54 protein-coding genes, 1 tRNA gene and 1 pseudogene (1 of these 56 running past the window's edge) are annotated in these 57,671 nt (G+C 53.5%); 29 read left to right on the top strand and 27 right to left on the bottom strand.

Annotated elements, in window-relative coordinates:
* Positions 1-179: 179 nt before the first annotated feature.
* Entirely contained in the window at positions 180-515 is a 336-nt protein-coding gene (locus BTJ39_RS14390; protein WP_241825924.1) for an HsdM family class I SAM-dependent methyltransferase, read from the top strand.
* Positions 476-1,025: pseudogene (locus BTJ39_RS14395) on the top strand (integrase core domain-containing protein); the annotation flags it as partial. The gene BTJ39_RS14390 and the pseudogene BTJ39_RS14395, both read left to right, overlap by 40 nt.
* A 102-nt stretch (positions 1,026-1,127) precedes the next feature.
* On the opposite strand, the gene BTJ39_RS14400 reads toward BTJ39_RS14395, so the two are convergent.
* From BTJ39_RS14400 to BTJ39_RS14410, 3 genes are all read right to left on the bottom strand, one after another.
* On the bottom strand, positions 1,128-2,396 hold the full coding sequence (locus tag BTJ39_RS14400; protein WP_078003396.1) for a tyrosine-type recombinase/integrase: 1,269 nt from the start codon (positions 2,394-2,396) through the stop codon (positions 1,128-1,130).
* A 422-nt stretch (positions 2,397-2,818) separates the two neighbouring features.
* Complete coding sequence (locus BTJ39_RS14405; RefSeq protein ID WP_078003397.1) at positions 2,819-4,117, bottom strand: P2 family phage major capsid protein; 1,299 nt, start codon at positions 4,115-4,117, stop codon at positions 2,819-2,821.
* Positions 4,118-4,136: 19 nt separating this feature from the next.
* A complete protein-coding gene (locus BTJ39_RS14410; RefSeq protein ID WP_078003398.1) occupies positions 4,137-4,859 on the bottom strand; it encodes a hypothetical protein in 723 nt (240 codons plus the stop codon).
* A 197-nt stretch (positions 4,860-5,056) separates the two neighbouring features.
* On the opposite strand from BTJ39_RS14410, the gene BTJ39_RS14415 reads away from it, so the two are divergent.
* Entirely contained in the window at positions 5,057-5,290 is a 234-nt protein-coding gene (locus BTJ39_RS14415; protein WP_078003399.1) for a hypothetical protein, read from the top strand.
* A gap of 43 nt (positions 5,291-5,333) precedes the next feature.
* Here the strand turns inward: BTJ39_RS14415 and BTJ39_RS14420 are convergent, their stop codons facing one another.
* The 11 genes from BTJ39_RS14420 to BTJ39_RS14475 all read right to left on the bottom strand — a co-directional run bounded on the left by BTJ39_RS14420 (position 5,334) and on the right by BTJ39_RS14475 (position 14,985).
* A complete protein-coding gene (locus tag BTJ39_RS14420) occupies positions 5,334-5,528 on the bottom strand; it encodes an Ogr/Delta-like zinc finger protein (RefSeq protein ID WP_078003530.1) in 195 nt (64 codons plus the stop codon).
* 1,224 nt (positions 5,529-6,752) lie between these two features.
* Positions 6,753-7,733 (bottom strand): phage integrase, encoded by a 981-nt coding sequence (locus BTJ39_RS14425; protein ID WP_078003400.1) that lies wholly within the window; start codon positions 7,731-7,733, stop codon positions 6,753-6,755.
* Positions 7,734-7,748: 15 nt separating this feature from the next.
* A complete protein-coding gene (locus BTJ39_RS14430; protein WP_078003401.1) occupies positions 7,749-10,418 on the bottom strand; it encodes a toprim domain-containing protein in 2,670 nt (889 codons plus the stop codon).
* Positions 10,419-10,458: 40 nt separating this feature from the next.
* Positions 10,459-10,824 (bottom strand): hypothetical protein, encoded by a 366-nt coding sequence (locus tag BTJ39_RS14435; RefSeq protein WP_078003402.1) that lies wholly within the window; start codon positions 10,822-10,824, stop codon positions 10,459-10,461.
* A gap of 53 nt (positions 10,825-10,877) precedes the next feature.
* Positions 10,878-11,108, bottom strand: a complete 231-nt coding sequence (locus BTJ39_RS14440) for a hypothetical protein (RefSeq protein WP_078003403.1) — start codon at positions 11,106-11,108, stop codon at positions 10,878-10,880.
* Positions 11,109-11,287: 179 nt separating this feature from the next.
* Complete coding sequence (locus BTJ39_RS14450) at positions 11,288-11,479, bottom strand: hypothetical protein (protein ID WP_078003405.1); 192 nt, start codon at positions 11,477-11,479, stop codon at positions 11,288-11,290.
* A complete protein-coding gene (locus tag BTJ39_RS14455) occupies positions 11,472-12,068 on the bottom strand; it encodes a host cell division inhibitor Icd-like protein (RefSeq protein WP_078003406.1) in 597 nt (198 codons plus the stop codon). The genes BTJ39_RS14450 and BTJ39_RS14455 overlap by 8 nt, the downstream gene beginning before the upstream one ends.
* 107 nt (positions 12,069-12,175) lie before the next feature.
* A complete protein-coding gene (locus BTJ39_RS14460) occupies positions 12,176-12,406 on the bottom strand; it encodes a helix-turn-helix transcriptional regulator (RefSeq protein ID WP_078003407.1) in 231 nt (76 codons plus the stop codon).
* Positions 12,407-12,785: 379 nt separating this feature from the next.
* The gene (locus BTJ39_RS14465; RefSeq protein WP_241825925.1) at positions 12,786-13,427 is read right to left on the bottom strand and encodes a hypothetical protein; all 642 of its coding nucleotides are present in this window, start codon (positions 13,425-13,427) and stop codon (positions 12,786-12,788) included.
* Between the two features lie 46 nt (positions 13,428-13,473).
* Positions 13,474-14,736 (bottom strand): tyrosine-type recombinase/integrase, encoded by a 1,263-nt coding sequence (locus BTJ39_RS14470; protein ID WP_078003409.1) that lies wholly within the window; start codon positions 14,734-14,736, stop codon positions 13,474-13,476.
* 164 nt (positions 14,737-14,900) lie between these two features.
* Positions 14,901-14,985, bottom strand: a tRNA-Leu gene (locus tag BTJ39_RS14475).
* Positions 14,986-15,264: 279 nt separating this feature from the next.
* Here BTJ39_RS14475 and BTJ39_RS14480 point away from each other — a divergent pair.
* From BTJ39_RS14480 to BTJ39_RS14495, 4 genes are all read left to right on the top strand, one after another.
* Positions 15,265-15,774, top strand: coding sequence for a YjjA family protein (locus tag BTJ39_RS14480; RefSeq protein WP_078003410.1), 510 nt, complete (start codon positions 15,265-15,267; stop codon positions 15,772-15,774).
* A gap of 183 nt (positions 15,775-15,957) precedes the next feature.
* Positions 15,958-16,773, top strand: coding sequence for an alpha/beta fold hydrolase (locus tag BTJ39_RS14485; protein ID WP_078003411.1), 816 nt, complete (start codon positions 15,958-15,960; stop codon positions 16,771-16,773).
* Between the two features lie 98 nt (positions 16,774-16,871).
* Entirely contained in the window at positions 16,872-18,374 is a 1,503-nt protein-coding gene (locus BTJ39_RS14490; RefSeq protein WP_078003412.1) for a helicase HerA-like C-terminal domain-containing protein, read from the top strand.
* A gap of 17 nt (positions 18,375-18,391) precedes the next feature.
* A complete protein-coding gene (locus tag BTJ39_RS14495; RefSeq protein WP_422386040.1) occupies positions 18,392-19,681 on the top strand; it encodes a DUF445 domain-containing protein in 1,290 nt (429 codons plus the stop codon).
* A gap of 477 nt (positions 19,682-20,158) precedes the next feature.
* Here BTJ39_RS14495 and BTJ39_RS14500 read toward each other — a convergent pair whose 3' ends face one another.
* The 3 genes from BTJ39_RS14500 to lptF all read right to left on the bottom strand — a co-directional run bounded on the left by BTJ39_RS14500 (position 20,159) and on the right by lptF (position 23,014).
* Entirely contained in the window at positions 20,159-20,530 is a 372-nt protein-coding gene (locus tag BTJ39_RS14500) for a hypothetical protein (RefSeq protein WP_078003413.1), read from the bottom strand.
* 307 nt (positions 20,531-20,837) lie between these two features.
* Positions 20,838-21,914 (bottom strand): LPS export ABC transporter permease LptG, encoded by a 1,077-nt coding sequence (lptG, locus tag BTJ39_RS14505; RefSeq protein ID WP_078003414.1) that lies wholly within the window; start codon positions 21,912-21,914, stop codon positions 20,838-20,840.
* Entirely contained in the window at positions 21,914-23,014 is a 1,101-nt protein-coding gene (lptF, locus tag BTJ39_RS14510; protein WP_078003415.1) for an LPS export ABC transporter permease LptF, read from the bottom strand. Before lptF ends, lptG begins: the two co-directional genes overlap by 1 nt.
* A gap of 274 nt (positions 23,015-23,288) precedes the next feature.
* On the opposite strand from lptF, the gene pepA reads away from it, so the two are divergent.
* From pepA to BTJ39_RS14540, 6 genes are all read left to right on the top strand, one after another.
* A complete protein-coding gene (pepA, locus tag BTJ39_RS14515; protein WP_078003416.1) occupies positions 23,289-24,800 on the top strand; it encodes a leucyl aminopeptidase in 1,512 nt (503 codons plus the stop codon).
* Positions 24,801-24,931: 131 nt separating this feature from the next.
* Positions 24,932-25,390, top strand: a complete 459-nt coding sequence (locus tag BTJ39_RS14520) for a DNA polymerase III subunit chi (protein WP_078003417.1) — start codon at positions 24,932-24,934, stop codon at positions 25,388-25,390.
* Positions 25,391-25,395: 5 nt separating this feature from the next.
* Complete coding sequence (locus tag BTJ39_RS14525; RefSeq protein WP_078003418.1) at positions 25,396-28,251, top strand: valine--tRNA ligase; 2,856 nt, start codon at positions 25,396-25,398, stop codon at positions 28,249-28,251.
* 226 nt (positions 28,252-28,477) lie between these two features.
* Positions 28,478-28,981, top strand: a complete 504-nt coding sequence (locus tag BTJ39_RS14530) for a GNAT family N-acetyltransferase (RefSeq protein WP_078003419.1) — start codon at positions 28,478-28,480, stop codon at positions 28,979-28,981.
* A 267-nt stretch (positions 28,982-29,248) separates the two neighbouring features.
* Positions 29,249-29,848, top strand: a complete 600-nt coding sequence (locus BTJ39_RS14535) for a hypothetical protein (protein ID WP_078003420.1) — start codon at positions 29,249-29,251, stop codon at positions 29,846-29,848.
* Positions 29,848-30,348: a surface-adhesin E family protein gene (locus tag BTJ39_RS14540; protein ID WP_078003421.1), complete on the top strand. Its 501-nt coding sequence runs from the start codon at positions 29,848-29,850 to the stop codon at positions 30,346-30,348. Before BTJ39_RS14535 ends, BTJ39_RS14540 begins: the two co-directional genes overlap by 1 nt.
* 98 nt (positions 30,349-30,446) lie before the next feature.
* Here BTJ39_RS14540 and miaE read toward each other — a convergent pair whose 3' ends face one another.
* Entirely contained in the window at positions 30,447-31,208 is a 762-nt protein-coding gene (gene miaE, locus BTJ39_RS14545) for a tRNA isopentenyl-2-thiomethyl-A-37 hydroxylase MiaE (RefSeq protein WP_078003422.1), read from the bottom strand.
* A 63-nt stretch (positions 31,209-31,271) separates the two neighbouring features.
* A complete protein-coding gene (gene rraB / locus BTJ39_RS14550; protein ID WP_078003423.1) occupies positions 31,272-31,691 on the bottom strand; it encodes a ribonuclease E inhibitor RraB in 420 nt (139 codons plus the stop codon).
* Between the two features lie 153 nt (positions 31,692-31,844).
* Here rraB and argF (BTJ39_RS14555) point away from each other — a divergent pair, with 153 nt between their 5' ends.
* The 9 genes from argF (BTJ39_RS14555) to ridA all read left to right on the top strand — a co-directional run bounded on the left by argF (BTJ39_RS14555) (position 31,845) and on the right by ridA (position 41,089).
* Positions 31,845-32,858 (top strand): ornithine carbamoyltransferase, encoded by a 1,014-nt coding sequence (gene argF, locus BTJ39_RS14555; RefSeq protein ID WP_078003424.1) that lies wholly within the window; start codon positions 31,845-31,847, stop codon positions 32,856-32,858.
* 753 nt (positions 32,859-33,611) lie between these two features.
* Complete coding sequence (gene arcA / locus BTJ39_RS14565; protein WP_078003426.1) at positions 33,612-34,832, top strand: arginine deiminase; 1,221 nt, start codon at positions 33,612-33,614, stop codon at positions 34,830-34,832.
* 9 nt (positions 34,833-34,841) lie between these two features.
* Entirely contained in the window at positions 34,842-35,786 is a 945-nt protein-coding gene (gene arcC / locus BTJ39_RS14570) for a carbamate kinase (protein ID WP_078003532.1), read from the top strand.
* 16 nt (positions 35,787-35,802) lie between these two features.
* Complete coding sequence (gene argF / locus BTJ39_RS14575; RefSeq protein ID WP_078003427.1) at positions 35,803-36,807, top strand: ornithine carbamoyltransferase; 1,005 nt, start codon at positions 35,803-35,805, stop codon at positions 36,805-36,807.
* Between the two features lie 67 nt (positions 36,808-36,874).
* Positions 36,875-38,344 (top strand): basic amino acid/polyamine antiporter, encoded by a 1,470-nt coding sequence (locus BTJ39_RS14580; protein WP_078003428.1) that lies wholly within the window; start codon positions 36,875-36,877, stop codon positions 38,342-38,344.
* A 136-nt stretch (positions 38,345-38,480) separates the two neighbouring features.
* A complete protein-coding gene (locus BTJ39_RS14585) occupies positions 38,481-38,969 on the top strand; it encodes an arginine repressor (protein WP_078003429.1) in 489 nt (162 codons plus the stop codon).
* 250 nt (positions 38,970-39,219) lie between these two features.
* Entirely contained in the window at positions 39,220-40,155 is a 936-nt protein-coding gene (pyrB, locus tag BTJ39_RS14590; protein WP_078003430.1) for an aspartate carbamoyltransferase, read from the top strand.
* Positions 40,156-40,165: 10 nt separating this feature from the next.
* Positions 40,166-40,630 (top strand): aspartate carbamoyltransferase regulatory subunit, encoded by a 465-nt coding sequence (pyrI, locus tag BTJ39_RS14595; protein WP_078003431.1) that lies wholly within the window; start codon positions 40,166-40,168, stop codon positions 40,628-40,630.
* A gap of 72 nt (positions 40,631-40,702) precedes the next feature.
* Positions 40,703-41,089, top strand: coding sequence for a 2-iminobutanoate/2-iminopropanoate deaminase (gene ridA / locus BTJ39_RS14600; RefSeq protein ID WP_078003432.1), 387 nt, complete (start codon positions 40,703-40,705; stop codon positions 41,087-41,089).
* Between the two features lie 45 nt (positions 41,090-41,134).
* Here the strand turns inward: ridA and BTJ39_RS14605 are convergent, their stop codons facing one another.
* On the bottom strand, positions 41,135-43,525 hold the full coding sequence (locus BTJ39_RS14605; protein WP_078003433.1) for a beta-N-acetylhexosaminidase: 2,391 nt from the start codon (positions 43,523-43,525) through the stop codon (positions 41,135-41,137).
* A 101-nt stretch (positions 43,526-43,626) separates the two neighbouring features.
* The gene (locus BTJ39_RS14610) at positions 43,627-46,203 is read right to left on the bottom strand and encodes a DEAD/DEAH box helicase (RefSeq protein ID WP_078003434.1); all 2,577 of its coding nucleotides are present in this window, start codon (positions 46,201-46,203) and stop codon (positions 43,627-43,629) included.
* A 222-nt stretch (positions 46,204-46,425) separates the two neighbouring features.
* On the opposite strand from BTJ39_RS14610, the gene nrdD reads away from it, so the two are divergent.
* From nrdD to BTJ39_RS14625, 3 genes are all read left to right on the top strand, one after another.
* A complete protein-coding gene (gene nrdD / locus BTJ39_RS14615) occupies positions 46,426-48,564 on the top strand; it encodes an anaerobic ribonucleoside-triphosphate reductase (RefSeq protein WP_078003435.1) in 2,139 nt (712 codons plus the stop codon).
* The gene (gene nrdG / locus BTJ39_RS14620) at positions 48,561-49,025 is read left to right on the top strand and encodes an anaerobic ribonucleoside-triphosphate reductase-activating protein (protein ID WP_078003436.1); all 465 of its coding nucleotides are present in this window, start codon (positions 48,561-48,563) and stop codon (positions 49,023-49,025) included. The genes nrdD and nrdG overlap by 4 nt, the downstream gene beginning before the upstream one ends.
* Before the next feature lie 159 nt (positions 49,026-49,184).
* The gene (locus BTJ39_RS14625; protein ID WP_078003437.1) at positions 49,185-49,709 is read left to right on the top strand and encodes a type 1 glutamine amidotransferase domain-containing protein; all 525 of its coding nucleotides are present in this window, start codon (positions 49,185-49,187) and stop codon (positions 49,707-49,709) included.
* Positions 49,710-49,731: 22 nt separating this feature from the next.
* On the opposite strand, the gene BTJ39_RS14630 is transcribed toward BTJ39_RS14625, so the two are convergent.
* Positions 49,732-50,163 (bottom strand): YhbP family protein, encoded by a 432-nt coding sequence (locus tag BTJ39_RS14630; RefSeq protein ID WP_078003438.1) that lies wholly within the window; start codon positions 50,161-50,163, stop codon positions 49,732-49,734.
* Positions 50,164-50,218: 55 nt separating this feature from the next.
* Here BTJ39_RS14630 and BTJ39_RS14635 point away from each other — a divergent pair, with 55 nt between their 5' ends.
* Positions 50,219-50,578, top strand: coding sequence for a GIY-YIG nuclease family protein (locus BTJ39_RS14635; protein ID WP_078003439.1), 360 nt, complete (start codon positions 50,219-50,221; stop codon positions 50,576-50,578).
* On the opposite strand, the gene BTJ39_RS14640 is transcribed toward BTJ39_RS14635, so the two are convergent.
* Both BTJ39_RS14640 and ubiT read right to left on the bottom strand, forming a co-directional pair.
* Positions 50,565-51,068 carry a GNAT family N-acetyltransferase gene (locus BTJ39_RS14640; RefSeq protein ID WP_078003440.1) on the bottom strand — a complete coding sequence of 168 codons (504 nt, stop codon included), beginning with the start codon at positions 51,066-51,068 and terminating at the stop codon, positions 50,565-50,567. The two genes, BTJ39_RS14635 and BTJ39_RS14640, sit on opposite strands and share 14 nt — an antisense overlap.
* Complete coding sequence (gene ubiT / locus BTJ39_RS14645; RefSeq protein WP_241825926.1) at positions 51,062-51,586, bottom strand: ubiquinone anaerobic biosynthesis accessory factor UbiT; 525 nt, start codon at positions 51,584-51,586, stop codon at positions 51,062-51,064. Before ubiT ends, BTJ39_RS14640 begins: the two co-directional genes overlap by 7 nt.
* A 202-nt stretch (positions 51,587-51,788) precedes the next feature.
* Here ubiT and ubiU point away from each other — a divergent pair, with 202 nt between their 5' ends.
* Positions 51,789-52,784 (top strand): ubiquinone anaerobic biosynthesis protein UbiU, encoded by a 996-nt coding sequence (gene ubiU / locus BTJ39_RS14650; protein WP_078003441.1) that lies wholly within the window; start codon positions 51,789-51,791, stop codon positions 52,782-52,784.
* An 8-nt stretch (positions 52,785-52,792) separates the two neighbouring features.
* Positions 52,793-53,674: a U32 family peptidase gene (locus BTJ39_RS14655; protein ID WP_078003442.1), complete on the top strand. Its 882-nt coding sequence runs from the start codon at positions 52,793-52,795 to the stop codon at positions 53,672-53,674.
* On the opposite strand, the gene BTJ39_RS14660 is transcribed toward BTJ39_RS14655, so the two are convergent.
* Genes BTJ39_RS14660 through BTJ39_RS14670 form a run of 3 tightly spaced genes read right to left on the bottom strand, consistent with a single transcriptional unit; the run spans position 53,671 to position 56,896 of the window.
* Positions 53,671-54,792, bottom strand: coding sequence for an ABC transporter permease (locus BTJ39_RS14660; protein ID WP_078003443.1), 1,122 nt, complete (start codon positions 54,790-54,792; stop codon positions 53,671-53,673). The genes BTJ39_RS14655 and BTJ39_RS14660 overlap by 4 nt on opposite strands.
* Complete coding sequence (locus tag BTJ39_RS14665; RefSeq protein WP_078003444.1) at positions 54,789-55,943, bottom strand: ABC transporter permease; 1,155 nt, start codon at positions 55,941-55,943, stop codon at positions 54,789-54,791. Before BTJ39_RS14665 ends, BTJ39_RS14660 begins: the two co-directional genes overlap by 4 nt.
* The gene (locus BTJ39_RS14670) at positions 55,925-56,896 is read right to left on the bottom strand and encodes an HlyD family secretion protein (protein WP_078003445.1); all 972 of its coding nucleotides are present in this window, start codon (positions 56,894-56,896) and stop codon (positions 55,925-55,927) included. The genes BTJ39_RS14665 and BTJ39_RS14670 overlap by 19 nt, the downstream gene beginning before the upstream one ends.
* Before the next feature lie 229 nt (positions 56,897-57,125).
* Between BTJ39_RS14670 and BTJ39_RS14675 the strand changes: the two genes are divergently transcribed.
* Positions 57,126-57,671 carry the 5' portion of a luciferase-like monooxygenase gene (locus tag BTJ39_RS14675; RefSeq protein ID WP_078003446.1) on the top strand. The gene runs 468 nt beyond the window's last position, so the window shows 546 of its 1,014 coding nt (coding positions 1-546); its start codon is at positions 57,126-57,128; its stop codon lies off the right edge, out of view.

Raw genomic sequence — 57,671 nt, forward strand, 5'->3', positions numbered from 1 at the left:
AGGAATATAACCGTGAAAGACCGCATTCATCATTAAATAACCGGACTCCGGAGGAATTTATCCGAAGTCTCCAAAAAAGTCAGGATCTCTGATTTACCCCTGCACTGATATTGGGAAGGGATCAAAAAGTCAGGATCTCTGATTTACCCCTGCACTGATATTGGGAAGGGATCAGAGCCATGAAACCAAAATTGGGTGAGATAATTCAGGACCCTGCGGTTGGAAGTGGCGGATTTCTAATTGCAGCGGACCAGTTTATTCATTCCGAAAATACAGAACAGGCATACGCGAAAACGCCCCCAAAATATCAAGGCGTTGAAATTGAAAAAAATACGCGTCGAATATGTTTGATGAATACGTTTCTTAATGGCCTCGATGCCAAGGTCATATACGGCGATGCACTGACGGATGATGCAAATGGGCTACAGCCCGCCGATCTTATTCTTGCCAACCCACCATTTGGGAGCAAGGCCGGTATCTGGGCTCACAGGACACCTTCTATGTTGGTAATCTGAAAGGTGTGGGCCGTATCTACCAGCAGACGTTCGTGGATACGTATTCGAAAGTGGCACACTGCAAGCTGTATACGAGTAAAACGCCGATCACCGCTGCCGACCTGCTCAATGATCGCGTACTGCCGTTCTACGAGTCTCAGGGGCTGCCGATGCTGAGAATACTGACAGACAGGGGTACGGAGTACTGTGGTAAAGTGGAACAGTATGATTACCAGTTGTATCTGGCTATCAACGATATTTGACCATACGAAAACGAAAGCGATGTCTCCGCAGACGAACGGTATCTGCGAGCGCTTCCATAAAACCATTTTGCAGGATTTTTATCAGGTTACGTTCCGCAAAAAGTTATACGGCGACCTGGAAAGCCTTCAGACGGATCTGGACAACTGGCTGTGGCATTACAATAATGAGCGAACTCATCAGGGAAAAATGTGCTGCGGGCGTACGCCAATGGCCACTTTACTTGATGGGAAACGAGTCTGGGCAGAAAAGAATCTGAACCAGATTTAATCCGACAGACACCTGTATAAATAACCGGTAACTGTCAGATCAGGTCTGAGCTAATACAGCCGCGTTTAGTTTAGACTCAAAGGTACAACACTAATAAACATTTCACTCACCATTACCCCGGTTGATCTTCGCATAGTCAAACGGCGTAATCCCTTTCTCCCGGTTCGCATCCAGAAAATCAGCCCACCACTGCAACATCAGCTTGCGCTCATCCAGATGTTCCGCTTTATGGATATACGCCGCCCTTATCGAATTGCGTTCCATATGGCTCATCTGCCTTTCCACCGCATCCTTCGACCATAGTCCTGACTCTATTAACGAACTACAGGCCATTGTACGGAAACCGTAGCCGCAAACCTCAACCTTAGTATCATATCCCATCACCCGTAGCGCACTGTTTACGGTGTTTTCACTCATTGGCTTACGCGGATCATGATCGCCAATAAAGATCAGCTCATGTTCGCCACAGAACTGTTTTATCTGCTTCAGGATCGCCAGCGCCTGCTTTGAAAGCGGCACCAGATGCGGTGTACGCATCTTTGAGCCTCGCTGAGAATGCTTCACTTCAGGAATAGGCTCTCGCTCAGGTGGGATGGTCCACATTGACGTTTCAAAATCGATTTCTGACCAGCGAGCAAAACGTAGCTCACTGGAACGAATAAAGATAAGCAGAGTGAGTTCCGTTGCCCAGCGGGTTAGCGGCCTGCCTGTATAGCTGTCTATTTTCGCAAGTAACTCAGGGATGCGCTTTAACTCCAGCGCTGGGCGATGCTGTCGATTGCCAGATGCGACGGCTCCAGCCATCTCCTGCGCAGGGTTGTAATCAATCAGCCCGCTTTGCACTGCATAACGCATGATAGCCGTGGTGCGCTGTTGAAGGCGTGAAGCCACTTCAAGACGTCCAGATGTCTCTACGGCTTTAATGGGAATTAACAGATCGCGGGTACCCAGCTCTGCAATATTGCGAGCACCAATTGCCGGGAAGATATTGTCCTCCAGGCTCTTTTTTACGCGATAAGCATGATCTTCCGACCATTTTTGGTTGGTCACGAGCCACTCTCTGGCAACCTTCTCGAAAGTAATAATCTCTTTCGCCTGCTCTTCTTTCACAGCACGTTTATGCTCACGAGGATCGATACCAGCAGCTACCAGCTTTCTGGCCTCTTCCCTTTTCTTCCTGGCATCCGCCAGCGAAACATCCGGGTAAACGCCGAACGCCATCAAATGTTGTTTACCACCAAAACGGAAACGAAATCGCCAATACTTTGAACCGCTGGGTTTTACAAGTAGGGACATGCCGTCGCCGTCAACAAGTGAATACTCCTTCTCCTCAGGTTTCGCAGAACGAACTTTAGTATCCGTTAGGGCCATAATGGTCCTCCTTCCATTGGTATCTCGTGAGTATACAAGCAATATCGAATCGGCAAATATACTCATTAGTATACTCACAAGCTTGTTGATGTGGGTTGAGTTAGGTTGACTTTAGTTGAGGAGGAAAGCGGGTAAAGCCTTGTGGAGCGCGGATTTCAGGCATAAAAAAAGACGTCCGTTGACGTCTATTGATGTTCCGATGGTGCGAAGGCCGGAATCAAAATAATACATAATCAGTTGTTTTAAATGAAATTAAAAACACAAAGACTTAAATATGCCCCCTTTTGTGCCCCCATTGATATTTCAGCCTTACCAAGTTGGTTGTTTTTCAATCAAATAATGGTGTGATTATTGGTTTGGTTCCGTGTCAGGGATCCATACCAGAACAAAGGGGGCTGTTGCCCCCTATCAGATCCAGCGTTTTAGCTCCCCCATGAAATACTGTCAATCAGGCAACCGGCCTCGTATCTTTCCACCATATAGGCTTCATTCCACGACTCATAAACCGCCAGGCGATTAAATTCCGGCTCATTCTTCGCCAGCGTCCTGCCGCCTCCTTTCAGGAAGTACAGGGAAAGGTTTCGCAGGGACGTTACCAGTACCGCGTTGTCAGGGAAATGCGGCACAGGAACGGCGGGAAGTCCGCCCAGCGTCGGGTTGTTCAGCAGGATCTGATTGACCAGCATTTCCTTGTTTGGCTGATTGGGTGCCACGGCATTCACAAGCGGATACTCCTTGTTGAAAAGGGTATTCATGCTGCATACCGACACCAGATCCATACGGTATTGCTGACTAATGGCCGACTGCCAGCCATCCAGTACAAGGGCGTCAACGGTGCCGTAATCGCCGTGCGAGATGATCCGCCCGTCTTCATTGCGTCCTGCAACTGAAAGCCCGCTGATAACCCTCTCCGGCGCTTCCTGGCGGTACTTCTCCAGCCAGCCCACGCCGCAATCCTGACGCTTCGGATACTTTTCGGGGCTGGACAGGTAGGCGTAGTGCGTACCGTTAAAACCGATTAACAGGCGATCGAGGTTGCGCTGTTGATCGACCGCCGCCTTAGCCAGTTCCGGGTAATTTTCAAGATGCGCCCACGCATCCAGTTCGTCATATGAAATGCAGGTATCAAAGTTGACCTTCTGGCACTGGTAGCGGTGGGGTTTCAGTGCAGCCCCGGCCTGTGGATTCCGGCGCGTACTGCCATTGCTGACATAGGCCAGCGATCCGCCTGAACCCACCATAACGCTTTCCCCTTCGGCGTCTTTCACGGGGGTGACGTTAATCCGGGTCAGAAATTCCGCGCTGTAGTTCGCCGCCAGCGCCCCGGACTGCACCGGGGACGGGTTGGTATTACTGTGATTGATTGACACAAAGCCTGACGTAAGATCGATTGAACCGCTTTCTTCGTTAGTCAGAGCTTCAATAACGCGCGTGACAACCGTCGCCATTGCGCGGGGCCTCTCGCCGGCCAGCATGACCGGCTGCGGCAGAGCCTCATTGTTACCAGAAGGCCCGGGCAGGAAAATATCAGGATCTGAAGAATTACCCACCTCGCCCGCAGAAAACCGCTGCCCTGAGTGCCCGCCGTCATGCCGTCCGTGAAGTTCGGCTTCCAGCTTCTTATTTTCCTGCTCCATCAGAATTTTGTCCTTCGGTGAGGCACCGCTCGCAAACTGCCTGTTACGCTGAATGAGCGCCCGGATACGTGTTGCAAAGTCCATAACATTATCCTCTCAGTTATCAGCCCATGCCCTTGCACGGCTCGCGGCCATCGGCAAGCGCACGCATCTTCTCCGGGTCATTACGTGCCATCGCCATCTGTGCGCCAGACGGCGAGCGGCGCATGATGTTACGCATGTTTTCCGGGAATGAACCCGGCCAGAGATGAAGCGCATTTTCGCTGTCGTCTGCCACCGCAGCCAGATAGTCGCGGGCGGGGGTGAGGTTATTCTCGCGGGTGATATCCCTGACCAGCGAGCCAAGCAGGTTATCAAAGTCATGAGCGGGGAGCGGGGAAAGCGCAAACAGACCGCGCACAATCACCAGCGAGTCGCGCAGGCTGTTCAGCAGGGCTTCACACTCCGGCTGAATGAGCGCGGTACTCAGTTCACGCCAGGCAAAATCATAGCGTCTGGCCTTTTCAGCCGCGTCATAGCGCAGCTTAAGCACTTCCACGCGGGCCGCATCAATCAGCGGGGAGATACGCCCCAGCTTCTCTTTTGCCAGGCTGGCAAGCAGCGTGGCTTTGTCTGAGTCTTCACTTTCAACGCCACCGGACGCCAGCAGACTCTGCTCCCATCCGTCAGACTGCCTGCCCGCTTCTTCCTCCAGCTTTTGACGGGTATCCAGCAGGTTTTGCACGGTGGCCTGTTTCGCTTGCAGCAGGCCATATGCCTCGTCAAATTCGAGGCGCACTGTCGCGGCGTTCTCTGCCAGTCGGGTAAGTTCGGGTGTCATTTTCATAGTCCTGATTCCTGATGTAATACAGTTACCACGGCACGCACTCTGCCTGCCGGTATGGTCTTTATGGTTCACCAGAATCAGAAGGGATGTCGCGGCGCTTTTGTTGTCAGCCGCAGGCCAGACCCGAAACTGTATAACAGGGCAAAATAATCACCGGATAATGCCGGACACAGAGCACTGACAAAGGCAGGAAAACCATGTACAGCCCGGCGAGAAACGGTAAATCCGTACTGCGTGCGGTCAGAGTCCCCCACGAACTGGACGAACAAATCCGCAGACTGTGCGAACAGCATTCGCTCAGCTATTCAGGGTGTGTGATAAGACTGGCCCGGCAGGGCATGGAGCAGGCCTTAAACAGCAGTGCGGGCCGTTATCAGAGTCTGGATACCCTGATAAGTGACGTGCTGGCAGGTAATGCGAGGGAAGGATAACACCCCGCCCGTAACGGACGGGGGAACGGCACTCATTGACGCTTCAATCTCCCGCCGCAGGCGGAAGCGTCGCCGGTGCGTCACGACTACTGACCCGGCGTTCAAAGGCGTTCAGGGTGGTAAAGCTCTCACTGCATTCCAGGTTCTGGCACTGATGATACTGGCGTATGGTGTGATCGCTCAGGCGGCGACTGGTACGGGTGCGGGCCATAGCGCCGCAGAAGGGACAACGAAACATGATGATAGCTCCCCTGTGGGAGTTGAACTCGCCGTTATTATTATTCAGGCAGGGCATATCAACAACACCCGGCCTGTAATAAAAATCTTTGCAGCAATCCATTCAAAATTATTCACCAGCCCACACGCCCCGTGTGGGGAGGTTCCTCCAGCCTGCGGGCAGCCTGTGGAAAAATAATTTCATCTTCATTCAGCGCGTGTAAGCCACTGTGAGAGGCGCAGCCTCAGTCGTGCTGCCGCGCATGATCCCCGTTCTGAAATGAGCCTCACAACACGGACATTGATTCTGACGGCAAAATATTACTGGCTCACCGTCTCGCGCCCCGTCGCGTGGGCTGTTCCCCCGTCACCTGCGCGCGACATTCACCTCATTTTTCGTGCATCTGGCGATCCGGCCTCAGCCAGCGCCAGCGGCGGGCGGAAAGGGCATAAACACCATCAAAAAAATTGTGCAAATTTGTGCACTATTGTGCAGTGCCAGAAACCGGGGGAATCAGGCTAAAAAGCCACAAAATTGCACCCGTCGCGGAGGCTGTAATACAGGCTGAAATAAACACCTATGAGTGACGCAGGAGGCCACCACCCATAAAGAATTTTCATCCGTGGTTGTTAATAAAACATTAACAGGAAAAGAGCTTTTTTCTCAAAAACCAGGGGAAGTCACGGAAGCGGGTTACAACGGTTACAGTCACAAAAAAAATCACTTAATCATATGATTTTAATCAATTAACTTTGTAACCCTTGAGAGGTTACAAAAAGTCCCATAAAAGTTACACCCAATAAAATCAGACAGTTAAGATTTAAAATTGTAACCTGAGATAAGGTTACAGAGTAACCCGATCGTAACCCGGTTGTAACTTTTTGGATTTAGATAAAATGATATATAAATCAATATAATAGTTCTTTATCTTTACTTTGTAACTTTTGTAACCCGTTTCCGATACCCCCCCCTCAAATTCTGGAAAATCCACCATTCTTTAATTAAAGGATTCTTTTCTGTTAAATGTTTGGTCATTTCGCCAGTTGTCCAGTGATAGCCCCACTCCGGCAAAGATTGCCATTTATGGCGGTGCTGGCCATACATCGAGTACAGTCATTTTTAACCGTGCTGCAGGAAAGTCAGAAACGACAGTGCCAGCTGAGGGCAAATACAGAACAGCCTGAAAATGGGGCAATACTTCTACGCTGCGGAGGAAAGGAGTAAACCGGCCAATCGGCCGGTCATTCAGAGGCTGATACCGCCTGAGAAAGGATTAAGCAAGACGGCATGTTGCAGATAGTCAGGCGCTACATGCGCATAAACCATTGTCTGCTGGATACTGGCGTGGCCAAGAATTTGTTGTAAGGCGATAATATTGCCCCCGTTCATCATGAACCAGCTTGCGAACGTATGCCGGAGCACATGCGTGGCCTGCCCGCGTGGTAAATCGGGCTTAACCTCTCTGAGCCGTTCGCAGAAGTTTTCATAATCAACCCGGAACAGCGGCCCGGTGTCACTGGTCTTGATCTCACTCTCCAGTTCTTCCGATATCGGCACTATTCTCCGTTTCCCGTTTTTGGTCTTGAGGAACGTCACGCGCCCGTGATTAACCTGCTCACCCCGTAGCGTGCTGCCTTCGCCCCAGCGTGCGCCTGTACTGAGGCACAACAGTGCTACGCGCCGATCGTCGCCGGTCAACGTTTCCAGCAATCTGCCGATCTCTGATTTGGTTAGATAGGTCATGGCTGGGGGTGTTTCTTTCAGTGGTTCAAGCCCCTTGCAGGGGTTTTCCTTACTGAACTCTTCCATTTTGATCAAAGTGCTGAACATGCCGGAAAGCCGGTATATATCGCGGTTGATCGTAGCTGCGCTTATCCCATCTTCAAGCCGCTGGCTACGGTGCTGTGCAATCGTGCGTTTGCTCAACCGATTAACAGCCGGATCCCCCAGCGCCCTGATCGTCTTATTCAGGTGCCGCTTTTCTGTTTCGCCGTTTTCCTGCGTCTGACCGTACAGCAGCCACCAGGTGTCTAACAACTCGGTTAAGGTTCGGCGATCAACACTCGCGCCCAGCCACTCTTTTTTTTCGGCATTCGCTATGACATAGCGCTCAAAGAGCACAGCCTCCTGTTTCCTGTCAAATATCCTGCGAAAGCGCTTACCGCTGCGTCCTCTGGCATAGATATCGACTTCATAACGCCCGTCAGTCCGTTTTTTTATGGTCATATTACTGTCCCTCTGCTACTGAGCGCCCGGCACTTTGAAAATCCAGCATTTCACCTGCTCAGGCTCTTTCGGGCCAGCTTCGCCACGCCCCTGATTTGCCAGCTCGGAAACCTTACTCCTTACCGTCTTCTGGCCTGTACATGGCCGCATACGCCCGCTTTTCAGGTAATCCTGGATCTCTTTCGCCGGAGGGATATTGACACGCTGCATAGCAGCCACACGCATCAGGTGAGGGAAGTTAATGGCGATCTCGTCGCGATTATCTTTCCCAAAATGATTGACGCCAAAACGCTCCAGGCTATTAAGATAATCAAAGGCATCCCAGAACTCACGGACAACGGGAATGTCGGCTTCCAGAGATTTAACCCGTTCCACGGCCATCACGGTAAGCTGTTCGCAGGTGCGATCGAGACGCCCTGCCGGGATATCCAGAACGCAGGCCAGTGCCCTCACACAACCAATCATCTGGGCATGGTTTTTGGCGATACGGATATGACGAATATCAGGGTGCTGTTCCAGTCTGATTTTTTCGGCCTCAAAGACTTCCTGCACAACAGACAGTATCTCACCTTCCCGGCATACCGCCCGGATCATGAAGCCAGATGCCTGATCAACTGGCAGGCGCTCAAGGCGCTCAGCCGCCGCTCTGGTCAGTGAAGACTGGCGCCGTTTATCCGTAAAAATATGAATAATGCGCTCCAGTACCGCTGGGGAGGCGTTAACAGTGGCGTTTTGCGCAATGACAATACTCCCCCTGAATGGTGGATCTCTGGTTTCGTTGTTATTGGCCTTAACACCCAGCACCCGCAAGCCTCGCCCGTTATATAGTGGTTTCAGTTCATCGAAATCAAATCCCCGCAGCTTCTTTGTGTCCTGAGCGCGATCGCCTTCAAGCAACACGACAGGCAGGTTTGCCACCTGAGCAAAATTGCGATAAATGCCAGCAACGGAACCTTTTGAGGGGTCAATACCTTCGTAACTGTCCCGGCCACAGAGCCGCCAGAGAAAATCAATAAGCGTTGATTTTCCTGTTCCCGGCTCACCGATAATTTCCAGAAAGGGAAAGCTGGCCTGCTGTTCACGTATCTGTTCAGCGAAGAATGTTCCCAGCCAGAATGCCAGCGCGATATAGCCATTTTCACCAAAGGCCGTCCAGATATCATCAACCCAGCCGAATGAAAGGGAATTTTCATCCGGGTTAATATTGATTACCGGAGAGCGGCTCAGAGTCTTGATATTCATCCCGCTGATCTCAAAGTAATCCTCACTGTTCAGCGAATAAACTTTGCCGTTATGTATCGCCTGCGTATTAAATATCCATGCCTTCCAGTCCCTGTTATATCCAATAAAATCCTGTGTTTTTACCTCTTTAATCCTTGGCAGATCCTTTTTAATCAGGCCGTCAAGCTGCTGGCTGGTTCCGGTATAAAGAGCACCTTTTGCCACATGGAGAAGACGCTTTTTAAATTCAGAGGCCGAAGAAATCTGCGCTGCGGTAAAGGAGTCTTTCACTGCGGGCGTATTTCCGGGGAAGGCAATACGGAAATAGTACCAGGACTCGTCAGTCACTGACGAACGCATAAAATACAGCGGTGTCGGATTGCAGTTAGCAATCTCCTTAATTGCGCCAGACTCCTTGAGTGCAACACTCCGGGCCTCACGCTCATCACGAATATTACGTTCCCCCATAATGCGCTCTACCGCTCTCATATGGCGCTCAATATCCAGCTTAAACCAGTACACGCTGTTCCCGTATTCAAAGTGAAATTCAGGGCGTTCATTATGTTCAAACATGCGAAGCGCCTTATCCCTGGCGCTCTCGGCCAGAAGTAGATCACCGTAATAGCGATATTCTTTCTGGTGGCGTTTGGTTAACTTGCCGGTCAGGTGATGATCGTTCCAGTCGGCTTTACTGCTGCCTTGCGCCGGAAGTGCGGCAACGGCTTTCCAGCCTTGTTCACGACTCCGGGCCACATGTCGGCGTATAGCAGACTCCCCTGCTTTACCGTTATCGAGCGCCCAGACGAGAAACGGCTTTTCTTTGCCCTGGTATAGTTGAGCAAGCGCTTTAAGCGCAGCTTCCGGGTAGTTACCAGCAGTCATAATGGAAACAGCAGGAGTATCATTCTGATAAAGGCTTATGGCATCAAAAATTCCTTCTGTCAGCCAGAGGCAACGGACGTTAGCCATGTCCAGCGCTGGCGGAACCCACCAGTGACCGGCATATTTACCATGGAAGTTAGCCTTACGATCAAAGCGTTCTGGCTTGTCAATAATCCGCTCCCACCAGATACCATCAGACAGGGCAAAGCGAACAGTTGCACTTCCCATACCGCCCTTATGGTAGCTTTCCTGCGTGTAGCACCCCTTTAACCGGGAAGTATCCAGCCCTCTGGCTTCCCTCAGATAGGCTTCCGCAGCGGCAAAAGGCTGCTCAGGCGTGCTCTCATAGCGATCTGACCATGAATTAAATAATTCAGGGTAGAGCGACTTAACTGACAAATCAGCGCCACAATTATTTTCACGGCCACAACGCAGCACCCATGGATTTTCCATGCTGGTAAAGAGTTCTTTCTTGTTACATTCAGGACAAATACCCGAGCGCAAATAGCCATTTTGCTCTTTAAACTTGAAATCATGCACCAGTCGCTTTATGATTTCCGGGCGTAAATCTTTTCTGTTCATATAAAATCCTTAAGCGCCGCTCACTACGGCGCTTTTTGTTTTAAAGATTCCCGTCTGTATCTTCGTTATCTTCAATATTTTTGGTTCGGCATCCCCGGATTAATTCAAGTCCGTTCTGAATATCATTTTGTGAAAATATCCCGCCCGGCTCGCATAAATCAGCCTTGATTGAAAGAAGCTCCCCGTAGAGAATGGAGAAAAGGCTTCCCATTTGCTTTGCAAGAATTACATTGTCACACTTCATTTCAGCTTTGGCGTCAAGAAGTGTTTCAACCATTCCGGTAATATCAATTACTTTTTCGAGGCGATCATTACTGTCCTCAGAAAACAACCAGCAATAATCACGGTTATATGGTTGGCGACGGTTAGTCTGTTTTTCATTCACATTTAAATTAATTTGAGACATAAAACCCCCTGACCATTTACGGTCATAAAATCTTTAAATAGCTTATCGGTTTATCAGCGCGGAATGCTGAATAAAGGCGTGGTTATTTCCAGCACCCTAAGCGCTTTAAAATGCGTTAATCCTTCCCAGCGTAACTGAGCCGTAGCCCGGATTATTGCATCATCGCGATTAAGCGCCTCAACCGTCACCTGTGCGCTGCGCGTAAGACCTTTGCGCGTCACCGCATAACCGGAAACCTGATAAGATTTATTCCTCTTTAGTTTACCGCGAAAGATATCAGCCATGTTTCACCTTCCCGACCGTTACTGTGTATTCATTATCATCAGCATATTTTCCGTTGCAGGTAATAACATCAGCCATCTTACAGGCCGCTTTCACCGCCTTAGCGGATGATTTATATTTCTGCGTGCTCTGATAATTTTTTATTTCGCCCGTAATAACGTTACGGCAGGTAATGAAAAGTTTATACATTTCCGGCCTCCGCAATTTTCACAATACATTCATGTGTTACGGTGCCGGTGGCATTCTTATGGATATACGCCATTTTCTTTGCGTTATTCCATGCAGCTTCGCGGGTTTTATAGCGGCCATTGTGAACCAGTTCGCGCCGGTCGCCAGCTTCGTGATTAATCAGGGTGATAAGCAGTTTAAACATGAGCCACCTCACGAACCGGCAGACGGCCAGCAAAGGAGGCAACAAAATCACGCGCTATGGTGCGTCGTGCGCTCATGAAATCAGGGGCAGTGACTTCCTCGCGGTGGGGTTTAGCCGACACGTCAGAACGGCGTACAGCGAGAAAAAGCCAGACAAACTGAGGATGTGAGTGAATTGGGGTAGTAGCCATAAGGCAACCTCCGATAACAACATAATCATTGCTATCGCCGAAGCTGCTAATCTTCATGATGGCGATAGCCCAGACGGGGTTAGCAGTACCGGCGTTATCGGAAACCGGCCAGCCCGAAAGCTGCCCCGCCTGAGCTACCATTGACAAGGCGGCATAGTGTAACGAAAGGCGCAGGAAAGAGCGATTCAAACCTGTACCGGATACGTAACACCACGCCATAAAATGGCGCACTGTGGCGTTGGTTGCGACGTAAAAAAAGACGCATGGCGCGTCTGTCGTCGCCGATAACATACACGGGCTGCTAATCCCGGTTGCCCATTGAGGGGCAACGTCTGGATTCTGCAATCCATCAGGCGCAGTTGTCAAACGGTATTTCCTATTATTTTTAGCGTATGTCATAATGATCTCGGTTTAGTTGCACTTCATGTAAGGTTTTCCGGCTCAAGTGAAAACCATATGGGGAGATACTTCCCAAGCCCGTCAGTTCTTGCTGGCGGGCTTTTTCATTAGCGCTGTTCATACCTGCCACCACGTGATGCAGATATTTGCTCTTTAATCCAGTGATCGACTTCGCTTTCAATAAATGAAATTGCGCGGGTTCCAATTTTAACCGGGCGTGGGAAAGCATTCTTAGAAAGCTGCTTATATAGCCAGGCTTTGCTACGTTGCACACGACGTAAAACTTCTTTTGCGGATATAAGGGTCTGATAAATATCTTGATTGTTCGTATATTCCATGCTGATTCCTTGTGTTCTTCTCAAGTACACAATGACTGTAAACGCAGGGAATAACGGATTCTAGCGATAATGGAATCTATTGAAATGATATGTGATTCTATTGAAAAGTGTTGAATTCTATTGAAACGTAATGGAATTGAATTTTCAGATAAAGCGACGAAAACTAAGTACTAAACAAATGCTCTACTTCCTAAAAATCAAATGGTTATCGAATAACCCTCTTAAAAACAAACCTCTTTACTCACACCTCCTGAGAGGCTTGTAGGGATTTATAGAGGCTTATAAAGCTCTATTAGCCCCTTACCACCCGTTATCACCCTTTATAGCTCCCTATCCTTAAGCAGAAGCATTGAACAGAACAATTAATCTAATAAATAACTTATTTGCCATACTTAATAATATCCCTCGCAATTTTTACTTTCTTATAAAAAGTCGCTTGTTTTATTCCCTCTAGGGATATGTTACGTTCTTGGCATAATGAGATAATGTCATTGTAGATCACGCTTAAATCCGTATAGCTTGCTTTCCCATATTTACTCAATAGTTCTATTAACAATGCAATCAACTTCCAATTATTATTGTCTTCATCCTCTTTACGATATTGCCCTCTGCCGTTATTTCTGAGCCTTTTCCCAACCTCATACAACTCATTACCACCTAATGTGATTAAGACATTAGCCCAATCTTTATCTTTTACTATCTGCTGCACAGCGACATTTATTCTTTCTTTAACCTCTAAAGGTACAATATCTTCCCTTTGAAAGATGTATGCCGCCGTTAATACTAAATTGGCTTCTATTCTTTTTTTAGCACTAACATTTTTATACTCATCAAATAGCTGTATATTTCTTGTTATAGCAGACCTTAACTTGTGGACATCTTTTAACTGCTCAGAAGATAAATCCTTCTCGCTAACATCATAGTCAAACCCGTACATTACCAATGCAACTTCATGCGGCATAAGGTAAGTTAATCGTTTAAAATAAAAATATTTATCGTCTGTATTTACGTTATCCATCATCTCCCCCGTAGCTATTCATAACTTTAAAATTAAGGTATTACTTAAACTATTTCCCGTGAACGCGCGCAAAATCATATGGTGTAATAGCGCAATTCTTGTTGGCATCAATGTAATCAGCCCACCATTGCAGCATTAATCGTCTTTCTTCAATATACTCAGAAGTATGCATATATGAACCTTTCACGTGTTTTCTTTCAACGTGGCTTAGTTGTCTTTCAATGGCATCATCATTCCATAGTTTCGACTCGCTTAGTGCACCACGCGCCATAGTTCTGAAGCCATGCCCACATACTTCTGTTTTCGTATCATATCCCATTACACGCAAGGCGCTATTTACTGTATTTTCACTCATTACTTTTTTAGGGTCGTGATCGCTGGGAAATATAACCTCGCCTTTGCCGCTCAAGGCATGTAAACGTTTAAAAATATCAAATGCCTGTTTGCTAAGCGGAACAATATGTTCAGTTTTCATCTTCATCCCACGCTCAGAGTGTTTTACGCCGGGAATAGGCTTACGAATTCCGGGTATCGTCCACTCACTTCGTTCAAAGTTAATTTCACTCCAGCGAGCAAAACGCATCTCACTTGAACGAATAAATGTGAGTAGCGTTAATTCAACGGCAAGCCGTGTTATTAGTCGCCCTTTATAGCGCGATAATCTTTCAAGAAACTCAGGGATTCTTTTTGGGGGTAGCGCTGGATGATGGGTCGCCTTAACGCTTAAAAGCGCTCCAGCCATATCACTGGCAGGATTTGATTCAAGAAGGTCATTCTGCACACCGAAACGCATAATTGCGGTTACGCGCTGCATCAGTCGCTGCGCAACATCATGTTTACCTGCCGTATCGACAGCTTTGATCGGATTGAGAAGCTGGCTGGTTCTCAGTGTTCTGGCGTCAATTTGACCTATCGAGGGGAAAATATACTGCTCAAGCGTCAGCAGAACGCGACGGCTATGATCTTCGCTCCAGGTTAGGTTACTTGCGTGCCATTGCCTTGCGATAGTCTCAAATAAATATGCCCCCTCAATTTCAGCTTGTGCCCCCTTTTGCTCGGCTTTGGGGTCAATGCCCTGAGACAACAATTTCTTTGCTGCATCGCGCTTGCCCCGAGCCTCAGCCAAAGTGATCGTCGGGTATACACCAAAAGCGAGCCGATCTTCCTTTTTGTCAGATGGGCGGCGATATTTCATACGCCAGTACTTGGAACCTTTAGGGGAGACTTCAAGATACAAGCCACCTCCATCAGCCATTTTATAGGCTTTCTCTTTCGGCTTTGCGGTCTCTATCTGGCGAGCGTTGAGTTTCATTTTGGGGGCACAAATCCTGATCGAATTGACATGCCCCCGATTATGCCCCCAAAAGAGGGTAGACCACAAGAGACCAACAAAGACCATGAAATACGTTAACTTGCTTGTTTTTAAGGATTTTTTCTAGAATTGCAGACTTCAAGGAACGTCAAAAGAAGTGTTAATGGTGCCGAAGGCCGGACTCGAACCGGCACGTATTTCTACGGTTGATTTTGAATCAACTGCGTCTACCGATTTCGCCACTTCGGCACTGAAGGTATACGGAAAACGTTGTGGATTATACCGTTACCCCCTGCTGGCGCAACAACTATCCCTCTGCGGTGGCGCTGAGTGCTGAAAATTTGCGCGCAGGTCACACTGATTACCGCTATTTAGACAACTACCAGCTAAGAGTAATCTGATTAGCAGCGCTAACGACATCATTTGCCGCAGTTTTGCGGAACTTAGCATGATTGACTAAAGTCCCAGTTGGAAAGTGCGTATGGCCGCCCGCCGGGTGGTGTAAAGGACGTTATTAAGGTGATTAGCATGAAAATATCTACAGGACTGGTGGCGGTTTTTTCTCTTTCTTCTGTTTTGCTGACCAGTCAGGTTTCGGCGGCAAGCTGGCAGGACCAGCTCAATAACGCGGCCAACTCGCTGAAAAGCGGCAGCAACAGCTCGTCCGGTTCTTCCTCGCAGCAGCAGACGGGAGGCTCACTGTCCTCGCTGACCGGCCTGCTTAACGGCGGTAACCAGTCCCTGAGTTCTAACAGCATGACCAATGCTGCCGGGATTTTGCAGTACTGCGTGCAAAACAACATTGTCGATAATAATGCAGACTCAGTGAAAGATAAGCTGCTGGGCAAGCTTGGTCTGGCGAATGACAGCCAGGCAGAGCAGAAACAGGATTATAAGCAGGGGCTGATGGGCTTGCTGAATACCGGCGACAATCAGCAGGTAAATCTCAACAGTCTTGGCCAGACATCACTGGCGAAAAAAGTAAAAACCAAAGCCTGCGATCTGGTGCTGAAACAGGGTAAGCAGTTTATTTCCTGATGACTTTCCTCATGCCGCGCCGAGGCGCGGCATCCTCGCTGACTGCGGCGCGCATTTCTTTTCTCTATATGCCAATGCGTTGGTGCTGTCTCCCCCAGCTAGCCGCGTTGCGGCATCAATAATCAAAAGACACCGGGTTAGCCTGTTCATCATCTTATCCTTAAAAACGACAAGGGGATAACCATGATCGATTACAAACTCCGTTATATTCAGGGGCACAAAGGCGAGCTGGCCGTCTATTGCTGGCCGGTGAAGCAGCCGCGTTTTCTTGCGTTACTGGTGCATGGCTATGGTGAACACCTCGGCCGCTATCATCACGTGGCAGATAAACTCGGCGAATGCGGCGGCTATGTTTTTGGCCCGGATCATACCGGGCACGGCCTGTCTCAGGGTGAGCGCGCGCTGATTGAGGATGTAGATGCCGTGGTCGATGACGTCCACAAAGCGGTGTTTACCCTGCGTTCTCAGTTTGCGGATTTACCGCTGGTGGTTATCGGTCATTCGATGGGCGGCATGATAGCGACGCGTTACGTGCAGCGTCATCCTGACAGCATCAGCGCCCTGGTGCTGTCCGGGCCGCTGTTAGGGGAAAGAACGGCGATTACCGATCTCGCGGCGCTGGAGACCATCCCGGATACGCCGCTGGATACCCGCACGCTGTCGCGGGATCCCGCCGTCGGCGCCGCTTATCAGGCCGATACGCTGGTATGGCACGGCCCGTTTAAGCGTCCTACGCTCAATGCCTTCAAGGACGCGCTGGTTCGTATCAGCGGCGGAGCAAACGTTGGCGCGCTTCCACTGTTATGGATGCATGGTTCAGATGACCAACTGGTGCTGCTGGCCGAAACGCAGCCTGCCATTGATAAGCTGCGCGGCAGCGTTTTTGACGCTGAAATCTGGCCTGGCGCCCGGCATGAGATTTTTAATGAAACCAATAAGCAGCAGGTAATAAAGCGCATGACGGATTTTATCCGTTCAACGCTGAAACGTAACACTTAGCGCCGGACTATTTAGCGCAATAACCAGACTTATGCACACTCTCCTCGCTGCGCTAACCTGCTATTCTTGAAGCATTACCTTTATCAAGGATCGGTACTATGAGCTCAGCATTATTGATTGCCCGCACCACAGAAAAACAGCTGGAGCTGCTGCCCGCGATGGCTAACCGCCACGGTCTGATAACCGGCGCTACCGGCACCGGCAAGACCGTGACCTTGCAGAAGCTGGCGGAGAGCTTTTCCGGCATCGGCGTGCCGGTATTTATGGCGGATGTCAAAGGCGATCTCAGCGGTATTTCGCAGCCGGGGAGCGCGTCGGATAAACTCAGCGCCCGGCTTGAGAGCATCGGCGTTACCGACTGGCAACCGGCTGGCAATCCGGTCGTGCTTTGGGACATCTTCGGCGAGAAGGGTCATCCGGTGCGAGCGACGGTATCCGATCTCGGGCCGATTTTGCTGGCGAGGCTGCTGAACCTTAACGAGGTGCAAAGCGGCGTATTACAGATAATTTTCCGCATCGCCGACGATCAGGGACTGCTGCTGCTGGACTTTAAAGATCTGCGCGCCATGACCCAATATATCGGCGATAACGCCAAAGAATTTCAGACGCAATACGGTAACATCAATGCGGCTTCGGTCGGCGCCATCCAGCGCGGGTTGTTGACGCTGGAGCAGCAGGGTGCGGAATACTTTTTCGGCGAACCGATGCTGGATATCCGTGACTGGATGCGTACCGATGCCGATGGCCGCGGCATTATTAATATTCTGGCGGCGGAAAAGCTGTATCAGATGCCTCGCTTGTACGCGACCAGCCTGCTGTGGATGCTGGCCGAACTTTATGAGCATCTGCCGGAGGCTGGCGATCTTGATAAACCTAAAATGGTGTTCTTTTTTGACGAAGCACACCTGCTGTTTAACGATGCGCCGGCGGTACTGCTGGAAAAAGTCGAGCAGGTTATCCGCCTGATCCGCTCCAAGGGCGTCGGCATTTACTTTGTTTCGCAAAATCCCTCGGATATACCGGATAACGTGCTGGGCCAGTTGGGCAACCGCGTTCAGCACGCGCTGCGGGCTTTTACGCCTAAAGATCAGAAGGCGGTAAAAGCCGCCGCGCAGACCATGCGCACTAACCCAGCTTTCGATAGTGAGGAAGCCATTCAGCAACTGGGTACCGGTGAAGCGTTGATCTCTTTTCTCGATGCGAAAGGCAGTCCGGGTATCGTTGAGCGTGCGATGGTTATTGCTCCGGCCTCGCGTATGGGGCCTGCCAGCGATGATGAACGCAATGGTTTGATTAATCATTCGCCGCTCTCCGGCAAATATGATGAGGTCGTTGACCGCGAATCAGCCTTTGAAAAGCTGGCTAAAGGGGTTCAGCATGCCAGCGAACAAGCCGATGCGCCGCCGGCCAAAGGCAGCAGTGTAAAAGTGGACGACGGCATACTTGGCGGTCTGAAAGATATTTTGTTCGGTACTACCGGGCCGCGCGGCGGCAAGCGCGATGGTATCGTGCAAAGCGTGGCGAAAAGCGCTTCGCGCCAGATAGCTAACCAGATTATACGCGGCGTGCTGGGCAGCCTGATGGGCGGGCGTCGTCGCTGAGGAACGTTTTATACCGGATGATGGATAATAAAGAACGCGAACTACGCCGGGCCAAGCTATGGCCCGGCCTGATGCTACTGGCGGCAGCGGCCGCCTTTCTTTTTACGCTTATTTATCCAGGTTTTTACCCCGGCGACCGGCTGTGGCTGGGGGCGCTGAAAGCAGTGTCCGAAGCGGCAATGGTGGGCGCGCTTGCCGACTGGTTTGCCGTAAGCGCCCTTTTTCACCACATTCCGCTGCCGCTTATCGGCCGTCATACTGCGATCGTTCCGAATAATAAAGAGCGTATTGCCGATAATCTTGCGGCTTTTGTTCAGGATAAATTTCTCAACGCCGATTCGCTGCTGTCGCTGATCCGCCGTTACGATCCGGCACAGCTGGCCGCTCGCTGGCTGAGCGAACCGGATAATGCCCAGCGACTGAGCGGCTATCTGCTGCGCGTCATGCGCGGGTTTCTTGATATGGCGGACGATAGCCGCATTCAGGACTTTATCCGCCGTGCGGTACATCGGGCGATCGACAAGGTCGATCTCAGCCAGTCCGCGGCGCTAATCCTTGAAAGTCTGACGCGCAACGACCGCCACCAGGCTCTGCTGGATGATGCTCTGAAGCAAGTGCTCCACCTGATGAATAAGCCGGCAACCCACGATTTTATCGCTAAAGAAGTCGTCGCATGGCTGAAACGCGATCACCCGTGGAAAGAAAAAGTGCTCCCCAGTGAATGGCTGGGAGAAAAAAGTGCCGTGCTGGCAGCCGATGCCGTTGAATCAATGCTGAGCCACGTCGAACAGGACCGCACGCACGCCCTGCGCGAGGCGTTTAACCGCAGCGTGAATAAATTTATTACGCGCTTACGCAGCGATCCGGAAATGGCAGCGCGCGCAGAAGACGTTAAGCGTTACCTGAAAGAAGATGAAGCGCTAAACCATTATATTCGTCAGCTCTGGGACGAGCTGCGTGACTGGCTGAAACAGGATTTAACGAGTGAGGACTCGGTAGTTAACACCCGATTACGCGAAGCCGCGCAGTGGTTCGGTGAAACGCTGCGCGACGACCCGGTACTACGACAATCTCTCAATCAGCACCTGGAAAACGCCGCCGAGCGCGCCGCGCCGGACTTCTCCGCTTTTCTCACCCGCCATATCAGCGATACGGTAAAAAGCTGGGATGCGGGCGATATGGCCCATCAAATCGAGCTAAACATCGGTAAAGATTTACAGCGCATCCGCATCAACGGCACTTTGGTCGGCGGTTTTATTGGCCTGCTGCTGTTTTTAATCTCCACCTTTCTGCCGCGCTGGCTATAACCATTAATCCGCAAATGCCCCACAGCAGCGAGCAAAATACGCCATCGCACAGGCTTGCAGCAGACCCTCATTGCTGCAAGCCCGGTGCCCAAGTCGCAGAAGGCCCGTAAGCTTTCCGCACCGGCTCAAGCACGTCCGTGTGGCCTGGCGCGCAGCCATCCCTGGCCGCGAGCCTGCTGAAATCAGCCGGGCCTTCTCCTCCCTCGCAAACTTATTCATCGCTTTAAGTAAATAAACCAGGTCTGCGCCGAACTGGACGCCAGCAACCTGGTTTTTGCTTTTTAATAAAAAACGAATGTTATTTCAGCAAATCTGTGCTCAACGCCGTTATCGACCAAAACGGATGCCGTTTCCCACTAACCTGCGCCAACAGGCTTTTCTGCGCCGAACGCATGAAGCTCGCCAGGGTGAGCCGCAGGGAGGCGGCGAAAGTAAGCGCTGCGTCGGGAACGCATCGCGAACGGCCCGTACGGCGGGCTACATGCGTGAGGGAAGGGCGAAGCCACGCAGAAACTGCCGGAAGTCCGGGGTCAAGGGGCCATGACGTTTGATGGCCCCTTGCCGGTCGCCCGCAGCGGCGGGCAAATAAGCCACCTGCCTGGCAGGCGAACGGAACAACCCACCGGCGGTGAGCGAAGCATCCACCGCAGTTGAAAGCAGCCTGCCAGGCGAACGGAACAGTCCACCGCAGGTGAACAGCAACAAACCAGCCCCAACGCCGTGATCGATTAAAAACGGATGCCGTTTTAGCAACCCTGCGCCAACAGGCTTTTCTGCGCCGAACGCATGAAGCCCGCCAGGGTGAGCCGCAGGGATGCGGCGAAAGTAAGCGCTGCGTCGGGAGCGCATCGCGAACGGCCCGTACGGCGGGCTACATGCGTGAGGGAAGGGCGCAGCCACGCAGAAACTGCCGGAAGTCCGGGGTCAAGGGGCCATGACGTTTGATGGCCCCTTGCCGGTCGCCCGCAGCGGCGGGCAAATAAACCACCTGCCTGGCAGGCGAACGGAACAACCCACCGGCGGTGAGCGAAGCATCCACCGCAGTTGAAAGCAGCCTGCCAGGCGAACGGAACAGTCCACCGCAGGTGAAATAAACAACCCACCAAAGGTGAATAAATCCCCCGCCGGCAGGCGAAAGCCCCCACTGAAGCCAGATTTATTTGCGCTTAACCAACATAAACAAACTGATAGCCAAAAACACCGCGCTTGGCAACAAACCACCGATAAACGGAGGCAGGCCATATACCAGGCTCAGCGGGCCGAAGATGTTGTTCAGCACGAAGAAAACGAAGCCAAAGCTGATACCGGTGACGACACGCACGCCCATCGGCACGCTGCGCAGCGGACCAAAGATAAACGACAGCGCCATCAGCATCATTACCGCAACGGAAAGCGGCGAAAACACTTTATTCCACATATTAAGCTGGTAGCGACCGGCTTCCTGACCGCTTTGCTTGAGGTATTTGGCGTAATCATAGAGGCCGCGAATTGATAGCGAGTCCGGATCAAGCGCTACAACCCCTAACTTATCTGGCGTCAACGAGCTCTTCCATTCACCTTTCAGGGTCTGACTGCCGGTGACCTGCTGCGGATTGGTCAGATTCGATTCATCGACCTGCGACAGGTCCCACTCTTTGGTTGTGGGATTGTACTTAGCCGAGGCGGCATAACGCACCGTTTCCAGCCGACGGTTATCGTTAAAGTTGTAGATATTTATCCCTTCGAGGGTACTGTTGTTACTAATGTGCTGAATGAAGATAAAGCTGTTGCCGTCCTTCGCCCACAGCCCGTTCTGGGTTGAGACCAGCGAACCGCCGAGCAGCTGCTGAGCACGATAACTACGTGCCATTTGCTCGCCCTGCGGCGCGGCGAATTCGCCAATCAGCATGGTCAGCAGTACCAGCGGGATGGCAGTTTTCATTACCGAACCGGCAATTTGCAGGCGGGTAAAGCCCGAGGCTTGCATAACCACCAGCTCGCTGCGCTGCGCCAGCGTGCCCAACCCCAGCAGCGCACCCAGCAGCGCGGCCATGGGGAAGAAGACTTCGATGTCTTTCGGAACGCTCAGCAGGGTAAACGCCGCCGCACCGAGCGCAGTGTAGTCGCCCTGGCCGGTTTTACGCAGCTGATCGACAAATTTGATAATGCCGGACAGCGACACCAGCATAAATAGCGTCGCCATGATGGTATTAAAAATGGTTTTCCCGATATACCTGTCGAGTACGCCAAACATTAAACGCTCCCCCTACGTTTAAAGCGTGCGCGAATGCGACGCATCGGTACGGTATTCCAGGCGTTAAGTATCAGCGCCAACGCCAGATAAATGAGGTTTACTCCCCACATCCAGTGGAATGCGCTCAGGTGATCTCTGGCCGAGTTTGAGCGTATTGAGCTTTGCAGCAGGAAGAAGATCAGATACAGCAACATAGCCGGCAGCATCGACAGCACGCGCCCCTGACGTGGGTTTACCTCGCTGAGCGGCACCACCATCAGCGCCATGACGAATACTGAGAATATCAGCGTCAGACGCCAGTTAAACTCGCTGCGAAACTCCGGTTTATCAGAGTGCCATAGCGTTTTGAAGTCGGCCTGTTCGGCGTCGTTCGGATCGAGCGGCACCGCTTCGTGCCCGATGATCGCTTTATAATTCTGGAAGTCGGTAATGCGGAAGTCGCGCAGCATTGCGGTGCCTTCAAAGCGCGTGCCCTTATCCAGCGTAACCAGCTGCGAACCGTCAGGTCGCTGGGTCATCACGCCGCGATCGGCCATCACCACCGAGGGCCTGGCGTTGCCTTTTGGCTGCAGCTGAGCGAGGAAAACATGCTCAAAATCGTTGCCTTTGACCCGTTCAATAAACAGTACGCTATTGCCATCATTGGTGGTCTGGAACTGACCGGCGACCAGCGCTGCAGCGCCAGGATTCGCCTTGGCGTTTTGCGTCACTTCGCTCTGATAACGCTGCGACCACGGTCCTATCCAGGCGACGTTGACGGCGGCAATAATCGCCGTAACCACCATCAGCACCGACGCGGCTTTTACCAGCGCCGATTTGCCCAGCCCGCAGGCGTGCATCACGGTGATTTCACTTTCGGTGTATAGCCTGCTGAAGGTCATTAAAATTGCCAGAAACAGGCTAAGGGGCAGTATTAACTGCGCCATTTGTGGTACACCCAGTCCCATAAGGGTCAAAACCAGGTTTGTGGGAATATCGCCATCGACGGCAGCGCCCAGTATCCTGACTAACTTCTGGCAAAAGAAGATCAGTAGCAGGATGAACAGGATGGCCATCTGGCTTTTAAAAGTTTCCCGAATCAAATATCTAATGATGATCACGCTGAGTACGCCTGTGAAAACTTGTCTTTTTGCAGGAAAATCGCTAGTTTCATCGCTTATTCGCCATTTTTTCTCATCAATGGCCGTTGTCGTCCTGGAATAGTATGACAACGCATACGTTCTGGTGGTGTTAATGTGTGCCAAAATTTTAACACTTTGCGCCACCAGATGTCCGTTTAATCAACGGCGGTTTATTACAATGGCAATATGCAGCACTAAAACGTACCATTCTATCTGCAGCAAACGCCGTTGTCTTTAAGATTCAGGAGAATGCATGGAGTTCAGTGTAAAAAGCGGTAGCCCGGAAAAACAGCGCAGCGCCTGTATTGTGGTTGGCGTTTTCGAACCGCGCCGTCTGTCACCGATTGCTGAACAGCTGGATAAGATCAGCGATGGCTACATCAGCGCCCTGCTGCGCCGTGGTGAACTGGAGGGCAAAGTGGGTCAGACGCTGCTGCTTCATCACGTGCCAAACATTCTTTCCGAACGCATCCTGCTGATTGGCTGCGGTAAGGAGCGTGAACTGGATGAACGCCAGTATAAGCAGGTTGTGCAGAAAACAATTAATACACTTAACGATACCGGTTCAATGGAAGCGGTCTGTTTTCTGACCGAGCTGCACGTTAAAGGGCGTAATACTTACTGGAAGGTACGTCAGGCGGTGGAAACCGCAAAAGAGACGCTCTATTCGTTTGACCAGCTGAAAAGCAATAAAACTGAACCGCGCCGCCCGCTGCGTAAAATGGTGTTTAACGTTCCGACGCGTCGCGAGCTGACCAGCGGTGAGCGCGCCATTCAGCACGGCCTGGCCGTTGCCGCCGGGATCAAAGCGGCAAAAGATCTGGGCAACATGCCGCCGAATATCTGTAACGCAGCCTACCTGGCCTCGCAGGCGCGTCAGCTGGCCGACAGCTTCAATAAAAATATCACCACCCGGGTTATCGGCGAACAGCAGATGAAAGAGCTTGGCATGCACTCCTACCTGGCGGTGGGCGCCGGCTCGCAAAACGAATCGCTGATGTCGGTCATCGAATACAAAGGCAGCCCGGCGCCGGACGCCCGTCCGGTGGTGCTGGTCGGTAAGGGCCTGACTTTTGACGCCGGCGGTATTTCGCTCAAGCCAGCCGAAGCGATGGATGAAATGAAATACGACATGTGCGGTGCGGCTTCTGTTTACGGCGTAATGCGCATGGTGGCGGAGCTCAATCTGCCGCTGAACGTCATCGGCGTGCTGGCTGGCTGTGAAAATATGGCTGACGGCTGCGCCATGCGGCCCGGCGACGTGCTGACGACCATGTCCGGACAGACGGTTGAAGTGCTTAATACCGATGCCGAAGGCCGCCTGGTACTGTGCGACGTGCTGACCTACGTTGAACGCTTTGAGCCGGAAACGGTAATCGATGTCGCCACGCTGACCGGCGCCTGCGTTATCGCGCTTGGCCACCATATCAGCGGCCTGATGTCGAACCATAACCCGCTGGCCCATGAGCTGGTAAGCGCGTCGGAGCAGGCAGGCGATCGCGCCTGGCGTCTGCCGATCGCCGATGAGTATCAGGAACAGCTGGAATCCAACTTTGCCGATATGGCGAATATCGGTGGACGTCCCGGCGGCGCGATTACCGCCGCCTGCTTCCTGGCGCGCTTCGCACGCAAATATAACTGGGCGCATCTCGATATCGCAGGCACCGCCTGGCGTTCCGGCAAAGCCAAAGGCGCAACCGGTCGTCCGGTCGCGCTGCTGTCGCAGTTTTTGCTAAACCGCGCCGGGCTAAACGGCGAAGAGTAATTCCGCTCGTCGGGGTCGCGCCCCGACAACGCCGCCAGCGTTGGCGGTGACGGATAGCTCTCCAGCCGGACAATGGCATAATCTACCGGGCGGGCGCTGACTCGCCCGCTTCATTAACTGGCCGCTGCTATATGAAAAACGCAACCTTCTATCTGATGGAGTCCAGCGAAAGCGCTGACGGTCTGAGCGCCGTGGAAGCGCTGGTGTGCGAGCTGGCCGGCGAACGTTGGCGCGCAGGTAAGCGGGTGCTTATCGCCTGCGAATCCGAACAGCAGGCTAACCGGCTTGATGAGGCGCTCTGGCAGCGTCCGGCCAGCGCGTTTATTCCTCATAACCTGGCGGGCGAAGGGCCGCGCTACGGCGCGCCGGTTGAACTGGCCTGGCCTCAGCGCCGCGGCAATGCGCCGCGTGATTTGCTGATCAGCCTGCTGCCGCAGTTTGCAGATTTTGCCACCGCTTTCTATGAAGTGATAGACTTTGTTCCTCATGAAGAATCTTTGAAACAGCAGGCGCGTGAACGCTATAAAGCCTACCGCACCGCCGGCTTCCACTTGAATACGGCCACGCCTGAGCAGCCGCAAACGACATAGTAGAAATGGAAAAGACATATAACCCGCAAGATATCGAACAGCCGCTTTACGAGCACTGGGAAAAGCAGGGCTACTTTAAGCCGAACAGCGATAGCAGCCAGCAAAGTTTCTGCATCATGATCCCGCCGCCGAACGTCACCGGTAGCTTGCATATGGGTCACGCCTTCCAGCAGACCATCATGGATACCATGATTCGTTACCAGCGCATGCAGGGAAAAAATACCCTGTGGCAGGCGGGAACCGATCATGCCGGCATCGCCACCCAGATGGTCGTTGAACGTAAAATCGCAGCGGAAGAAGGCAAAACGCGCCACGATTATGGCCGCGATGCGTTTATTGACAAAATCTGGCAGTGGAAAGCGGAATCCGGCGGCACCATCACCCGTCAAATGCGTCGGCTTGGCGACTCCGTCGACTGGGAGCGCGAGCGCTTCACCATGGATGAAGGCCTGTCGAACGCGGTAAAAGAAGTGTTTGTCCGCCTGTACAAAGATGACCTGATTTATCGCGGCAAACGGCTGGTTAACTGGGATCCGAAGCTGCGCACGGCGATTTCTGACCTAGAGGTGGAAAACCGTGAGTCAAAAGGCTCGATGTGGCATATCCGCTACCCGCTGGCCGACGGCGCGAAAACCGCAGACGGCAAGGATTATCTGGTGGTGGCCACGACGCGTCCGGAAACCCTGCTGGGCGATACCGGCGTCGCCGTTAATCCGGAAGATCCTCGCTATAAAGATCTGATTGGTAAGTTTGTGCTGTTACCGTTGGTCAACCGCCGCATCCCCGTGGTGGGCGACGAGCACGCGGATATGGAAAAAGGCACTGGCTGCGTAAAAATCACCCCGGCGCACGATTTCAATGACTATGAGGTTGGTAAACGCCACGCTCTGCCGATGATTAACATCCTGACCTTTGACGGCGATATCCGTGAAAGCGCCCAGGTGTTTGATACCAGTGGCCAGGAATCAACGGCCTATGACGCGGCGATCCCGTCGCAGTTTCATCGACTTGAACGCTTTGCCGCGCGTAAAGCGATCGTTGCCGCTGTCGATGAGCTGGGTCTGCTTGCAGAGGTGAAACCTCACGATCTCACCGTGCCTTATGGCGATCGTGGCGGCGTAGTGATTGAGCCGATGCTGACCGACCAGTGGTACGTGCGCACCGCGCCGCTGGCGAAAGTGGCGGTTGAAGCGGTAGAAAACGGTGAAATCCAGTTCGTGCCTAAACAGTACGAAAATATGTATTTCTCCTGGATGCGTGATATCCAGGACTGGTGTATCTCACGCCAGCTGTGGTGGGGCCACCGCATCCCGGCCTGGTATGACGAAGCGGGCAACGTTTACGTCGGCCGTAACGAAGAAGAGGTGCGTCAGGAAAATCAGCTGGCCGCAGACGTCGCGCTGAGCCAGGACGAAGACGTGCTGGATACCTGGTTCTCCTCCGGCCTGTGGACCTTTTCCACCCTAGGCTGGCCGAAAAACACCGAAGCGCTGCGTCAGTTCCATCCCACCAGCGTGCTGGTGAGCGGTTTCGATATTATCTTTTTCTGGATTGCGCGCATGATCATGCTGACCATGCACTTCATTAAGGATGAAAACGGCAAGCCGCAGGTGCCGTTCAGGACCGTCTATATGACCGGCCTGATCCGCGATGAGGAAGGACAGAAAATGTCCAAATCCAAAGGCAACGTTATCGATCCACTGGATATGGTTGACGGCATCTCCCTCGAAGCCCTGCTGGAAAAACGTACCGGTAATATGATGCAGCCGCAGCTGGCTGAGAAAATCCGCAAGCGCACTGAGAAGCAGTTCCCCAACGGCATTGAGCCTCACGGCACCGATGCGCTACGTTTCACCCTGGCGGCGCTGGCCTCTACCGGACGCGATATCAACTGGGATATGAAGCGCCTCGAAGGCTACCGGAACTTCTGTAATAAGCTGTGGAACGCCAGCCGCTTCGTGCTGATGAACACCGAAGATCAGGACTGCGGTCAGCACGGCGGTGAAAAGGTGCTGTCGCTGGCAGACCGTTGGATCCTCAGCGAGTTTAACCAGACGGTGAAAGCCTATCGCGATGCGCTGGACAATTATCGCTTCGATATCGCCGCCAATATTCTTTACGACTTTACCTGGAACCAGTTCTGTGACTGGTATCTGGAGCTGACCAAGCCGGTAATGAACGGCGGTTCAGAAGCCGAGCTGCGCGGTACCCGCCATACGCTGGTGGAAGTGCTGGAAGCGCTGCTGCGCCTGGCGCATCCGATTATTCCGTTTATCACCGAAACCATCTGGCAGCGGGTTAAAGCCCTGAAAGGCATCACTGCCGACACCATTATGCTACAGCCGATGCCAGGCTACGACGCGGCCAAAGTGGATGCCGTGGCCCAGGCCGATACCGAATGGCTGAAACAGGCAATTATTGCGGTACGCAATATTCGCGCCGAGATGAATCTCTCGCCGGCTAAGCCGCTGGAGCTGCTGCTGCGTGGCGCCAGCGCCGACGCCGAGCGTCGCGTGAAGCAAAACCGTAACTTCCTGTCAACGCTGGCGCGCCTGGATGCCCTCACCGTGCTGCCAGCCGGCGACAAAGGTCCGGTGTCGGTGACGAAACTGGTCGACGGTGCCGAGCTGCTGATCCCGATGGCGGGCCTGATCGATAAGGCCGCAGAGCTGGATCGACTGAACAAAGAAATTGCCCGGCTGGACGGCGAAATCGGACGTATCGCCAGTAAGCTGAACAATGAAGGTTTTGTCGCGCGCGCGCCGGAAGCGGTGGTGGCGAAAGAACGTGAAAAAATTGAAGGTTACGAGCAGGCAAAAGCCAAGGTTGCCGAACAACTCGAGATCATTAAAGGCCTGTAACCTCTTCCCGGGGCGGTAAACGCCGCCCCGGGCTGACGCCTTCCGACCAGATGCAGGGCGGCGGCTTACGGCCTGATTTGCCGGTTTATTCATCGTTTGAGAGGCTGAAACGTTGCTTTCACGCGCTTATTCAGCAGCCCTGCGACTATTGCTTCGTTGCCCATTGCATCCGCAGACGGGTGATGTTATTACAGCCTTTTGCCCAAGTTGATGCTGAGTAGATGTGATGAGTACAGCGCTTAACCTTGATCTGCAACTGCGCCCGCTAACCGCGGCTGATAATTCCGCCATCGCCGGGGTGATCCGCGAAGTATCCGCTGAATTTGGCCTGACAGCCGATCGCGGCTATACCGTGGCCGACCCTAACCTCGACCATCTTTACGAGCTATACAGCCAGCCAGACAGCGCTTACTGGGTCGTGGAACTGGATGGACGGGTGATCGGTGGCGGCGGTATCGCGCCGTTGCAGTGCAGCACCGAGGCGATTTGCGAACTGCAGAAAATGTATTTTTTACCCGCCGCTCGCGGCCTGGGTCTGGCACGAACGCTGGCGCTGAAGGCCATGGAATATGCCCGCGAGCACGGCTATCAGCGCTGCTATCTGGAAACTACCGCCTCCCTGACGCGCGCCATCAGGCTGTATGAACAGCTTGGCTTTGAGCATATTGACAGCGCAATGGGCTGCACCGGTCACGTCGATTGCGAAGTAAGAATGCTTAAAACGCTGTAGCGCCATGCAAATCGCTGGTCATCATGGCCAGCGCTACTGTCAGCGCCGCTGGCAAAAAATCCCCGTCAGCCAACGCCCGCCATTATTTAATTCGCCCCGCTTAACTGTTAAGCAAAATTGATTAGCTGGATAATTTGCCCTACAGTGGGGCGCGGATGAAAACTCCGCTTTCAAATACCCAATTTCAATTTTATTAGCTGTTATTTTCTCTGATGGCCAGTAGAACGCTGGCTATGAATAGCTTTTCACCCATAAAAGAGCGATACAATGAAGTACGTTATCTCTGGTTTAACCGCATTGACGCTGTCATTTTCCGCAGCGGCGGCTTCTCTTCCTGAACAATTAATTTCCTGCGATGCTCACTTTTTTTCGACGCTTTATGCCCAACGCCAGGCGCTAAAAAATACCCTCCCGCTCAAGCAGGATAAGCACCATCACGCCTGGTTCGTGCGCGCCAGCGAGAACAACGATATCTCCTGGTTTACCCAGCCGATCACCAGCGGCAAACTGACCCTTACCGGCTGGTTCCAGCGAGAAAGCGATCTTGGTGAAATGGGCAAATATTATTTCTGGGGCTTCGTGACTGAACAGTCGCCAGCGCAGGTGATAGCGGCTATGCCGCAGACGGACTGGAAAAAGTCAGGCGAGGATTATGTTTATCAGCCAATGATCATGCGCGTCGGTGACAAAGCGTGGAAAAATAACGCCAATGAGGCCAGCGGCATTGCGCCGGCTAAAGACAGCGCCGAGAAGCTGGCGATGCTCGGCAAGAGCGAGGGTAAAACCACCCTGCTATGTTCGGTACAGGGAAATGTCAGTGGCGAATTATTAAACGCATTGCGGCCCGATCTGGCAGGAAATAAATAATGAAAAAACAATTATTAATCTGCCTGAGCCTGGCGCTACTGGCCGGCTGCACGGCAAAGTCGACGCCGACCGACACGCCTGACCCCGCCCCGCCGAAAGGTGTGGTTAAACTCTTAACCGATAATGATGGTTCCGTGTGGGCCGATCTCCGCACCATCTCCGCCTATAACGGGAATCCGAATCTGCGCCAATTTTACATGTTGAGCAGCTATAAGCCTCATGTGCTGGAGATGAAAAAACTGCACATCAGCATCCGCAGCTCACGCGTGATTACGGTAATTAACTGCACCACTCACGAAAGGGCCAGATTTGAGCGTGTGGCGTTTACACAGCCTTTTGCTCAGGGAGAGGTCATTGTTATTACTCAGGAAATCGGGCAGTGGGAGTCCTACCCGCAGAACTCACCGCTCGGACTGGTCGGCGGCATGGTCTGTAAAATTCCAGCGGATCGGCTGAAACCCGCCCCCGCCCGCGAAACGCGCAAACCGCTGCTGGGGTAAGGTTAAGTAACCTGCGCTTCACCGCAGTTTGCCGACGGGAATAAGGCAGCGAAACGCATTTTTCTGCCTTATTCCTGACCGACCTTATACCTGAGCGACTAAAAGGCGGGTACCCCGCTGTGAAAGCGCAGCTCATCGTCTGGCTCGCTAATCAGGCGCGCTTCGGTCTGACCGATTTTGGCGACCCGCAGGCCAATATCAACCGGCGAAATCTGCTGCGCCAGCGCCAGGTAATCCTGGTAGTGGCGCGCTTCAGAGCGCAGCAATGAGATATAGAATGTCGACAGCGCGTCGTCCAGCAGCGGCGCAAGGCTGGCAAAGCGCTCGCAGGAACGCGCTTCAATGTAAGCACCGCAAATCAGCTTATCCACCAGCGTATCCGGTTCGTGAGTGGTTACTTCACGCATTAAGCCTTTGGCATAGCGACTGGCAGTTATTTTGTGATACGCAATACCGCGCGCCTGCATTATTTCCCAAACCTGATAAAAATGATGGAGCTCCTCTTTAATCAGCAACACCATTTTTTCTACCAGCTCATCGGCCCAGGGGAGCTCATTGCCCACGATAATCTTTCTGGTCAGATTACGGTGCGCGTTGACGAAATCGCTATCGTGATCCTCCCGATAAATAAAGTCTTCATAGGGCTTAAGCCAGGCCAGAATGACATCGCCGCTCGGCTTATCGGCAACATATTTGCGAATCAGCCAGGTGGCGGTCTGAGCCGCCTTTAGTTCACATACCAGATGATCGGTCAGCAGCAGCGGCAGGTTTTCCGGCTGAGCGGCGACATCAAGCCAGCGCTGAGGGGTTCGGCAGTGCAGGAAAGCGTGGATTGGAGCAAGCAGAGCATCGTATTTCATGATTTAACGTCAATGTCATTGTCAGCGAGCGGGCGCGCTGAGCGGCGCGCCGTCGGGCATTAATTAATGGCGAACACCATCGTCGTCCTCGTCGATATCGTCATCGTCCTGCGCGTCATCCTCAGCGTCAGGATCCTCGAAATAAGTCCCCCAGCCGTCATAATCAACGTTGAATTTCCCCGCCAGCGTCACCAGTTGTTCCACCTGGGCGTCAATTAAATCTGCGTTTAGCGCCAGCTCGCTGACAATGTCGCAGCACATGACTTTACTGCCGTCTTCAAGTTCCAGCTCTTCCGGATCGCTCACTTCATACCCTAGCTTGAACGCCTCTACCGCGGTCTTTTCCAGCGCATCGAAGTTAGCGCAGGACAGGTGGTGCTCAATGGCGTAGAGCGCGTCAGGATCGCTGCCGTCTTCCAGCAATTCGTCAATAATCAGCCGCGTCTCTTCGCGCTGCTCTTCCAGCAATTGTTCATAAGCCATGATGCGACTCCTTGGTTAACACAGATAATTAAAGTATTTTCCCACAGCGCCTTGAGCGCCACTACCCTAAACAGAAAAAGTTTCTTTCCCCGGGGTTGTAAAAGAATATTCATGCGGTTAAATTGAATTTTAATTCACAATCTGGAGTGCAATATGAGTCAACTTTTTCAACGTCATTTACTCAGGCTTGTTGATTTTACGCCCGTAGAGATAAAAGCGCTGCTAACGCTGGCGGCGACGTTAAAGGTCGCCAAAAAGCAGGGCCGTGAAGTACCGCAGCTTGCGGGAAAAAATATTGCGCTCATCTTCGAAAAAGATTCAACCCGAACCCGTTGCTCTTTCGAAGTTGCCGCATTCGATCAGGGGGCAAAGGTGACCTATCTCGGCCCGAGCGGCAGCCAGATTGGACATAAAGAATCAATGAAGGATACCGCCCGGGTGCTGGGACGACTGTATGACGGCATCCAGTATCGCGGGTATGGCCAGTCGCTGGTGGAAACGCTGGCCCAATACGCCGGCGTGCCGGTTTGGAACGGCCTGACTAACGAATTTCATCCCACCCAGATCCTCGCCGACCTGCTGACGATGCAAGAGCACCTGCCGGAGAAACCGTTAAGCGCAATGACGCTGGTTTACGTTGGCGACGCCCGTTACAACATGGGCAACAGTATGCTTGAAGCCGCCGCCGTCACCGGGCTGGATTTGCGCATCGTTGCGCCGCAAAGCTGCTGGCCGCAGCAGCAGCTTATTGAGGAATGCAGGCAGGCAGCGCAGGCCAATGGCGGCCAGATCACCCTGACCGAAGACATCGCCAGCGGCGTTAAAGGTGCCGACTTTATCTATACCGACGTTTGGGTTTCGATGGGCGAGCCGAAAACGGTCTGGCAGCAGCGGATTGAGCTGCTGCGCCCTTATCAGGTCAACCGTAACATGCTGGAACTGACCGGCAATCCGCAGGTGAAATTTCTCCACTGCCTGCCCGCCTTTCATGATGATGAAACCACGCTCGGGCAGCAGATCGCCGAGCAATACAATCTGCCGGGGGGCATGGAGGTCACCGACGAGGTATTTGAATCCGAACACAGCGTGGTATTTGATCAGGCCGAAAACCGCATGCATACCATCAAAGCGGTATTGGTGGCGACCCTCAGCCCGGCCGCAGAATAATTTAACGCCATTGCCCCGCGCAGAAGGGCTGATGGCAACGCCGGCAGTTGCGGGTATGAGCCTTCTGACTGCGGGATGCAAAACGGTTGCTTTTCCTGGACAGCTATCGGTTTACGTTCTGTCGCTGGCTTCATTCAACCTATTTGAGCAGCGTAGAGCGTTTAAAAAAAGCGCTTTTGCATGTTTATTGCTGAATATGTTAATGAGCGGTTAGCGACACTCCGTCAGTTATGCACTTAATATGCATAATATCATCCTGATACTCGCCTGCAGTGACTATAGTCTTATGTTTTTAATCAACTTTTAAATTTAACCCGATCAATATCACGTTTTGCCATCAAATTAATCCAGTTAAATATTAAATAGTTATTTTCACTGAAGTCCTAATCAGCAGAATATAAAACAGGCATTATGAATAATTATGCCTCATAAAATAACTTGCATATAAAAATCAATCAGTTAAATAACCTCACAAACTAAATGACAATAAAAATAAATTAACAAGTGAAAACTTCATACAAACAAAGCGCTTAAACATTCACTAATCATAAAAATAATTCTCTCATTTTAGTGAACTAAATCATGTATCGACAGGTAATATTCCAGCCACTTCCTTGGTGTGATCAAGATCACACTATTCGCATGTAAAAAAATTATCATCGAATAAGAAATAAATTTAAGGAATAAGCATCGTGCGAAATTAATATTATTTCCGCACATCCTTTCTCATCAGTAAAAATTAAGGGAATAAGTATGAAAAAACACTACGTGGGTTCGGAAATTGGCCAACTTCGTAGCGTAATGTTGCACCGACCGAATCTTAGCCTTAAAAGATTGACGCCTTCCAATTGCCAGGAACTTTTATTTGACGATGTACTTTCCGTTGAACGTGCAGGAGAAGAACATGATGTGTTCTCTAATCTTTTGCGTCAGCAGGGCGTTGAGGTCTTATTATTAGGCGACTTACTGACAGAAACTCTGGATATTACCGAAGCCAGAGAATGGCTGCTTAACACTCAGATATCAGACTATCGTCTGGGACCCTCTTTTGCCCGCGATGTTCGCGCCTGGCTGGCGGAGAGGAGCTTCCGCGAACTGGCTAACTATTTAACCGGAGGCCTGACGTATGGTGAAATACCGGAGGTGATAAAAAGTATTTCGGTTGAAACACATGATGCCAATGATTTTATTATGAAGCCATTACCCAATCATTTATTTACCCGTGACACCTCTTGTTGGATATATAACGGCACGTCAATCAATCCGATGGCAAAACAGGCGCGTCGACGTGAAACCAATAATATTCGTGCTATTTATCGCTGGCATCCGGCATTCGCCGACGGCGCGTTCATAAAATATTTTGGTAATGAAGAGATTAATTACGATCACGCCACACTTGAAGGCGGCGATGTATTAGTACTTGGGCGCGGCACGGTGTTAATTGGCATGTCGGAACGTACCACACCGCAAGGCGTTGAGTTCCTCGTCGATTCGCTATTTAAACACCAGCAGGCGACGCGGGTCATTGCCGTCGAATTACCCAAGCATCGCTCCTGCATGCATCTTGATACCGTCATGACCCATATCGATATCGATACCTTTTCTGTCTATCCGGAAGTTGTTCGTTCAGACGTTCAGTGCTGGACGCTGACGCCAGACGGCCATGGCGGCATCAAGCGCGTAAGTGAAAAAGGGCTGGTCTATGCCATCGAGCAGGCACTGGGCCTTGATCAGGTCAAGCTGATTACCACCGGCGGCGATGCCTTTGAAGCCGAGCGCGAACAGTGGAACGACGCGAATAACGTGCTGACCATCCGCCCGGGTGTGGTGGTCGGCTATGAACGCAATACCTGGACCAACGAGAAATACGACAAGGCGGGCATTACCGTACTGCCGATCCCTGGTGATGAACTTGGACGTGGACGCGGCGGTGCGCGCTGCATGAGCTGCCCGCTGGAACGGGATGGAATCTGAGAGGACATGATGGAAAGAAAACCAACGCTGGTCATCGCCCTGGGCGGCAATGCCCTGCTTAAACGCGGCGAGCCGCTTGAGGCGGAAATCCAACGCAAGAATATTGAGATCGCCGCGAACACCATCGCCACACTCAGCCGCCGCTGGCGCGTGGTGTTAGTTCACGGCAACGGACCTCAGGTCGGGCTGCTGGCGTTGCAAAACAGCGCCTACAGCAAAATAGCCCCCTATCCGCTGGATATCCTCGGAGCCGAAAGCCAGGGAATGGTCGGCTATATGCTCCAGCAATCGCTGAAAAACCAGCTGCCTGAACGCGAGGTCAGCGTGCTGTTAACCCAGGTGGTGGTGGATGCTGACGATCCCGCCTTCAGCAACCCAACCAAATATATCGGCCCGGTTTACGACCGACAGCAAGCACAGCAGCTGGCACACGAAAAAAACTGGACGGTAAAAGCCGATGGCGATAGCTGGCGCCGCGTGGTGCCATCGCCGCAGCCGGTACGAATTGTAGAGAGCGACGCGATTAGCGCGCTTATCGCCAGAGACCACCTGGTTATTTGCAACGGCGGCGGCGGCGTGCCGGTTATTGAGAACGCCAGCGGGCTGCACGGCATTGAGGCGGTTATCGATAAGGATTTATCCGCCGCGCTGCTTGCCCGCCAGATAGAAGCCGATGCGCTGCTAATCCTTACTGACGCCGATGCCGTCTACCTCGACTGGGGTAAGCCAACGCGCCGCCCATTACAGCAGGTTACGCCCCATGAGCTGGGCAAGCTGGAATTTGATGCGGGGTCGATGGGGCCGAAGGTCGCGGCCTGCTGCAACTTTGTCAGACAGTGCAACGGCATGGCCGGCATTGGCGCGCTGAGCGAAGGCCCAGCCATTCTGGCCGGTGAAAGCGGTACGCTGATCCGCAACGCTGCTGCCGCGATATCCGCTTGTAAAGATCACTGATTATAAGGACATCAAAATGACCATTTCCTTGAAAAAACGTAATTTTCTCAAACTTCTCGACTTCACGCCGGCGGAAATTAATTATCTGATCGAGCTGGCAAGGGAACTGAAAGCCGCCAAAAAAAACGGCTGTGAAAAAAAGACGCTGATCGGAAAAAATATTGCGCTTATTTTCGAAAAATCCTCAACCCGCACCCGCTGCGCCTTTGAAGTTGGCGCTTTCGACCAGGGCGCCAATGTCACCTATATCGGACCAACAGGTTCGCAAATCGGGCATAAAGAATCGATGAAAGATACGGCGCGCGTGCTTGGTCGCATGTACGACGGCATTGAGTATCGCGGCTTCGGACAGCAAATCGTTGAAGAACTCGGTGAATTTTCCGGTGTACCGGTGTGGAACGGATTAACCAATGAATTTCATCCAACCCAAATTCTGGCGGATTTAATGACCATGCTGGAGCACGCGCCGGATAAAAAACTGGCCGACATTCGCTTCGCGTACCTGGGGGATGCCAGAAATAACATGGGTAATTCGCTGATGGTCGGCGCGGCAAAAATGGGGATGGATATGCGCTTAATCGCCCCAAAAGCCTTCTGGCCCGATGAAGCGCTGGTAAGCCAGTGTCAGGCAATCGGCGAACAAACCGGCGCCCGCATTCTGTTAACGGATAGCGTTGAAGAAGGCGTTCACGGGGTCGATTTTCTCTATACCGATGTCTGGGTTTCCATGGGCGAGCCGAAAGAAGCCTGGGCTGAACGCGTTAGCGTAATGAAACCCTATCAGGTTAATCAGCAGGTCGTCGAGGCAACCAACAACCCAAACGTGAAGTTCATGCACTGCCTGCCAGCCTTTCACAATGAATTTACTACTGTCGGCCGCGAAATTGAAGAGACCTATGGCCTGAAAGGTCTGGAGGTGACCGAAGAGGTATTCGAGTCGGCTAACTCCATCGTCTTTGACGAAGCAGAAAACCGAATGCACACCATAAAAGCAGTCATGGTGGCAACCCTGGGCGAATAACGCTTTTGCGGCGCGAAAATCACTGTTCGCGCCGGTTTCGTTTGTCATCCCATTGGAGGGGAATAACATGGCTGACATCACACATACAGAACCACTCGGGGAAAGCCCGGAGTCCGAAAAAAAACTCGGCTTCACGGCGTTGGTAGCGCTGGTCATTGGCTCCATGATCGGCGGCGGCGTGTTTAGTCTGCCGCAAAATTTCGCCGCGGTGGCGTCGCCCGGCGCGCTAATTATCGGCTGGGTCATAACCGGGATCGGCATGCTTTGCCTGGCGTTTATTTTTCAGAACCTTAGCGCGCGTTGTCCGGAGCTTGATGGCGGAATTTACAGCTACGCTCGCGCCGGATTCGGCGATTTTATTGGCTTTCAGGCGGCGTGGGGATACTGGTTTTCTGCCTGGATTGGTAACGTTTCCTACTCGGTATTGCTTTTCAGCGCAATCAGCTTCTTTCTGCCGGTATTTGGTGAGGGGAATAACCTTGCCTCGATTGCCGGTGCGTCAGTGGTGCTGTGGCTGGTGCATACTCTGGTGTTACGCGGCGTGCGCGAAGCGGCCTGGATTAATACTATTCTGACAGTGGTTAAGGTGCTGGTGCTGATTATTTTTATCGTCACCATTCTGATTGCCTTCCGCCTCGGGGTGCTTACCGCCGACTTCTGGGGGCGCTTATCCAGCGTACAAGGCTCGCACGCTTCGCTGTTTGACCAGGTGAAGGGCACCATGCTGATCACCACCTGGGTGTTTATCGGCATTGAAGGCGCCACGGTGGTCTCCTCCCGCGCGTCGAAGCGCAATGATATTGGCAAAGCAACGGTCACCGGTCTGCTGGGCGCGCTGACGATTTATGTGCTGGTTAGCGTCCTGTCGATGGGGATTTTATCGCAGGCGGCGTTGAGCGAGCTGAAAAATCCCTCAATGGCCGGGGTACTGGAAAGCGTCGTCGGGGTATGGGGCGCCAAATTCGTTGCCGGCGGTGTCATATTTTCTCTCGCCGGAGCGCTGCTGGCATGGACGCTGTTCGCCGCAGAGCTTCCACGGGTTGCCGCTAATGACGGTATTCTTCCCGCTGCCTTTGCAAAAGAGAATAAGCGCCATGCGCCCGCCGTTTCACTTTGGATTACTAACGGGCTGGTACAGATATGTTTAATCCTGACGCTGTTTTACCAGGCGGGTTACCAGATGCTGTTTTCTATCGCCACCGCTGCAATTTTGCCGCCTTATTTGTTTAGCGCCGCTTACGGTCTGAAGTTGGTCTGCACCAAAGAGCGTTACCGCAATGACGAAACATGCATCGGGGACTGGATAATCGCCGTCGTGGCCACCGTGTATGGTTTCTGGCTGTGCTATGCCGCGGGCAGTTCGATGCTACTCAGTTCACTGCTGTTTATTCCGGGTGCGATAGTTTATGTCTGGCAGAAAAAGATCCAACATCAGCGCTGCTTTAACCTGTGGGAATGGTTAGCACTGGCTGCACTGGTTGTTGTCGCCCTGTATACATTGTACTTGATCAGTAATGGTACGCTAACCATCGTCTGAAGCTACATTACGTCCCTTATGGGGCGTAATGGACATCTCCATGTTATTGAATCCCAAGCAGCGCTAAAGGATTACACGCCTGCATTTGTTATTGCGGCTGCAATTACCACAGCAACTAACCTGGAAATCCATCACCATGAAGTTCCCCTGCCCCACTTCCGAAAAAGAGCAGCTTCAACTCGCCGTATGCCTGCGCCTTATTGGTAAAAATTGCTATGCTTCCCAACAGGAGATTCGCCGTGATTTACAACGGCATGGCTTTGAAACCATCAGTCAGTCGACGGTTTCACGCTTGCTTACGCTGCTGGGCGTCATAAAAATCCGCAATGCGAAAGGGCAGAAAATTTACGCGCTGAACCCCCTTACCCGGCCCGAACCCGATGCGGCGCGTTCCATTGCCGAGATGGTGGTTAATATTGAACACAACAATGAATTCATTCTTGTTCATACCGTTACCGGCTATGGTCACGCCGTGGCCAGGGTGCTGGATCATCACGCCGTGCCGCAAATTCTTGGCGTCGTCGCCGGCAGCAGCGTCGTCTGGATAGCGCCTCATGACATAAAATATACGGAACAGGTTTACCGGAAAATTAATTATCTACTGAGACTGAATGAATATTCATAGCAAACGGTTCAGAAGGTAAATTTGTGCATTAACGGGCTTGATAAGCGATCCGACATGCGTATAATGCCCGGCAATTTGCCAGGAGGAAGTATGCAATTACGTAGCTTGAATATTGCCGACAACCTCGTCCTGATTACAGGCGAGCAGCGCCGGACTTTCCTCCGTGGTGATACCGATCATAAAAAGCCCCTTTATTAAGGGGCTTTTTTTTGTCCGTAAACTGGGTTCAGCGCAGCATCAGGAGGGTAATATGGCCAACCCGCTGTACAAAAAGCACATTATTTCCATCAACGACTTAAGCCGTGAAGAGCTGGAGCTGGTGCTGGATACCGCCTCACGGCTAAAATCCAGCCCTCAGCCCGAACTGCTGAAGCATAAAGTGATTGCCAGCTGCTTTTTTGAAGCCTCAACCCGTACCCGCCTGTCGTTTGAAACCGCGATGCAGCGCCTTGGCGCTTCCGTGGTCGGCTTCGCCGACGGCGGCAATACTTCCCTCGGAAAAAAAGGGGAATCCCTGGCGGACACTATCTCGGTTATCGGCACCTACGTTGACGCAATCGTCATGCGTCATCCACAGGAAGGCGCGGCCCGGCTGGCATCCGAATTTTCCGCGGGCATTCCGGTACTCAACGCAGGCGACGGAGCCAATCAGCACCCGACGCAAACCTTGCTGGATCTGTTTACCATTCAGCAGACCCAGAGCCGTCTGAGCAATCTGAAAGTGGCGATGGTCGGGGATTTGAAATATGGCCGCACCGTCCATTCTCTCACCCAGGCGTTGGCGAAATTTGACGGCAACCGCTTCTATTTTATCGCCCCTGATGCGCTGGCTATGCCCGGCTATATCACCAGCATGCTGGACGAAAAAGGCATTCACTGGTCGCGCCACAGCAGCATTGAAGAAGTGATAACCGAGGTGGATATTCTCTATATGACGCGCGTTCAGAAAGAACGCCTCGACCCGTCGGAATACGCCAACGTGAAAGCGCAGTTCGTACTGCGCGCTGCCGATCTGACCGGCGCGCGCGACAATATGAAAGTGCTGCATCCACTGCCGCGTATTGATGAGATCGCCACAGACGTGGATAAAACGCCCTATGCCTGGTACTTCCAGCAGGCCGGCAACGGTATCTATGCCCGTCAGGCATTGCTGGCTCTGGTGTTGAACAGCGAACTGCCGCAATAAGGAGCACAACATGAAGCACGATAATAAATTGCAGGTTGAAGCGATTAAAAGCGGCACGGTGATTGATCACATCCCGGCGCAGGTCGGGTTTAAGCTGCTGTCGCTGTTTCGCCTGACCGAAACCGATCAGCGCATTACTATCGGCCTGAACCTTCCCTCCGGCGAAATGGGGCGTAAAGACCTGATTAAGATCGAAAATACTTTTCTGACCGACGATCAGATTAACCAGCTGGCGGTTTATGCTCCGCACGCCACGGTAAACCGCATTGATGATTATCAGGTGGTCGCCAAAGCGGTACCGACGCTGCCGGACATCATTGACCGGGTGCTGACCTGCCCAAACAGCAACTGCATTAGCCGCAGCGAACCGGTGATTTCCAGCTTTACCGTTAAGCAACGCCCGCAGGAAATTCATCTGCAATGCAAATATTGCGAGAAAGAATTTGCCCATCATGTGGTTCTGGACAATGGCTGACAAGCGCCGGGGTTGATGAACAGCGCCCATGAGGAGTGCTATAGTGCCCTGTCATTTTTAAAGGAGAAGGATATGTCACGCGAAATCAGTACGGAAAATGCGCCAGCGGCAATTGGTCCTTACGTGCAGGCCGTTGATCTTGGCAACATGATTATTACCTCCGGTCAGATCCCGGTCGATCCGGAAACCGGCATTGTAGCGGATGATATCGCCGCCCAGACGCGCCAGTCGCTGGCGAACGTTAAAGCGATCGTTGAAGCCGCTGGCCTGCAAGTAGGCGATATTGTAAAAACGACGGTATTTGTTAAGGACCTCAACGACTTTGCTACCGTAAACAGCACCTATGAAGCCTTCTTTAATCAGCATAAGGCTAACTTTCCGGCCCGTTCTTGCGTGGAAGTTGCCCGCCTGCCAAAAGATGTAAAGATTGAAATTGAAGCCATTGCGCTGCGCCGCTGAGTACCCGCGCTAAAGTGGACCCGGCGGTCGCCGGGTCCGGTCGCATTACTTTTCCGCTCGCAGCAGCGTTTCAACCGGCGACACCAGTGCATTCACCGTTTCATCCTGTACCTGCGCCGCATTATCCAGCCGATCGTTCATGCTTTCCATGTCGCGGGCGCCAAAAGCGCGATTGCTTTCGATGGCGTCGAGTACCGCCAATCCGATGCTGCTAACCTCCGCCACTTGCTGCGCCAGCGGCTTTAACGCCTGCAGCTGATAGTTCTGCTCCAGCAGCGGCATCACCTTTGGCACTATGCCTTGCCAGCGCAGCAGCTTCTGGCGTATCGCCTGCGCCGCCTGTTTGTCACCACGGTTTTCTACCAGACGGTTTACTAATCCCTGCAAATCGCGCGCCGCATCGCTTTCCGCCGGTAGTACGTCCGCCAGCCGGTTGAGCGGTTCAAACTGGTTATAGTGCCCGGCGAGGAACTTAAGATGATGGCGGGTATAATATTGCGCAGGCTCAAGAACCTCAGCGAAGACTTGCAGAGGCAGAATATTGCTGCTGTTGGCCAGACGCATCATTTGTACCTGCGTCTGGGCGTGCTGCTGCAGGCCAACCGAGATTGTCGACCAGCGATCCATTGCCTGCAGCCGCTGATACATACTGTTTTCATCAGTAATATTTTTTGCCGACCACAGGCGTTCAGCAACGACGAACAGTCGCGGCCACAGCTTAACGTCGATGATGCGGGCGTTAACCGGTTCTGACCACAGCGCGGCTTCTCCGCCAAGGATATTGGCTCGCTGAGCGCTATCCGGCACCACCGGCTGCATGCCCTGTGGCACCGCAGCCAGCCGGCTTCCCGTCAGCGGATAGCGGACATTGCCGACCAGCGCATAGCCGCTCATGCGATTATTATTAAAGGTCACCACCGGGCGTATCACGCTCATCCAGTTATCGACGCTGAACGTCAGCTGATACGGCGACAGCCAGCGAATGTTGCGCACCATGCGGCGCGATCTGCCGTCAAAATCAATGAATCCACGCGCGCCGTTTTTACCCTCAATCAGGGTAAACGAGCCGCTGACCGCTTTGCCTTTCAGCAGCGGCATGGTAAACCGCCAGCTTTGGGTACGTTCACCGGCCTGCGGACGATCGGCCCCCTTCAACGACTGCGGCTCGGGATCGTTACGGTAGTGGTAAGCAGCAGGCTGCGGTTGGTTAACATAAAATCCGGTGGACAGAATGCCGCGATAATTCGAGCTGGCAGCGGCACCGAGCGAATCCTGCCCCTGCCAGGACTGAATCAGGATGCTTCGCGGTAAATCCGGATGGAAAATTTCATCCCAGCCGACCATATGACGCTTATGCGCGGTGAGTATTTTTTCCACCCGCCGGTTAAAATATGCCTGTAACGCGTGCGCATCAGCAAGGTTGTGCGCTTTCATAAATTGCTGAATGTGCGCCGATCCATTCCACTGGCTGGGATCGACCTCGTCACCGCCTATATGCAAATAGCAATCGGGAAAGATCTCCGTCATTTCCCCGATCAGCGTATCGATAAACTGATAGACCTGCTCATTGCTGGGATCGAGCACCGGCTTCATGACTCCCCAGCTGCGTTCGATTTGATAGTTGCCCGGCGCGCTTATCAGCTGCGGCATGGCGGCCGCCAGCGCTGAGGCATGGCCGGGCACATCTATCTCCGGCACCACCCGAATGCCGCGGTCGCGCGCATAAGCCACAATGTCGCGCATCTGTTGCTGAGTATAAAACAGCCCGTCGCTGCCTTTTTCCGTCAGCACAGGATAGTGCTGCGAAGCAAAGCGCCAGCCCTGATCGTCGGTGAGATGCCAGTGAAATACGTTCAGGCGCGCGGCTGCCATGCCGTCCAGCTGGCGTTTAATATCTTCAACGGGCAGAAAATGGCGGGCCGAATCCAGCAGCAGTCCGCGCCAGGAGAAGCGGGGTTTGTCGTTGATAGTCACCAACGGAATAACGCTGCTCTGCTGGCCGTTTTCCACTAGCTGCAACAGCGTTTCCATACCGCGCAGCGCGCCAAAGCGGGTCGGGGCGTCTAACAGGACACCGCTTTGACTAACCTGCAGATGATAACTTTCATCACTCTGCAAGTTGGGGAGAGGATCGACACGCCTGGCGATACGAATACGGATCGTTGCCTGGGATGGATTCGCCGCTTGCGGCTTGAGTTCCCAGCCGGTCTGGCGGGCGAGACGCTCGCGCCAGCGCATCACCGCCGCCGCCAAATCATCGCCGCTGACGGAAATAGCCACCTGGTTATCGAGGACCAGCTCCCCACCGTCTGCCGGCTGCACCACCTCCTGCGGCCAGGGCATCAGCGGTAAAGGATCGGCGTTCTGCGTGGCCAGCGCCGACTGGCAGGCAGCCAGAGCCACAGCGAACAAGGTGAAATGCAACACGCGCAGCATGAAGACTCCCGTCAAACCATCAGGTTCTAAGTGTGCGAAAAAGCTGTTAAAACATATTTCGTAACACACATCAAGCCGACAGCTGGAAAATGCGCGCTGGCTCAGGAACTTAACAAGTCAGCCAGCTCTTCGTCGCTGAACAGCGCGGTTTCATCGCTGCCGTCCTGCAAAATACTTTCCGCCAGCGACGCTTTTTGCTGTTGCAGATTGACGATTTTTTCTTCAATGCTTCCTGCGACGATCAGCTTGTAGACAAAAACCGTCTTTTGCTGACCGATGCGCCATGCGCGATCCGTCGCCTGGTTCTCCGCCGCCGGGTTCCACCAGGGATCGTAATGAATCACCGTGTCGGCGGCGGTCAGATTCAGCCCCACACCGCCGGCCTTCAGGCTGATAAGAAATACCGGCACCTCGCCGCGCTGAAAACGCGCTACCGGCGCCTGGCGATCGCGAGTACTGCCGGTTAGCACGGCGTAATCTACCCGGACCTTTTTCAACTCGTCGGCGATCAGCATCAGCATTTCGGTAAACTGTGAAAAAATCAACACGCGGCGATCTTCCGCCAGCAGTTCCAGCAGCATCTCCCGCAGCAGGGCCAGCTTCGCCGATTGCCGAACGCTGGCAGCCTTATCCAGCCGGGTTAGCCGCGGATCGCAACAAATTTGCCGCAGCTTCAGCAAGGCATCCAGCACCAGGATCCGGCTGGAGGCACTGCCGCGCCGGTTCACGGCCAGACGGACCTGGCTCTCCAGCGAGGCGCGTACCGTGTCATACAGGTCGCGCTGCGCGCCCTCGAGCAGCACGCGGCGTACCATGCTGTTTTTTGGCGGCAGCTCTGTCACCACCTCCTGTTTGCGCCGTCGCAGCATAAATGGCCGAACCCTGCGCGCCAGCAGCTCGCGGCGAGTCCGGTCGCCGTCGCGCTCAACAGGAATGCGCCACTGGTGTAAAAAATCCTTCTCGCTGCCAAGAAACCCCGGCAATAAAAAATCAAACTGCGCCCAGAGCTCGCCGAGGTGATTTTCCAGCGGCGTCCCCGTCAGACAGAGACGATGACGCGCCTCCAGCTTACGAATAGCGCGCCCCGCCTGAGAATGAGGATTTTTCACGTATTGCGCTTCGTCGAGGATCAGCAGGTGCCAGCGCTGACGCCTGAGCGCCGCCTGGTCACGCCATAATAATGAATAGCTGGTCAGTACCACATCGTACTGATGGAGCTCGGCAAAGTGCTCGCTACGCTGTGAACCGCTAAGCGACAGCACGCGCAGATCGGGCGCAAAGCGCTTTGCCTCACTGAGCCAATTGTAGATAAGCGTCGTCGGCACAACGATCAGCGCGGGTCGATCCAGCCTGCCGCTCTCTTTTTCCAACAGCAGGTGCGCCAGCGTCTGAACCGTCTTGCCCAGTCCCATATCATCGGCCAGTACGCCTGCCAGAGACTGGCGGCTTAATGCCTGCATCCAGCTTACGCCCTGCAGCTGATAATCGCGCAGGGTTGCTTTCAGGCCGTCGGGCGGGGTAATTGCCGGCAGTTCGCGCGGATTTTGCAGCCGTCCGCGCAACGCCTGCAGCGCGACCTCGTCATCGGCCTGCCAGCTTCCGCTCTGAGACATTGCTGCCAGTCGGCCGCCATCCCAAATCGGGAGCTGCAGCGTGGCGCTGGCGGTTTCGCCGTCAGGCAGCAGGTCAATCAGGCTACTTACCAGCGGTTTTAGCTGACCGGCCGACATCGCCAGACGCTCATTATCCTGCGCGCGCAGTTCAATAACTTCCTCGTCCGGAATGGCGTTGAGATCGCCGCCGCGCCAGCGACTATCCTGCTCCAGCAAATGCGGCATCATGGGTAGCAACGCCATGCGCCGTTGACCAATGCTGGCCTCCAGGCCAATTTCAAAATAACCATTTTCGCGCTGACTTACCCGACCGCTAACCGCCTCAATATCACTGCGGTTCCAGGTAAAATCATCATCCAGTAAAACCAGCCAGCCTTTGGCTTGCAGTGCAGGCAAAAGCTGGCGAATAATTTGTCGCCAGTCCTCGGGCCGTTCGGGCACTAATAGCTGCGTGGGCAGCGGCGATGAGGCGGGGGTATAAATATGGCTGGCAGGAACCACCTGCAGACCCGCATCCTGCAATTCATCCAGCCAGCGCTGCTCTTTTTCCGGCTGACGCGCCACCAGCCAGCGTTGCCCACTCTGGTCAGGAAACAGGGTTTCACTGCTGCCCGCATCAACCATCGCCCCGCCATAGCGAAATGACAGCGCGGCAAAATCCAGCCGTTTCTGCCGGTGGCCATAGCGGCCATAGCCGCTGACAAAGCGCGAAATAGATTGCAGATGCAGAGCGGGAACCGGATCGGCTTGCAGCGGTAGCGGCGTCGAGGTTGCCTCCTGCGCAGGCTGCTGCTGCAGATGCGCCAGCATAACCGCAGCGACATGGCGGCAGTTGGTATGAACCGGGCAGGTACATTCACCGCTGGCATGCAGCTTGCCTTGCGGCGTGCTGAAATGCACCACCACCATCCACGGCTCGTCGCCGACGCCGGGTATCTCGCCAGTTAGCAGATTATTCTGTCGCTGTAGATTCTGCACCCTGGGGATCAGATCCTGGGCTTTGGCGACGATGCGCGCACCGAGCCAGCGTCTGACCTGAGCAGCATTATAGGAAAAAGAAGACATCAATATCCTCATGGGCCCCTTTACGGGTTTTTTTACCGCATAACCAGAAATAGTAACGACCTGCGGCAGTGAGATGCAACCAGCATTACTGCGATGGAGGCATTTCATTCAGCTTTATCTCTTCTTTGATCTGCATCAATCCTGGTGCGCTTAATTTCAACAAACCGCTACATATTGGGTCTATCATCAAACAAAGACACCATATATTGAAAGAGGCAGCTGATGGCGACGGTAGTGATCAAGCGGGATGGGTGCAGGGTGGCATTCGATGCTACGCGTATTGAACAGGCTATTCGCCGTGCGGCAGAAGCAGCCGGCGTCGCTGACAGCGAGTTGAGCCGGACCATTACGGCCAGCGTCAGCGATAGTCTACAGGCGCAGCACGAGGTCGATATCAGTGACGTTCAGCGCGCGGTAGAAGACGCGCTGATGACCAGCTCCTGGCCGGAAGTGGCGCGCTGCTGGATTGAATACCGTCACGATCGCGATCTGGCGCGCGAGCAGCGCGGCCGCCTTAACGCCGCGATACGCGGTCTGATTGAACAAAGCGATGCGGCGCTGCTAACCGAGAACGCCAATAAAGACGGCAAGGTTATTCCGACCCAGCGCGATCTGCTGGCGGGCATCGTGGCCAAACACTATGCCACCCGTTATCTGCTGCCGCGCGACGTTGTCCAGGGGCATGAACGCGGCGAAATTCATTATCATGACCTGGATTACGCGCCCTTTTTCCCCATGTTTAACTGCATGCTTATCGATTTGAAAGGCATGCTGACTCATGGTTTTAAAATGGGTAATGCGGAGATTGAACCGCCGAAATCGATCGCCACCGCCACCGCCGTTACTGCGCAAATTATCGCCCAGGTTGCCAGCCATATATACGGCGGTACCACCATTAATCGCATTGATGAAGTGCTGGCCCCCTACGTGTACGCCAGCCGCGAGAAGCATCAGGCTATTGCCCGTCAGTGGCAAATTGCGGATATCGATGGCTATGCCAACGAACGCACAGAGAAAGAGTGCTATGACGCCTTCCAGTCGCTGGAATATGAGGTTAATACCCTGCATACTGCCAATGGTCAGACGCCTTTCGTCACCTTTGGCTTTGGCCTGGGCAGCGATTGGGCTGCGCGCCTGATTCAACAGGCTATTTTGAAAAATCGCCTTGCCGGTCTTGGTAAAAATCGCAAAACCGCCGTGTTCCCCAAGCTGGTATTCGCGCTGCGCGATGGCGTTAATTTGCGCCCGCAGGATGCCAACTACGATATTAAACAGCTTGCGCTCCGCTGTGCCAGCCAGAGGATGTATCCCGATATTCTTAACTATGAACAAGTGGTTAAGGTCACCGGGTCGTTTAAAACCCCGATGGGCTGCCGAAGCTTTCTTGGGTTGTACGAAGAAAACGGCGAAGCGGTTCATGAAGGCCGCAATAATCTTGGCGTCATCAGCCTCAACCTGCCGCGTATCGCACTGGAGGCGGCCGGTGACGAGCAGCGCTTCTGGTCGCTGCTGGAGGAGCGGCTGACGCTGGCAAGAAGCGCGCTAATGACGCGCGTGGCGCGTCTGGAAGGCGTAAAGGCCCGCGTAGCGCCCATTCTCTATATAGAAGGCGCCTGCGGCGTGCGTTTACAGCCCGATGATGACGTCGCCGCGCTGTTTCGCAACGGCAGGGCGACCCTTTCGCTGGGATATATCGGCCTGCATGAAACGATTAATGCACTGTACGGCACCGACTGCCACCTGTTTGACTCGCCGCAGCGCCGTGAGAAGGCACTGGCGATTGTGCAGCGCCTGCACGAGGCGACAGCACAATGGAAAGCGGAGACCGGCTATGGATTCAGCCTGTACAGCACGCCAAGCGAAAACCTGTGCGATCGCTTCTGCCGCCTTGATGCCGCCCAATTTGGTATCGTCGAGGGCGTAACCGATAAAGGTTATTACACCAATAGCTTCCACCTTGACGTCGAAAAAAACGTCAATCCTTACGACAAGATCGACTTCGAAGCACCCTATCCGCCGATCGCCAGCGGCGGCTTCATCTGCTACGGCGAATACCCCAACTTACAGCACAACCTGAAAGCGCTGGAAGACGTCTGGGATTACAGCTACAGCCGGGTACCCTATTACGGCACCAATACGCCGATCGATGAATGCTACGAATGCGGTTATACCGGCGAATTTAATTGCACCAGCAAAGGCTTTGTCTGCCCACGCTGCGGTAACCACGATCCCGCCAGCGTTTCTGTAACCCGCCGGGTTTGCGGCTATCTTGGCAGCCCCGACGCGCGTCCGTTTAACGCCGGGAAACAGGAGGAGGTTAAACGGCGCGTGAAACATTTATCGCCGGGAGGGCTGGGATGAACATCCAGCAATACTATCCGATCGACGTGGTCAACGGACCCGGCACCCGTTGTACGCTATTTGTTTCCGGCTGTGAGCATCAGTGCCCGGGTTGCTATAACCAGGGGACCTGGCGGCCCGATGGCGGCGTGCCTTTTACCATAGAGAGAGAGGAACAGTTGATTGCCGATCTCAAAGATAGCCGTATCCCCCGCCAGGGCCTGTCGTTATCCGGCGGCGATCCGCTGCATCCGCGCAACGTCGCCGATGTCCTGCGGCTGGTTAAACGCGTGCGACGCGAATGTGCCGGAAAAGATATCTGGCTGTGGACCGGCTATCGGCTGGAAGAGCTGACCGAAGCGCAGCAGGCCGTTGTCGCGCAGTTGGACGTGCTGGTGGATGGGCGTTTTGAGCAGGCGCTAAAAGATCCGGGTCTGGTGTGGCGCGGCAGCAGCAACCAGATTATTCACCGACTGCGTTGAGATAAATTGCGGACTTGCTGCCGCTGCGGTGTGATGTGGTGCGGTGAATTATTTCCCCCTTAAAAACAGCCGATCTGCAAATTACCGAATAATCCTGGTTGCATAACGCTCAGCGCCAACCAGGCTTAAAGGGTATCGGCAATAATTAAAGGAGGAGATATGAGCAAGACGATTGCGGTACTGATTACCGACGAGTTTGAAGACTCCGAATTTACTTCACCGGCCGAAGCATACCGCGATGCGGGTTACAAGGTGGTAACCATTGAGAAGCAGGCGGGTAAAACCGTAAAAGGTAAAAAAGGTCAGGCGAAAGTGGTTATCGATAAGGCGATTGACGGCGTTAGCCCGGCTGAGTTTGACGCGCTGCTACTGCCCGGCGGACATTCGCCGGACAGCCTGCGCGGCGATGACCGCTTTGTGAAGTTCACCCATGATTTTGTCGCCAGCGGCAAGCCTGTGTTCGCTATCTGTCATGGCCCGCAGCTGCTTATCAGCGCCAACGCGGTGCGCGGCAGGAAAATGACCGCCGTTAAACCGATTGTTATCGATCTGAAAAACGCCGGAGCCGACTTTTACGATAAAGAAGTGGTGGTTGATAAGGATAATCTGGTGACCAGCAGGACACCGGACGACCTGCCCGCGTTTAATCGCGAATCGCTGCGCATTCTTAAACTGGCGTCCTGAAATCCGGGCGGGTAACGCCGCCCTACTCACTTTCCCGCAGCCAGTGTAGCTTACTGCCAAACCCCAGCGTGTTGTCCGTCATTTTCAGTTCGTTCACCACAATCTCCCATAGCGGTGCTTTTGCTTTGACGGCGACGGGAAAGCGGCGGACATAGGCGCTACGCGCATGGGCTTCCCGTTCGCCGCTAAGCTGATGAATCACGCCCTGATACTGCACGCCTTTAATCAACATTACGCTACGCGTCTGGGCGCTGATGGTGCCCGCGATCTGCGGCTGCGCCAGCATCAGTATGCCGTGACGCGTTTCGGCTTCGCTCATCAGCCAGAAAGCCTGACGCGCTTCATTAAACAGGTAAAAGCAGCTAGCGCACCACGGCGGCGAGCCTGCGCACAGGGTTAATACATGCTGTTTTTTCAGATAACGGCAGATGGCTGCCGGGATGCTATTATCCATGCTGAATCATTCCTGAACAAAAAGGCGCGTTGCCGCACAGGCATCCGAATGAGCCATGACATTAGTAGCGTTAGCACAGCAGCAGCCCGCGCAGGAACCCTCTGAGACTCAGGCCTCGCTGACGGAGACCGCGTGGCGGCTTTATATTTTACGCACCGCGCGCGGCGTTCTTTATACCGGCATTACCACCGACGTAACCCGCCGCTTTGCGCTGCATCAGAACGGCAAAGGCGCGAAATCACTGCGGGGCAAAGGACCGCTGGAAATGCTTTTTCATACCGCCGCAGGCGATCGCGCCAGCGCATCCCGCCTTGAGTATCGCGTTAAGCAGCTGACGCGCCAGCAAAAGCTGCGTCTGGTTGCCGAGCAGCCGCCCTGCCTTAGCGACTGGCTGCGTCTGGTTAAAGGCGATTAAAGGGCGCAGAGAAGTCAATCTGCCCCTGCACGCCGTCAAAGGCCAGCTCGGCCAGCGGATAAACCTGGAATGCGGCTTCGCTTCCCGGCCAGCGACAGCGCAGCTGATGGCGTGCCGCCGGGGCAAAACCATAGCGGCCGTAGTACATCGGATCGCCCAGCACAAAAATAGCGCTGTAACCAAACTCGTTGAGCGCATCCATACCTTCATAAATCAACTTTTTGCCCAGGCCATCACCGCGCATTCGCTCATCGACAGCCAGAGGCGCCAGAACCACCCAGCCTTTATCTTCATCATTCAGCGTTACCGGACTGAAGGCGGCATAGCCTAACACCTGACCTTCGTCATCCGTCGCCACCATCCCCAGGGTTAACAGGCCATCTTCACGCAGCTGCTGTACCAGCTCCGCCTCTGCGGAGTCGTCAAAACAGCGGCGTAACAGGCTGTCGATGCTGGCCGCATCTACCCCAATTTCCGTTCGAATCAACATAGCTTACCCGCGCGATTCGGCGACGAATTCGCGTCCTCGTTAAGTCCGGCTTCGACAAATGACGCCAGCTTTAACAGCCCCATACGCAGCGGTGCTGGCAGCGTTTCAAGCTCGATTGCATCCATCAGGTTTTTTACCTCCAGCCCGAGTTCGGTGTCACCTTCAATGATAAGCCTGCGCTGGAAAAATAGCGTGTCGGGATCCTGTTTGCGTGCGGCGATTAACAGTAAATCGTTCGCCTGACCGCGGAACCAGGCATCGGCATGGGTTCCGTCAGCCAGCTGGATCCGGCCATCGCTGACCGTCATTCTCCAGCATAATGCCAGGTCAGTGATATCAATACCTAACCAGCGCCCTTCCAGGAAGTCTAACTCACCTTCAGCCAACGCATGGCTGAACTGCCAGCATAGCACTTGTTGCAGTAAATGTTTTTTTACGGCGAAAGGCGTAAAGCTCAGCGGATAGCGCATAAAGCCCGGCCCTTTGCGAACGCATTCAGCGCGTAGGCGGTTTAACACACTCAATACTCCTGTTTAGCGAATTTTGCTTTATTTTGCCACAGCACCGCGGCAGGTCGGCTGACTGGATCAACAAAGGGGTCGATTGGCTGTTTTTTTCTTAAGCTCCGGCAATCCATACATTTCACTGCCTTAAATCAAAACCCTGAGGCAAAGGGATATTTAAACTTCTGCCATCGTCAAAACACCAAGGACACCGAGAATGGAACTGCTTTGCCCGGCCGGGAACCTGCCTGCACTGAAAGCGGCCATCGATAATGGCGCGGATGCGGTTTATATCGGCCTGAAAGATGATACCAACGCCCGCCATTTTGCCGGTCTGAACTTTACTGAAAAGCGGCTGTGTGAAGCGGCCAACTATACGCACCAGCGCCGACGCAAACTGCATGTGGCAATCAATACTTTCGCGCATCCGGATAACTTTCTCCGCTGGCAGCAGGCGGTTGACGTGGCGGTAAATAGCGGTGCCGATGCACTGATCCTCGCGGATATCGCTACCCTGGAATATGCCTCGACGCGCTATCCGGAGATGGAGCTGCACCTCTCCGTTCAGGCATCGGCAACCAACAGTGAAGCTATTGCCTTCTATCAGCGTAATTTTGCCATCGATCGCGTCGTGCTGCCGAGGGTACTTTCCATGCATCAGGTTCGCCAGCTGGCGCGCAGTTCGTCGGTTCCCCTGGAAGTTTTCGCCTTTGGCAGCCTGTGCATTATGGCCGAGGGACGCTGCTACCTCTCATCATGGCTTACCGGCGAGTCGCCTAATACCGCCGGCGCCTGCTCGCCAGCGCGTTATGTCCGCTGGCAACAAACGCCTGACGGCTTAGAGTCACGGCTGAATGAAGTGCTGGTTGATCGCTACGGCCCCAAAGAAAATGCAGGCTACCCTACCCTGTGCAAAGGCCGTTACCGCGTTGGCGAAAGCTGTTACCACACCCTGGAAGAACCCACCAGCCTCAACACCCTGGAACTGCTGCCCGAACTGCTGGCGGCTGGCGTCGTCTCGGTAAAAATTGAAGGTCGCCAGCGCAGCCCCGCTTACGTTGCGCAGGTCGCGCGCATCTGGCGCCAGGCTATCGATAGCTGCAAAGCCAATCCCGCCGCCTTCCACATTAATCCGGCATGGATGAAAGGGCTGGGTGAAATGGCGGAAGGCACGCAAACAACGCTGGGCGCCTATCACCGCCAGTGGCAGTAGGAGAAAAGATGAAATATTCCCTCGGTCCGGTACTCTGGTACTGGCCTAACAATACCCTGAAAGCATTTTGCGAAGCCGCCAGCCAGAGCGAAGCCGACATTATTTACCTTGGCGAGGCCGTTTGCAGTAAACGCCGTGAAACCAAATTTGCCGACTGGATGGCGCTGGCGCGCGACATCAGCGCCAGGGGTAAGCAGGTAGTGCTCAGCAGCCTGGCGCTGTTGCAATCACCGTCTGAACTCGTCGAACTGAAACGCTTTGTCGAAAACGGCGATTTTATTATCGAAGCCAACGATTTCGGCACGGTAAATATGGCTGCCGAGCGAAACCTGCCTTTTGTCGCCGGCCACGCGCTTAACGTCTATAACGCACAGGCGCTGCATCTTCTACAGCGCCAGGGAATGATCCGCTGGTGCATGCCGGTAGAACTTTCCCGCGACTGGCTGATCAGGCTGCTCGAACAGTTTGATAACCTCAAACTCAATAAGCAGTTTGAGGTGGAGGTGTTTGGCTACGGCCATCTGCCGCTGGCGCTGTCAGCGCGCTGCTTTACCGCCCGCTCGGAAAACCGCAGCAAGGATGAATGCGAGACCTGCTGCATTAATTATCCTCGCGGCCGTCAGGTTTACAGCCAGGAAGAGCAGCAGGTTTTCGTGCTGAACGGCATTCAAACCATGAGCGGCTATTGCTACCACCTCGGCAATCATCTGCGCGGAATGCAGGGGCTGGTGGATATCGTACGTATCTCCCCGGAAGATGCCGAAACGCCGGCGCTGATTACGCAGTTTCGTGCTAACGAGCAGGGAACGCAGCCCTTCGCCTTCACCGGTGAGCCGTGCTGCGATGGCTACTGGCGCCAGCTGGCGGGGCTGACCCTGGTCACCGCTTAGCCCGGCAGCTGCCTGCGTTGGCGATGTAGCCGCAGCCAGCGCAGTGCCAGACCGCATAATGTCCAGCCGGCGCCCAGCAGCAGCAGCATCCCGACGTCCGGCAGCGTCTGCTGCCAGGGCCGCCCCATCTGATTAACGCTGGCGAGAATATTCACCTGCCAGGTCGAAGGAAAAAGATGGGTAAACAAATCAACCCAGGATGGCATCGATTGCAGCGGCCAGAGCATGCCGGATAAATAGTAAACCGGCGTAGTAATAAACGTGAGCGTCAGGTAGATATGCTCAATCCGCCCCAGGCACTCGGTTATGAATTTACCGAAACCCAATACCGCCAGCAAAAACGGGAAGGTCAGCAGCAGAACCTCCGCCACGCTGCCGGTCTGGCGATAGCCGAGCACCCACGGCCAGAGGATGTAAAGCAGGATCGACAGAAACAGCCATGGCGGGATCAGCGCGCTCAGGGTGCCAAGGGTTTGCGCCACCGGCACGTTGCCTTTCGCGCGCAGCATGATATTAACCCGAATGCTGGCGATCAGCAGCGTCTGCTGCAAAAGCATCACCAGCAGCCCGGGGAAAATTATCGCCGCAAAGCCGATACCAGGATTAAATACGGCTTCGGTCTGGCCGATAAACGGGGTGATAAGCACCTGCGCCTCGCGCGGGGAAAAACCCTGCTCTTGCGCCAGCGTCTGCTGATACTTAGTCAGTATCGACTGATAAGCGGCTGAGACGTCCATTTGGATCTGACCGCCCGCCAGGCGGTTAGTGGCATCGCCATAGACCGGGATAGTCACCGGAATGCCCACCAGCATTTTTTGCTCTAAATCCTGCGGCATGATGATTACCGCAAACAGTTTGCGACGCCCTAAGTCATGCAGCGCCTCATGCAGGTTGCTGTAGCTGACCGTTTTCATTTTCGAGGTCGCGTTCAGATCGCGAATAATGCGGTAGCTGACGGTTGAATGGTCCTGATCGATGACGCCTACCGGCAAATCCCAGACGCTGCCTTTCGCGTATATCAGGCTCATCAGGCACAGAGAAACCAGCAGCATTAGCCACATCGGACGCTCCAGTAATCCTTTTAACGTCGTGCTGAATGCCTGCCACCACTGTTTCATGACAATACCTCCTTTTGCGCCAGCCGCCACTTAAGGCGCCTGCGCAGTAATAAGGCGGCAAGCAGCGGATACACCAGCAGCAGCAGGCAGGTATTGATTACCGGGGCGACGGGGATATCGCGCAGAAAAAGATCGAACATCGCCGCCAGAGCGTGGGTTAACGGCTCCAGATCGGCAATAAAACGTGCCGGCATCGGCATGGAAAGCTGCGGCATGGCGGTTCCGGAAAAAGACATCGCTACGCCGACCAGTATGCTGGTAAACATATAGGCAAAAATAATGCTTGAGGTAAACGCATACAGCAGCAGACCGATACTCTGAGCGGCAATAACGTAGAAAAACGCCACGGTCAGCATGTAAAACGGATCGCCGACCACCCTGGCATCAAAAATGCCGACCAGCAGCGCCAGCTGTACCATCAGAAGCGTAGTAAAACACAAAGTATAAGGCAGCAACTTGCCAATCAGCGATGCGAAAAAATAGCGTTGCTTTACCAGTGGCCGACTGCGAGCCAGCACGTAGATCATGCACACCACCGCAAATAGCTGAGTGAGATGAATCGTTGCTGAAAACTGCTGATAATAGATATAGCTGCCGCTGGCATTAAACAGGCTGTCATACATTAACGCCACCGTCGGCATCGCCGGCAGCGTCTTGCCGGAAGCGCTGGCCAGTAAAGCGCTGTAATGGCTGTTAAGCGAGCTCACCAGGCCGGCAAAGTCCTGAGTGGAGTAAAAGCCCGGACCAAACATCAGGGCGTTGTAATACAGCGTCACGCGCGGTTGGCGCCCCGCCAGCGTGTCGGCCTCAAAGTTACGTGGGATCCACAGCAGGGCATACACGCCGGCGCTTTCCAGCTGCGCACGCGCGCCGGGTAAGTCACCATCAAAACGAATGATGCGGGCGTGCGAGCCGGCGTTAAGATCGCGGATTAGCGTACGCGACAGGTTGCTGTGATCGTTATCAACCGCCGCCACCGGCAGGTGCAGCAAGGTGCCTTCTGAAAAAGCGCTGCCAATCAGCGCAAACAGCAGCAGAGGAAAGCACCAGCACAGCCAGTGAATGGCAGGCTTACGCCATGCGGTGCGTATCTCATGCCCGAAAGCGCGGCTGAAACCGTGCCAGTGGGCCTTCAGGACTTCCATGACCATAATGCGCTCATTCCCTGACGCAAGCCCGCTACCGGCTCTAAGGGATAGAGCCTGACCTCAAAAGTTTTCAGATCGAAATCGCCGGTCGCCCGCGTCGCGCGTTTGGTCGCATAATCGCCCAGCGGCGCGATATAGCACACCTCAGCCTCAATTTCTTTATTCCCCAGCGCCGGGACCCGCAGCTTAACCTTATCGCCTTTGCGCACGTGGGCCAGAATATCTTCGCGCAGATCAAAGACAAAATAGGCGTGAGATAAGCGAACCAGGGTCAGCAGCGGGCTGGAAGCATTAAGCAGTTCGCCATCCTCCGCCGGTATGGGTCCGACCTCACCGTCAACCGGTGCATGGACATTCAGCTCATCAACAACCACTTCTACCTCATGGAGCTGCGCTTCCGCCTCTTTCAGCGCAGCGGCGTAGCCTTCCCGCTGTTCAAGACGATCGCCATGAATGCCCTCATCCAGGTTGGCCTCTGCGGCACGCATAGCCTGCCAGGCGCTTTCGCGATTCTGCCGGGCGGTTTCCAGAGCCTGTGCAGAAATAAAGCCTTTAGCCGCTACCGCGTTATCACGCTTCCAGATAGCGTCGGCATCCTGATATTTTGCCTGCGCTTGCAGCCACTGGGCGCGCAGGTTGCGCAGGCTTTCTTTGCGGGTGCCATCAAGCGACATTTTCAACTGCGCGGCAGCCCGATCGCGGGTTGCCTGGGCGGCGTGCAGCTGGGCAATCAGCTCCGGCGCGCGCAGACGCATCAGGAGCTGTCCGGCTTTTACATCGTCGCCGCGATGTACAAAGCGCTCTACCACTCTTCCTTTGGCTTTTGAGGTAACAATGACTTCCGGGGCATCAACCTCCCCCTGTAGCAGCAGATTGTCACTGTGTGCCCGGAACAGCACCGCCAGCGCCACGACAACGATCATAAACAGCAGGGTGAGAAAGGTGGTCTTCTTCATTAAGACGCGCCTCCATATCCAGGCAGGAAGCGGTGATATCCATATGACGTCACGATGATGATCCGATAAGCAGTAAACAGAGGGTACGGATTATAACGTGCTGCAGGTTAATTAATTTGATTTAAAACCACGATCGCGCGGCTAACAATGACCAGAAAGGGTTAACATCTGTTACAAATTTAGTTAATACTTGCCGGAGATTACTGCGCAGCAGGGAGAGAATTGGCTTATGACTGAAAAAAAACAGGTTCCTTTATCCGTGCTGGATTTAGCGCCTATCCCGCAGGGAGCGACGCCACGCGATGCTTTTCATTCATCTCTGGCACTGGCTCAACAGGCAGAAAAGCTGGGCTTTCATCGCTACTGGCTGGCGGAACATCACAGCATGACGGGCATTGCCAGCGCCGCAACCTCGGTGCTGATCGGCTATCTGGCCGCGCATACCAACACCTTGCACCTCGGCTCCGGCGGGGTAATGCTACCGAATCACGCGCCGCTGGTGATTGCCGAGCAGTTCGGCACCCTTGCCTCGCTCTATCCCGGTCGCATAGACCTTGGACTGGGGCGCGCGCCGGGTTCCGACCAGCGCACCATGATGGCGTTACGCCGCCATATGTCCGGACCGGTTGATACCTTTCCGCAAGACGTACAGCAGCTGACGGACTGGTTCGATCATCCGCCGCATCAGGAGCAGCCGGCAGTGCAGCCGGTACCCGGACTGGGATTACAGCTCCCGGTCTGGCTGCTTGGTTCAAGTTTGTACAGCGCGCAGCTG

This window comes from Izhakiella australiensis (genome assembly GCF_002006995.1).
GTDB lineage: Bacteria > Pseudomonadota > Gammaproteobacteria > Enterobacterales > Enterobacteriaceae > Izhakiella > Izhakiella australiensis.

Bases quoted from the DNA above. Each gene is read 5' to 3' on its own strand.
- BTJ39_RS14500 (WP_078003413.1), bottom strand. From the start codon at position 20,530: ATGCGCTCCCGACGCAGCGCTTACTTTCGCCGCATCCCTGCGGCTCAC.
- BTJ39_RS14605 (WP_078003433.1), bottom strand. From the start codon at position 43,525: ATGCTGCGCGTGTTGCATTTCACCTTGTTCGCTGTGGCTCTGGCTGCC.
- miaE (WP_078003422.1), bottom strand. From the start codon at position 31,208: ATGAAATACGATGCTCTGCTTGCTCCAATCCACGCTTTCCTGCACTGC.
- BTJ39_RS14640 (WP_078003440.1), bottom strand. From the start codon at position 51,068: ATGTTGATTCGAACGGAAATTGGGGTAGATGCGGCCAGCATCGACAGC.
- BTJ39_RS14530 (WP_078003419.1), top strand. From the start codon at position 28,478: ATGAGTACAGCGCTTAACCTTGATCTGCAACTGCGCCCGCTAACCGCG.
- BTJ39_RS14450 (WP_078003405.1), bottom strand. From the start codon at position 11,479: ATGTTTAAACTGCTTATCACCCTGATTAATCACGAAGCTGGCGACCGG.
- BTJ39_RS14470 (WP_078003409.1), bottom strand. From the start codon at position 14,736: ATGAAACTCAACGCTCGCCAGATAGAGACCGCAAAGCCGAAAGAGAAA.
- rraB (WP_078003423.1), bottom strand. From the start codon at position 31,691: ATGGCTTATGAACAATTGCTGGAAGAGCAGCGCGAAGAGACGCGGCTG.
- BTJ39_RS14585 (WP_078003429.1), top strand. From the start codon at position 38,481: ATGAAGTTCCCCTGCCCCACTTCCGAAAAAGAGCAGCTTCAACTCGCC.
- BTJ39_RS14480 (WP_078003410.1), top strand. From the start codon at position 15,265: ATGAAAATATCTACAGGACTGGTGGCGGTTTTTTCTCTTTCTTCTGTT.
- BTJ39_RS14410 (WP_078003398.1), bottom strand. From the start codon at position 4,859: ATGAAAATGACACCCGAACTTACCCGACTGGCAGAGAACGCCGCGACA.
- BTJ39_RS14390 (WP_241825924.1), top strand. From the start codon at position 180: ATGAAACCAAAATTGGGTGAGATAATTCAGGACCCTGCGGTTGGAAGT.
- pepA (WP_078003416.1), top strand. From the start codon at position 23,289: ATGGAGTTCAGTGTAAAAAGCGGTAGCCCGGAAAAACAGCGCAGCGCC.
- BTJ39_RS14525 (WP_078003418.1), top strand. From the start codon at position 25,396: ATGGAAAAGACATATAACCCGCAAGATATCGAACAGCCGCTTTACGAG.
- BTJ39_RS14415 (WP_078003399.1), top strand. From the start codon at position 5,057: ATGTACAGCCCGGCGAGAAACGGTAAATCCGTACTGCGTGCGGTCAGA.
- nrdD (WP_078003435.1), top strand. From the start codon at position 46,426: ATGGCGACGGTAGTGATCAAGCGGGATGGGTGCAGGGTGGCATTCGAT.
- BTJ39_RS14440 (WP_078003403.1), bottom strand. From the start codon at position 11,108: ATGGCTGATATCTTTCGCGGTAAACTAAAGAGGAATAAATCTTATCAG.
- BTJ39_RS14485 (WP_078003411.1), top strand. From the start codon at position 15,958: ATGATCGATTACAAACTCCGTTATATTCAGGGGCACAAAGGCGAGCTG.
- pyrB (WP_078003430.1), top strand. From the start codon at position 39,220: ATGGCCAACCCGCTGTACAAAAAGCACATTATTTCCATCAACGACTTA.
- ubiU (WP_078003441.1), top strand. From the start codon at position 51,789: ATGGAACTGCTTTGCCCGGCCGGGAACCTGCCTGCACTGAAAGCGGCC.
- BTJ39_RS14460 (WP_078003407.1), bottom strand. From the start codon at position 12,406: ATGGAATATACGAACAATCAAGATATTTATCAGACCCTTATATCCGCA.
- BTJ39_RS14520 (WP_078003417.1), top strand. From the start codon at position 24,932: ATGAAAAACGCAACCTTCTATCTGATGGAGTCCAGCGAAAGCGCTGAC.
- nrdG (WP_078003436.1), top strand. From the start codon at position 48,561: ATGAACATCCAGCAATACTATCCGATCGACGTGGTCAACGGACCCGGC.
- BTJ39_RS14435 (WP_078003402.1), bottom strand. From the start codon at position 10,824: ATGTCTCAAATTAATTTAAATGTGAATGAAAAACAGACTAACCGTCGC.
- BTJ39_RS14660 (WP_078003443.1), bottom strand. From the start codon at position 54,792: ATGAAACAGTGGTGGCAGGCATTCAGCACGACGTTAAAAGGATTACTG.
- BTJ39_RS14670 (WP_078003445.1), bottom strand. From the start codon at position 56,896: ATGAAGAAGACCACCTTTCTCACCCTGCTGTTTATGATCGTTGTCGTG.
- arcA (WP_078003426.1), top strand. From the start codon at position 33,612: ATGAAAAAACACTACGTGGGTTCGGAAATTGGCCAACTTCGTAGCGTA.
- BTJ39_RS14455 (WP_078003406.1), bottom strand. From the start codon at position 12,068: ATGACATACGCTAAAAATAATAGGAAATACCGTTTGACAACTGCGCCT.
- BTJ39_RS14630 (WP_078003438.1), bottom strand. From the start codon at position 50,163: ATGGATAATAGCATCCCGGCAGCCATCTGCCGTTATCTGAAAAAACAG.
- ridA (WP_078003432.1), top strand. From the start codon at position 40,703: ATGTCACGCGAAATCAGTACGGAAAATGCGCCAGCGGCAATTGGTCCT.
- arcC (WP_078003532.1), top strand. From the start codon at position 34,842: ATGGAAAGAAAACCAACGCTGGTCATCGCCCTGGGCGGCAATGCCCTG.
- BTJ39_RS14465 (WP_241825925.1), bottom strand. From the start codon at position 13,427: ATGATGGATAACGTAAATACAGACGATAAATATTTTTATTTTAAACGA.
- BTJ39_RS14495 (WP_422386040.1), top strand. From the start codon at position 18,392: ATGATGGATAATAAAGAACGCGAACTACGCCGGGCCAAGCTATGGCCC.
- BTJ39_RS14420 (WP_078003530.1), bottom strand. From the start codon at position 5,528: ATGTTTCGTTGTCCCTTCTGCGGCGCTATGGCCCGCACCCGTACCAGT.
- BTJ39_RS14405 (WP_078003397.1), bottom strand. From the start codon at position 4,117: ATGGACTTTGCAACACGTATCCGGGCGCTCATTCAGCGTAACAGGCAG.
- lptG (WP_078003414.1), bottom strand. From the start codon at position 21,914: ATGTTTGGCGTACTCGACAGGTATATCGGGAAAACCATTTTTAATACC.
- BTJ39_RS14490 (WP_078003412.1), top strand. From the start codon at position 16,872: ATGAGCTCAGCATTATTGATTGCCCGCACCACAGAAAAACAGCTGGAG.
- BTJ39_RS14535 (WP_078003420.1), top strand. From the start codon at position 29,249: ATGAAGTACGTTATCTCTGGTTTAACCGCATTGACGCTGTCATTTTCC.
- BTJ39_RS14580 (WP_078003428.1), top strand. From the start codon at position 36,875: ATGGCTGACATCACACATACAGAACCACTCGGGGAAAGCCCGGAGTCC.
- argF (WP_078003427.1), top strand. From the start codon at position 35,803: ATGACCATTTCCTTGAAAAAACGTAATTTTCTCAAACTTCTCGACTTC.
- BTJ39_RS14430 (WP_078003401.1), bottom strand. From the start codon at position 10,418: ATGAACAGAAAAGATTTACGCCCGGAAATCATAAAGCGACTGGTGCAT.
- BTJ39_RS14610 (WP_078003434.1), bottom strand. From the start codon at position 46,203: ATGTCTTCTTTTTCCTATAATGCTGCTCAGGTCAGACGCTGGCTCGGT.
- BTJ39_RS14635 (WP_078003439.1), top strand. From the start codon at position 50,219: ATGACATTAGTAGCGTTAGCACAGCAGCAGCCCGCGCAGGAACCCTCT.
- BTJ39_RS14665 (WP_078003444.1), bottom strand. From the start codon at position 55,943: ATGGTCATGGAAGTCCTGAAGGCCCACTGGCACGGTTTCAGCCGCGCT.
- BTJ39_RS14425 (WP_078003400.1), bottom strand. From the start codon at position 7,733: ATGACCATAAAAAAACGGACTGACGGGCGTTATGAAGTCGATATCTAT.
- argF (WP_078003424.1), top strand. From the start codon at position 31,845: ATGAGTCAACTTTTTCAACGTCATTTACTCAGGCTTGTTGATTTTACG.
- BTJ39_RS14540 (WP_078003421.1), top strand. From the start codon at position 29,848: ATGAAAAAACAATTATTAATCTGCCTGAGCCTGGCGCTACTGGCCGGC.
- BTJ39_RS14400 (WP_078003396.1), bottom strand. From the start codon at position 2,396: ATGGCCCTAACGGATACTAAAGTTCGTTCTGCGAAACCTGAGGAGAAG.
- BTJ39_RS14655 (WP_078003442.1), top strand. From the start codon at position 52,793: ATGAAATATTCCCTCGGTCCGGTACTCTGGTACTGGCCTAACAATACC.
- pyrI (WP_078003431.1), top strand. From the start codon at position 40,166: ATGAAGCACGATAATAAATTGCAGGTTGAAGCGATTAAAAGCGGCACG.
- BTJ39_RS14625 (WP_078003437.1), top strand. From the start codon at position 49,185: ATGAGCAAGACGATTGCGGTACTGATTACCGACGAGTTTGAAGACTCC.